Origin of the sequence: Halobacteriovorax sp. GB3 (assembly GCF_028649655.1) — a bacterium.
Classification (GTDB): Bacteria; Bdellovibrionota; Bacteriovoracia; order Bacteriovoracales; family Bacteriovoracaceae; genus BSW11-IV.
The window spans coordinates 344,960-390,451 of the sequence record NZ_JAQSLN010000004.1 but is presented as its reverse complement, the minus strand read 5'-3'; the positions used below and the strand labels follow the sequence as shown (position 1 = coordinate 390,451).

56 protein-coding genes (1 of these 56 running past the window's edge) are annotated in these 45,492 nt (G+C 37.4%); 52 read left to right on the top strand and 4 right to left on the bottom strand.

Going from position 1 to position 45,492, the window contains the following annotated elements:
* Positions 1-171 precede the first annotated feature (171 nt).
* The 39 genes from rpsJ (at position 172) to HBN50_RS15265 (ending at position 24,637) form a co-directional block, all read left to right on the top strand.
* A complete protein-coding gene (gene rpsJ / locus HBN50_RS15455; protein WP_273871515.1) occupies positions 172-480 on the top strand; it encodes a 30S ribosomal protein S10 in 309 nt (102 codons plus the stop codon).
* Positions 481-568: 88 nt separating this feature from the next.
* Positions 569-1,267: a 50S ribosomal protein L3 gene (rplC, locus tag HBN50_RS15450; RefSeq protein WP_273871514.1), complete on the top strand. Its 699-nt coding sequence runs from the start codon at positions 569-571 to the stop codon at positions 1,265-1,267.
* A gap of 21 nt (positions 1,268-1,288) precedes the next feature.
* Positions 1,289-1,906 (top strand): 50S ribosomal protein L4, encoded by a 618-nt coding sequence (gene rplD, locus HBN50_RS15445; protein ID WP_273871512.1) that lies wholly within the window; start codon positions 1,289-1,291, stop codon positions 1,904-1,906.
* Between the two features lie 2 nt (positions 1,907-1,908).
* The gene (gene rplW, locus HBN50_RS15440) at positions 1,909-2,199 is read left to right on the top strand and encodes a 50S ribosomal protein L23 (protein WP_273871510.1); all 291 of its coding nucleotides are present in this window, start codon (positions 1,909-1,911) and stop codon (positions 2,197-2,199) included.
* A 28-nt stretch (positions 2,200-2,227) separates the two neighbouring features.
* A complete protein-coding gene (rplB, locus tag HBN50_RS15435) occupies positions 2,228-3,052 on the top strand; it encodes a 50S ribosomal protein L2 (protein WP_273871508.1) in 825 nt (274 codons plus the stop codon).
* 12 nt (positions 3,053-3,064) lie between these two features.
* Positions 3,065-3,346, top strand: a complete 282-nt coding sequence (gene rpsS / locus HBN50_RS15430) for a 30S ribosomal protein S19 (protein ID WP_273871506.1) — start codon at positions 3,065-3,067, stop codon at positions 3,344-3,346.
* Between the two features lie 29 nt (positions 3,347-3,375).
* Positions 3,376-3,711 carry a 50S ribosomal protein L22 gene (rplV, locus tag HBN50_RS15425; RefSeq protein WP_273871504.1) on the top strand — a complete coding sequence of 112 codons (336 nt, stop codon included), beginning with the start codon at positions 3,376-3,378 and terminating at the stop codon, positions 3,709-3,711.
* 14 nt (positions 3,712-3,725) lie between these two features.
* Positions 3,726-4,355, top strand: a complete 630-nt coding sequence (gene rpsC, locus HBN50_RS15420; RefSeq protein ID WP_273871503.1) for a 30S ribosomal protein S3 — start codon at positions 3,726-3,728, stop codon at positions 4,353-4,355.
* Between the two features lie 59 nt (positions 4,356-4,414).
* On the top strand, positions 4,415-4,831 hold the full coding sequence (rplP, locus tag HBN50_RS15415; protein WP_273871502.1) for a 50S ribosomal protein L16: 417 nt from the start codon (positions 4,415-4,417) through the stop codon (positions 4,829-4,831).
* 20 nt (positions 4,832-4,851) lie between these two features.
* A complete protein-coding gene (rpmC, locus tag HBN50_RS15410; protein ID WP_273871501.1) occupies positions 4,852-5,052 on the top strand; it encodes a 50S ribosomal protein L29 in 201 nt (66 codons plus the stop codon).
* Positions 5,052-5,300, top strand: coding sequence for a 30S ribosomal protein S17 (gene rpsQ, locus HBN50_RS15405; RefSeq protein ID WP_273871499.1), 249 nt, complete (start codon positions 5,052-5,054; stop codon positions 5,298-5,300). Before rpmC ends, rpsQ begins: the two co-directional genes overlap by 1 nt.
* A gap of 75 nt (positions 5,301-5,375) precedes the next feature.
* Positions 5,376-5,744 carry a 50S ribosomal protein L14 gene (gene rplN / locus HBN50_RS15400; protein WP_273871497.1) on the top strand — a complete coding sequence of 123 codons (369 nt, stop codon included), beginning with the start codon at positions 5,376-5,378 and terminating at the stop codon, positions 5,742-5,744.
* 21 nt (positions 5,745-5,765) lie between these two features.
* Entirely contained in the window at positions 5,766-6,077 is a 312-nt protein-coding gene (gene rplX, locus HBN50_RS15395) for a 50S ribosomal protein L24 (protein WP_273871495.1), read from the top strand.
* A gap of 21 nt (positions 6,078-6,098) precedes the next feature.
* Complete coding sequence (gene rplE / locus HBN50_RS15390; RefSeq protein WP_273871494.1) at positions 6,099-6,638, top strand: 50S ribosomal protein L5; 540 nt, start codon at positions 6,099-6,101, stop codon at positions 6,636-6,638.
* 15 nt (positions 6,639-6,653) lie between these two features.
* A complete protein-coding gene (gene rpsN, locus HBN50_RS15385) occupies positions 6,654-6,959 on the top strand; it encodes a 30S ribosomal protein S14 (protein WP_273871493.1) in 306 nt (101 codons plus the stop codon).
* Positions 6,960-6,974: 15 nt separating this feature from the next.
* Positions 6,975-7,358, top strand: coding sequence for a 30S ribosomal protein S8 (rpsH, locus tag HBN50_RS15380; protein ID WP_273871492.1), 384 nt, complete (start codon positions 6,975-6,977; stop codon positions 7,356-7,358).
* A 9-nt stretch (positions 7,359-7,367) separates the two neighbouring features.
* The gene (gene rplF, locus HBN50_RS15375; protein WP_273871491.1) at positions 7,368-7,904 is read left to right on the top strand and encodes a 50S ribosomal protein L6; all 537 of its coding nucleotides are present in this window, start codon (positions 7,368-7,370) and stop codon (positions 7,902-7,904) included.
* Between the two features lie 44 nt (positions 7,905-7,948).
* Complete coding sequence (gene rplR / locus HBN50_RS15370) at positions 7,949-8,326, top strand: 50S ribosomal protein L18 (protein WP_273871490.1); 378 nt, start codon at positions 7,949-7,951, stop codon at positions 8,324-8,326.
* Positions 8,327-8,335: 9 nt separating this feature from the next.
* Positions 8,336-8,917: a 30S ribosomal protein S5 gene (gene rpsE / locus HBN50_RS15365; RefSeq protein WP_273871488.1), complete on the top strand. Its 582-nt coding sequence runs from the start codon at positions 8,336-8,338 to the stop codon at positions 8,915-8,917.
* 14 nt (positions 8,918-8,931) lie between these two features.
* On the top strand, positions 8,932-9,114 hold the full coding sequence (gene rpmD / locus HBN50_RS15360) for a 50S ribosomal protein L30 (RefSeq protein WP_273871486.1): 183 nt from the start codon (positions 8,932-8,934) through the stop codon (positions 9,112-9,114).
* Between the two features lie 13 nt (positions 9,115-9,127).
* The gene (gene rplO / locus HBN50_RS15355) at positions 9,128-9,583 is read left to right on the top strand and encodes a 50S ribosomal protein L15 (protein WP_273871485.1); all 456 of its coding nucleotides are present in this window, start codon (positions 9,128-9,130) and stop codon (positions 9,581-9,583) included.
* Positions 9,584-9,598: 15 nt separating this feature from the next.
* Complete coding sequence (gene secY / locus HBN50_RS15350; RefSeq protein ID WP_273871483.1) at positions 9,599-10,906, top strand: preprotein translocase subunit SecY; 1,308 nt, start codon at positions 9,599-9,601, stop codon at positions 10,904-10,906.
* Complete coding sequence (locus tag HBN50_RS15345) at positions 10,907-11,545, top strand: adenylate kinase family protein (protein ID WP_273871481.1); 639 nt, start codon at positions 10,907-10,909, stop codon at positions 11,543-11,545.
* A gap of 95 nt (positions 11,546-11,640) precedes the next feature.
* Complete coding sequence (infA, locus tag HBN50_RS15340) at positions 11,641-11,865, top strand: translation initiation factor IF-1 (RefSeq protein ID WP_273871479.1); 225 nt, start codon at positions 11,641-11,643, stop codon at positions 11,863-11,865.
* Positions 11,866-11,886: 21 nt separating this feature from the next.
* Entirely contained in the window at positions 11,887-12,003 is a 117-nt protein-coding gene (gene rpmJ, locus HBN50_RS15335) for a 50S ribosomal protein L36 (protein ID WP_273871478.1), read from the top strand.
* Between the two features lie 31 nt (positions 12,004-12,034).
* A complete protein-coding gene (rpsM, locus tag HBN50_RS15330) occupies positions 12,035-12,418 on the top strand; it encodes a 30S ribosomal protein S13 (RefSeq protein WP_273871476.1) in 384 nt (127 codons plus the stop codon).
* A 19-nt stretch (positions 12,419-12,437) separates the two neighbouring features.
* Positions 12,438-12,821 carry a 30S ribosomal protein S11 gene (gene rpsK / locus HBN50_RS15325; RefSeq protein ID WP_273871475.1) on the top strand — a complete coding sequence of 128 codons (384 nt, stop codon included), beginning with the start codon at positions 12,438-12,440 and terminating at the stop codon, positions 12,819-12,821.
* 23 nt (positions 12,822-12,844) lie between these two features.
* A complete protein-coding gene (locus HBN50_RS15320; protein WP_273871474.1) occupies positions 12,845-13,870 on the top strand; it encodes a DNA-directed RNA polymerase subunit alpha in 1,026 nt (341 codons plus the stop codon).
* Between the two features lie 21 nt (positions 13,871-13,891).
* Positions 13,892-14,248, top strand: coding sequence for a 50S ribosomal protein L17 (rplQ, locus tag HBN50_RS15315; protein ID WP_273871473.1), 357 nt, complete (start codon positions 13,892-13,894; stop codon positions 14,246-14,248).
* 81 nt (positions 14,249-14,329) lie between these two features.
* Entirely contained in the window at positions 14,330-14,920 is a 591-nt protein-coding gene (locus HBN50_RS15310; RefSeq protein WP_273871471.1) for a TlpA family protein disulfide reductase, read from the top strand.
* Between the two features lie 118 nt (positions 14,921-15,038).
* Positions 15,039-16,610: a sigma 54-interacting transcriptional regulator gene (locus HBN50_RS15305; protein WP_273871469.1), complete on the top strand. Its 1,572-nt coding sequence runs from the start codon at positions 15,039-15,041 to the stop codon at positions 16,608-16,610.
* A 135-nt stretch (positions 16,611-16,745) separates the two neighbouring features.
* On the top strand, positions 16,746-18,308 hold the full coding sequence (locus HBN50_RS15300) for an acyl-CoA carboxylase subunit beta (protein ID WP_273871468.1): 1,563 nt from the start codon (positions 16,746-16,748) through the stop codon (positions 18,306-18,308).
* The gene (locus HBN50_RS15295) at positions 18,305-19,759 is read left to right on the top strand and encodes an acetyl-CoA carboxylase biotin carboxylase subunit (protein ID WP_273871465.1); all 1,455 of its coding nucleotides are present in this window, start codon (positions 18,305-18,307) and stop codon (positions 19,757-19,759) included. Before HBN50_RS15300 ends, HBN50_RS15295 begins: the two co-directional genes overlap by 4 nt.
* A gap of 2 nt (positions 19,760-19,761) precedes the next feature.
* Positions 19,762-20,271, top strand: a complete 510-nt coding sequence (locus tag HBN50_RS15290) for a biotin/lipoyl-containing protein (protein ID WP_273871464.1) — start codon at positions 19,762-19,764, stop codon at positions 20,269-20,271.
* Between the two features lies 1 nt (position 20,272).
* Positions 20,273-21,262 (top strand): FtsH protease activity modulator HflK, encoded by a 990-nt coding sequence (gene hflK, locus HBN50_RS15285; RefSeq protein ID WP_273871463.1) that lies wholly within the window; start codon positions 20,273-20,275, stop codon positions 21,260-21,262.
* Positions 21,262-22,227 (top strand): protease modulator HflC, encoded by a 966-nt coding sequence (hflC, locus tag HBN50_RS15280; protein ID WP_273871461.1) that lies wholly within the window; start codon positions 21,262-21,264, stop codon positions 22,225-22,227. The genes hflK and hflC overlap by 1 nt, the downstream gene beginning before the upstream one ends.
* A gap of 9 nt (positions 22,228-22,236) precedes the next feature.
* Positions 22,237-22,857 (top strand): L-threonylcarbamoyladenylate synthase, encoded by a 621-nt coding sequence (locus HBN50_RS15275; protein ID WP_273871459.1) that lies wholly within the window; start codon positions 22,237-22,239, stop codon positions 22,855-22,857.
* Positions 22,858-22,953: 96 nt separating this feature from the next.
* Positions 22,954-24,342 (top strand): hypothetical protein, encoded by a 1,389-nt coding sequence (locus tag HBN50_RS15270; protein WP_273871458.1) that lies wholly within the window; start codon positions 22,954-22,956, stop codon positions 24,340-24,342.
* Between the two features lie 13 nt (positions 24,343-24,355).
* Entirely contained in the window at positions 24,356-24,637 is a 282-nt protein-coding gene (locus HBN50_RS15265; RefSeq protein WP_273871457.1) for a hypothetical protein, read from the top strand.
* Here the strand turns inward: HBN50_RS15265 and meaB are convergent.
* From meaB to HBN50_RS15250, 3 genes are all read right to left on the bottom strand, one after another.
* Positions 24,634-25,599: a methylmalonyl Co-A mutase-associated GTPase MeaB gene (gene meaB / locus HBN50_RS15260; protein ID WP_273871454.1), complete on the bottom strand. Its 966-nt coding sequence runs from the start codon at positions 25,597-25,599 to the stop codon at positions 24,634-24,636. The two genes, HBN50_RS15265 and meaB, sit on opposite strands and share 4 nt — an antisense overlap.
* Before the next feature lie 12 nt (positions 25,600-25,611).
* Positions 25,612-27,747, bottom strand: coding sequence for a methylmalonyl-CoA mutase (gene scpA, locus HBN50_RS15255; RefSeq protein ID WP_273871452.1), 2,136 nt, complete (start codon positions 27,745-27,747; stop codon positions 25,612-25,614).
* A gap of 105 nt (positions 27,748-27,852) precedes the next feature.
* The gene (locus HBN50_RS15250) at positions 27,853-28,515 is read right to left on the bottom strand and encodes an HAD family hydrolase (RefSeq protein ID WP_273871450.1); all 663 of its coding nucleotides are present in this window, start codon (positions 28,513-28,515) and stop codon (positions 27,853-27,855) included.
* A 157-nt stretch (positions 28,516-28,672) separates the two neighbouring features.
* Here HBN50_RS15250 and HBN50_RS15245 point away from each other — a divergent pair, with 157 nt between their 5' ends.
* Entirely contained in the window at positions 28,673-29,218 is a 546-nt protein-coding gene (locus HBN50_RS15245) for a hypothetical protein (protein ID WP_273871448.1), read from the top strand.
* 52 nt (positions 29,219-29,270) lie between these two features.
* On the opposite strand, the gene HBN50_RS15240 is transcribed toward HBN50_RS15245, so the two are convergent.
* A complete protein-coding gene (locus tag HBN50_RS15240) occupies positions 29,271-31,832 on the bottom strand; it encodes a M16 family metallopeptidase (RefSeq protein ID WP_273871447.1) in 2,562 nt (853 codons plus the stop codon).
* A 62-nt stretch (positions 31,833-31,894) separates the two neighbouring features.
* On the opposite strand from HBN50_RS15240, the gene HBN50_RS15235 reads away from it, so the two are divergent.
* The 12 genes from HBN50_RS15235 to nagZ form a co-directional block, all read left to right on the top strand.
* On the top strand, positions 31,895-33,028 hold the full coding sequence (locus tag HBN50_RS15235) for a coproporphyrinogen-III oxidase family protein (RefSeq protein ID WP_273871446.1): 1,134 nt from the start codon (positions 31,895-31,897) through the stop codon (positions 33,026-33,028).
* Positions 33,029-33,141: 113 nt separating this feature from the next.
* Positions 33,142-33,705, top strand: a complete 564-nt coding sequence (grpE, locus tag HBN50_RS15230; RefSeq protein ID WP_273871444.1) for a nucleotide exchange factor GrpE — start codon at positions 33,142-33,144, stop codon at positions 33,703-33,705.
* A 28-nt stretch (positions 33,706-33,733) separates the two neighbouring features.
* Positions 33,734-35,662: a molecular chaperone DnaK gene (gene dnaK, locus HBN50_RS15225; protein WP_273871443.1), complete on the top strand. Its 1,929-nt coding sequence runs from the start codon at positions 33,734-33,736 to the stop codon at positions 35,660-35,662.
* 76 nt (positions 35,663-35,738) lie between these two features.
* The gene (dnaJ, locus tag HBN50_RS15220; protein WP_273871441.1) at positions 35,739-36,866 is read left to right on the top strand and encodes a molecular chaperone DnaJ; all 1,128 of its coding nucleotides are present in this window, start codon (positions 35,739-35,741) and stop codon (positions 36,864-36,866) included.
* 123 nt (positions 36,867-36,989) lie between these two features.
* The gene (locus HBN50_RS15215) at positions 36,990-39,002 is read left to right on the top strand and encodes an ABC transporter substrate-binding protein (protein WP_273871439.1); all 2,013 of its coding nucleotides are present in this window, start codon (positions 36,990-36,992) and stop codon (positions 39,000-39,002) included.
* Between the two features lie 333 nt (positions 39,003-39,335).
* On the top strand, positions 39,336-40,421 hold the full coding sequence (locus HBN50_RS15210; RefSeq protein ID WP_273871438.1) for an AMP nucleosidase: 1,086 nt from the start codon (positions 39,336-39,338) through the stop codon (positions 40,419-40,421).
* Positions 40,422-40,438: 17 nt separating this feature from the next.
* Positions 40,439-41,476, top strand: a complete 1,038-nt coding sequence (locus HBN50_RS15205) for a rod shape-determining protein (protein WP_273871437.1) — start codon at positions 40,439-40,441, stop codon at positions 41,474-41,476.
* Between the two features lie 27 nt (positions 41,477-41,503).
* A complete protein-coding gene (locus tag HBN50_RS15200) occupies positions 41,504-42,313 on the top strand; it encodes a hypothetical protein (protein ID WP_273871436.1) in 810 nt (269 codons plus the stop codon).
* A complete protein-coding gene (locus tag HBN50_RS15195) occupies positions 42,313-43,065 on the top strand; it encodes a hypothetical protein (protein WP_273871434.1) in 753 nt (250 codons plus the stop codon). Before HBN50_RS15200 ends, HBN50_RS15195 begins: the two co-directional genes overlap by 1 nt.
* Positions 43,065-43,979, top strand: coding sequence for an ABC transporter permease (locus tag HBN50_RS15190; protein WP_273871432.1), 915 nt, complete (start codon positions 43,065-43,067; stop codon positions 43,977-43,979). The genes HBN50_RS15195 and HBN50_RS15190 overlap by 1 nt, the downstream gene beginning before the upstream one ends.
* Positions 43,980-43,981: 2 nt before the next feature.
* A complete protein-coding gene (locus tag HBN50_RS15185) occupies positions 43,982-44,824 on the top strand; it encodes an ABC transporter permease (protein ID WP_273871430.1) in 843 nt (280 codons plus the stop codon).
* 67 nt (positions 44,825-44,891) lie between these two features.
* Positions 44,892-45,492: the 5' portion of a beta-N-acetylhexosaminidase gene (gene nagZ / locus HBN50_RS15180; protein ID WP_273871427.1), read on the top strand. 464 nt of this gene lie beyond the right edge of the window; 601 of the gene's 1,065 nt are visible here — the first part of the coding sequence; the start codon lies at positions 44,892-44,894; the stop codon falls past the right edge of the window.

The window sequence follows — 45,492 nt, the reverse complement described above, 5'->3', positions numbered from 1 at the left end:
ATCTGACATTCTAGAATAATTGATAAAATTTACACGGAGCTCTATGAGTTCCGTGTTTTTTTATTTGGCCTTGCAGCAAAAAATTTATTATTGGTGTTTTGCTCTTGACAAAGGGCCCCAAAGTGATTTAGAACGCATATTCAACTGCGTTAAATTTTAACAGGGAAAAAGATGAAAGCGTCAAGATTGAGAATCAAGCTTAAAGCTTATGATCACAAGTTACTAGATAACTCTGTGAAAGAAATCGTTCAGACGGCGAAGGAAACTGGTGCACGCGTTGCAGGTCCAATTCCTCTTCCAACTGAAGTTAACAAATTTACTGTACTTAGAGGACCACACGTTAATAAGAAGTCTAGAGAGCAGTTCGAAATGAGAACACACAAAAGACTTATCGATATCGTTGATCCAACTCAACAAACAGTTGATAGCCTAATGAAATTAGATCTATCTGCTGGTGTAGATGTAGAAATTAAGTACTAGTACAAAATTAGGTAAGCGCATTAGCGCAATTTTTTAATATTAACCATGCATGCATCTCTGGGAAACAGAGTGATGCTGTGGAGGTAAGATGGCCGAAGAAACTAAGGCTGTTGAGGCAACTGCTGCCGAAAATACAGCAACTTCCAACACAATTGATCTTCCTGCGATTTACGGTGTAAAAGCGGGAATGACAAGAATCTTTGATGAGCAAGGTAATCACGTACCAGTTACTGTTATCAAGCTTATCCCAAATGTCGTAACTCAAGTTAAAACAACTGCTAAAGACGGTTACGAAGCGTACCAAATTGGTTTTAATGAAAAACGTGAAACTCTCGTTAAGAAACCAGTTCAGGGACACCTTAAAAAAGCAAATGTTGAGCTAAATGCAACATCTTTCGCTGAAGTTCAAGCAGCATCTATTGATGAAGCTAACCTTGGTAAAGTTGTTGGTCTTGGTGAATTTACTGAGTCTAGTTTCGTAGATGTTACTGGTACTTCTAAAGGTAAAGGTTTCCAAGGGACAATGAAGCGTTACAACTTTGCAGGTGGTCCAGCTACACACGGCTCTCACTTCCACAGAAGTCCAGGTTCAATTGGTAACCGCGCAACTCCTGGTAAAGTTTGGAAAAACAAAAAAATGCCAGGTCAAATGGGTAACAAAAAGAAAACTATTCAAAATATCGAAGTTGTTGAAATCAACGCTGATAAGGGTTACATGCTTCTTAAGGGGTCAGTACCTGGATCTAAGAATGGTTTTGTGAGAATTGCTAAGGCGATTAAGAAGTAATAAAAACGAGAGGAAGTAACAATGACTGATATTACAGTATTAAATACAAAGTTAGAGGCTTCAGGGAAATTATCTACTGAAGTTGCACTAACTGCTGAAGATATCAACGTTCCTGTAGTTCACCAGGTAGTTAAAGCTACATTAGCTGGTAGAAGACAAGGAAACGCTTGTACAAAAGGTAGATCTCAAGTAAGCGGTGGTGGTGCTAAGCCATTTAAGCAAAAGGGAACAGGCCGTGCAAGACAAGGTTCAACAAGATCATCTCTGATGGTTGGCGGTGGAACTGTCTTTGGTCCAACTCCGAGAGATTACACTCAAAAAGTTAACAAAAAAGTTGCTGCTAAAGCTATTCAATCTGTTCTTGCAGATAAGCTTCAAGCAGGGAAACTTACTGTTGTTGAAAAACTAGAAAGCAATGGTAAGACAAAAGAAATGTATAACCTATTAAACGGGAAAGGGCTTCTTCCTGCATTGGTTGTAACAGCAAACAAAGATGACCTAGCGCTAAGAGCTGCTAAAAACCTTAAACAAGGTAAAGGCATGGCGGTTGAAGGTTTCAGCGTTTATGAAGCTGTTAAATTTGAAAACCTTGTAATTGAAAAAGAAGCATTAGAAACCCTATTAAACAAGTTGGTGTAATTATGATGCATCTAGAAGAAGTATTAGTTAAGCCATTGATCACAGAAAAGTCATCAATTGCAAACGAAAATTATAATAGATACGGATTTGTTGTTAACGTAAAAGCTAACAAGTACCAAATCAAGAATGCAGTTGAGAAACTTTACAATGTAAAAGTTCTTAACGTTAAGACAAATATCACTCCTGGAAAGCTTAAGAGAATTGGTAAGGGTGTTTCTAAGACACCTAAGCTTAAAAAAGCTTATATTCAGTTGAGTGAAGGTCAGAAGATTGAATTCTTCAGTGGCGTATAAGAACCAGTTTTAGCGGAAGAGGATAAAAATGGGTATTAAAAAGTTTAAGCCTACAACTCCATCACTAAGAAACATGCAAGTTGTTAATAGTGATGAGCTTACAAAAGGCGTAAAACCAGTTAAGAAATTAATCTCTGCAAAAAAATCGACAGCAGGTCGTAACAATGCAGGTCGTATTACAGTTCGTCACAGAGGTGGCGGTGTAAAGCAGAGATACAGAATTATTGACTTTAAAAGAAACAAGTTAGAAATTCCTGCAAAAGTTCAGGGTATTTCTTACGATCCGAACAGAACATGTAATCTTGCTCTATTAGCTTATGCTGATGGTGAAAAAAGATACATTCTTGCTCCACTTGGCTTGAAGGTTGGCGACACCGTTATCTCTTCTGCTCAAGCCGATATTAAAGTTGGAAACTCAAAGCTTCTTAAGGAAATTCCAGTTGGTACTCTTGTACATAACGTAGAACTACACCCAGGTGCTGGTGGGCAGATTGCTCGTTCAGCTGGTGCATATGTTCAAGTTATGGCGAAAGAAGGTGATTCATGTCTTCTAAGAATGCCATCAGGAGAGCTTAGAAAAGTTAAGCTTGAGTGTAGAGCAACTATTGGCCAAGTAGGTAACCTTGATCACGAGAAGAGAAACATCGGTAAAGCTGGTCGTAAGCGTATGCTTGGTTTCAGACCAACTGTTAGAGGTGTTGCTATGAACCCTGTTGATCACCCACATGGTGGTGGTGAAGGGAGAACTTCTGGTGGTAGACATCCTGTATCTCCATGGGGTGTACCAACTAAAGGTTACAAAACTAGAAAGAACAAGAGAACTGATAAGTTCATTGTTAAGCGTAGAAAGTAGGGGTAAGAAGATATGTCACGTTCATTAAAGAAAGGACCTTTCGTAGACGTTAGCCTTCTAAAGAAAGCAATCGCGGTACAAGAGGAAGGAAATACTGGGAACAAAGTTATTAAAACTTGGTCTAGAAGATCGACAATTGTTCCTGAATTTATCGGACTTACATTTGCTGTACACAACGGGAAAAAATTTATTCCTGTATACGTAACAGACCAAATGATCGGTCATAAACTAGGTGAATTTGCACTGACTAGAACTTACTGGGGTCACGGTGCAGATAAGAAATCTAAGAGATAAGTTTAATAATATTTTGAGGAGAGGCTCATATGGCCATTAAAGTTAAAAACAGAAGAGTTGGAATCGCTCCAAGAAAAGTAAGACAGGTATGCGACCTTGTTAGAAACAAGAAAGCTTCTGAAGCTCTTAAGACTTTAAGATTTTGTGAGAAGAAAGAGATCGCTCTGATGCTTACAAAGCTTATTAACAGCGGACTTGCTATTGCAGCTGATTCAGAAAAGTACGATATTGATAATCTAGTAGTTAGCACAATTTTTGCTGATGAAGGTCCAACGCTCAAAAGGATTCAACCTAGAGCTCAAGGGCGTGCTTTCAGAGTTAGAAAAAGAACAAGTCACGTAACAGTTGAACTTAAAGAAGCGTAATAGGAAGGAATATAATGGGACAAAAAGTACATCCTTATGGATTTAGACTAGGTTACATTAAGGGCTGGCAATCAAACTGGTATGCTGGGAAAAACGACTATGCAAAAACTCTAAGTGAAGATCTTCTAATTAGAAAATACATTGAAGAGAACATGAAGAATGCAGCAGTTGCTAGCACAGATATCGCAAGAACGTCTGACCAAGTTAAGGTTACTGTTTATACAGCAAAGCCTGGTGTAGCTATTGGTAAAAAAGGTGCAGGAATCGAAAAGATTAGAAATGATCTTAAGAAACTAACTAAGGGAACTCTTATCTTCAACATTGCTGAAGTTAAAAGACCTGATGCAGAATCTAAGCTTATCGCTGAAAACATCGCGGCTCAACTTGAGAAACGTGTTGCTTTCCGTAGAGCAATGAAAAAGGTTATGCAGTCAGCTTTTAGAGCTGGTGTTAAAGGTATCAGAGTTAGAACTGCTGGACGTCTTGGTGGTGCTGAGATGGCAAGAGCGGAAGGATACTCTGAAAGAAAGGTTCCACTTCACACTTTGAGAGCTGATATTGATTACAGTACAGCGGAAGCTCATACAACTTACGGTGTTATCGGGGTTAAGGTATGGGTTTATAAAGGTGAAATTTATAAATAAAAAGTTTTACACGAATTGAGATGTGTAAATACTCGAATTAATTAAAGCCGAGGTTAAAAATGCTTAGTCCAAAAAAAGTAAAGTGGCGTAAACAGCAAAAAGGCCGCATGAAAGGTAAAGCGAATCGTGGAAATACTATCACATTCGGAGAATTCGCTATACAAGCTGTGTCATGTGGGTATATAACAAACCGTCAAATTGAAGCAGCCCGTATTGCTATGACGCGTAAAATTAAGCGTGGTGGTAACGTTTGGATCAAAATCTTCCCAGATAAGGTTCTTACTAAGAAGCCAGCTGAAGTACGTATGGGTAAGGGTAAAGGTTCTCCTGATTCTTGGGTAGCTGTTGTTAAGCCTGGACGCGTAATGTTTGAAATCAAGCACGTTGATCCAGAACTTAGTAAGGAAGCTCTAAAGCTTGCTATGTATAAGCTTCCAGTTAAGACAAGAATTATTAAAAGAGAAGCTGAGAATTAAGATAAATTTGCGAGGAAGCTATGCAAAGATTAAAAATTGAAGACATTAAAGGTTGGGATGCGAAGCAAATCGACGCTAAAACAGCTGAGATGAGAAAAGCACTTTTCGATTACAGAATGCAAAAATCAACTTCTGGACTTGAGAAGCCACATCTTATCAAAATTGCTAAGAAGAACATTGCTCGTCTTTTAACTGCGAAAAATGCTAAGGGTGATAAGTAATGAGTGCACAAAAGAAGTTTAAGAGAAAGCTAAATGGTGTAGTTGTTTCTGCTAACAATGAAAAAACAGTTGTTGTTTCAGTTCAGAGACGTTTTAAGCATCCAATTTACAACAAGTTCGTTTCTAAAACTAAGAAGTACCACGCTCATGATGAAGCTAATACTGCGAAACAAGGTGATAAAGTAACAATCATCGAGTCTAAGCCGTATTCAAAGCTTAAGAAGTGGGAACTATTTAGTGTTAACTAAATAGACAGTTTAGGAAAATTTTTTAAACAGGCCCTATAAGATGGGCGTAATATTATATATTTTTTGGAGTAACCCATGATTCAGATGCAAACAAAGCTCGATGTTGCAGACAACAGCGGAGCGAAAGAGGTTAAGTGTATCAAGGTTCTCGGTGGTTCAAAGAGAATGACTGCTGGACTTGGCGACATTATTGTGGTAGCTGTGCAGCAAGCTCTTCCAGGTGGGAAAATTAAAAAGGGTGATGTTAAGAAAGCTGTTATTGTTAGAACTGCATATCCTATTAGAAGGGAAGATGGTTCTTACATTACTTTCGACAATAACTCTGTTGTTATCCTTAACAATAACAATGAACCAGTTGGAACGCGTATTTTCGGACCAGTAGCTAGAGAACTTAGAGCAAAAAGCTTTACTAAGATTTGTTCACTAGCCCCAGAGGTTCTTTAATCCAAGGTAGAAGGTGTAATTATGCAAAAGATTAAAGTAAATGATGATGTAGTAGTTATCGCTGGGAAGGACAAAGGTAAAACAGGTAAGGTTCAAAAGCTTAACTTCAAAACTAACACTGTTCTTGTAGAAGGTGTTAATCTAGTTAAAAAAGCTGTTAAACCTACTCAAGAAAATCCACAAGGTGGAATTTTCGAAGTTGAAAGACCTGTCCATATCAGTAACGTAGCAGTTGTTAGTCCAAAGACTAAGAAAGCTACTAGAGTTAGAATTGAAGCAAAAGACGGAAAGAACGTAAGAGTTGCCGTTGCTTGTGGAACAGTTCTTAATTAATTTCGGGTTGAGGGTAAACTTATGAGTAGATTAAAGACTGAATATAAAAATAAAATTGCTCCAGCTCTTCAGGAAAAATTTGGACTAAAAAACGTTCACCAAATTCCTAAGCTGGAAAAAATTGTTGTTAACTGCTGTACAAAAGACGCGGTAACTAATGCTAAAGTTGTCGAGTCTATTGTTAAGGATCTAGCTGCGATCACTGGTCAAAAGCCAGTTGTAGCAAGAGCTAGAAAATCAATCGCTTCATTCAAAGTTAGAGAAGGTATGGCCTTAGGTGCTAGCGTTACTCTAAGAGGCGAGAAGATGTATGAATTCCTAGACAGACTTGTAAACATTACTCTTCCACGTGTACGTGACTTTAGAGGTGTTTCTGATAAAGGTTTTGACGGAAGAGGTAATTATACTCTTGGTCTAAAAGAGCAAATTATCTTCCCAGAGATTAACTATGATCAAATTGATAAAGTTAGAGGTATGGGTATCTCTATCGTTACTTCTGCAAAGAATAACGAAGAAGGTAGAGAGCTTCTTAGTCAATTTGGAATGCCTTTCCGTAAATAATTAAGGGGATTAGTAATGGCTAGAAAAGCAAAATTAGCAAGTAACGAAAAGAGAGCGAAGTTAGCAGAGAAGTACGCTGCTAAGAGAGCTGAGCTTAGAAATAAAATTAAAGACGTGAATCTTTCTGAAGAAGAAAGATTTGAAGCTATGATGAAGCTTCAGACTCTTCCAAGAAACTCTGCGAAAATCAGAGTGAGAAACAGATGTGTTCTTACTGGAAGACCACGTGGTAACTATAGAAAATTTGGTCTATCAAGAATCGCATTCAGAGAGCTTGCTCTTAGAGGTATGATTCCTGGTGTAACTAAATCAAGCTGGTAAGTTGAGGATATAGCTATGATGACAGATCCAATTGCAGATATGCTTACAAGAGTTAGAAACGCTATCAATGCTGGACATGATAGAGTTGAATTTCCTGCTTCAAAAGTTAAAGCTGGAATTTGTAAAGTTTTAAAAGATGAAGGTTATATCAGATCTTTTAAAATTGTTGCAAAAGCTCAAAATGATATTTCGATTAAAGTACTTCTTAAAGAAGATGCGATCGTAGGAATTAAGAGAGTTTCAAAGCCAGGTCTTAGACAATATAGAGGTTATAACGACATTTCTCGTGTTATCTCTGGTCTTGGAACAGCTATTCTATCTACATCTCAGGGTGTAATTTCTGATAGAGAAGCTAGAAAGAGAAAGGTTGGAGGAGAAGTCCTCTGTAACGTTTGGTAGGAGTACACAATGTCACGTATTGGTAAACAACCGGTTGTAGTACCAGAAAAAGTTGAAGTGAAAATTGACGGGACAAAAGTTTCTGTTAAGGGTCCAAACGGTCAACTTGAGTATGAATTTAATAATTTAGTAAAATTTGAACTTAAAGATAAAGAAGTTATCGTAACTCCTGTAGATGGTTCTAAGCCTGCTCGCTCAATGTGGGGAACAGCTAGAACTCTTGTAAACAACATGATTGTTGGTTGTACTACAGGATTCAAGAGAACTTTAGAGTTCAATGGTGTTGGTTATAAGGCTGCTGTTAGTGGTGACACACTAAACCTAAACCTTGGTTACTCTCACCCAATTGAGTACAAGCTACCTAATGGTGTATCAGCGAAAGTCGTTAAAAACGAGATCGAATTGGAAGGTGCTGATAAGGAACTAGTAGGTTTTGCTGCTGCAAAAATTAGATCATTCAGATCTCCTGAGCCATACAAAGGTAAAGGTATTAAGTACTCTGATGAGACAATTATTAGAAAAGCTGGTAAAGCTGGCGGTAAATAAATTTAAACTTGCCTGAAGATAGCGAAAGCTTAGGGTTGGAGAAAATGATGAGAAAACAATTAGGTAAAATTAGAAAAGAGTCGGAAGCTAGACGCTATAGAAGAAAGCTTTCTCTCAGAAAAAAAGTTAATGGAACTGCTGATCGTCCAAGACTTGTAGTAACAAGATCTAATAAGCATCTTGCTGTTCAAGTTATCGATGATAATGCTTCTAAAACATTACTTTCTGTTCAAACTTATGGAAAGAATGCTGTTAAAGCTGGAAACAATGTTGATGGTGCAAAAGTTGTTGGAGCTACTCTTGCTGAAAAGCTTAAGTCTGCGAAAATTGACAATGCTGTATTTGACAGAAACGGTTACAAGTACCACGGTGTTGTAGCTGCTGTTGTTGAAGCTGCAAGAGAAAATGGGATTCAAATTTAAGAGGTAGTTATGACAGAAGAAACTAAAAAAGAAGCAAAAGTAGAAGCTACTGAGAAGAAAGCTCCAAGAAAGAAGCAAGCTCCAAGAAAAAAGGCTCCTGCTGTTAATCCTGATTTTGAAGAAAGAGTTGTAGCGGTTAACCGTGTTGCTAAGGTTGTTAAGGGTGGTAGAAGATTTTCTTTCTCTGCATTAATGATCGTTGGTGATAAGAAGGGTCGCGTTGGTTATGGTCTTGGTAAAGCTAAGGAAGTTCCTGAAGCAATTAGAAAGGCTACACAAGCAGCTCAAAAAAATATGGTAAAAGTTCCACTTGATAACGGTACAATTCCACACCAAATTGTTGGTGAATTTGATGCTGGTAGAATTCTTTTCAAGCCGGCTGGAGAAGGTACTGGGGTTAAGGCTGCTGGTGCATGTCGTTCAATTATGGAACTTGCTGGAATTAGAAACGTTCTAACAAAGTCACTTAGAGGAAATAACCCTCATAATATCGTTAAAGCTACTTTCGCAGCTCTTAAAAACTTAAGATCAGCTGAGCAAGTTGCTAACGTTAGAGGTAAAGAATCTAAGGGCCTTAGAATTAAAGGTTAGTAGAGGGTAGTATTATGGCTAAGAAAGAAATTACAGTAACACTTAAGAAAAGTACTATCAGTTGTAACCAAAAGCAAAAGGCGACTGTTAAAGGTCTTGGACTTAGAAAGACTGGGTCTAGTAAAACTCTTGAGAACACTCCTGCAGTTAGAGGAATGATCAAGAAAGTTATTCACCTTTTGGATATCAAGGAATAATTGAGAGGATCATATGCTTACGTTAAATAATTTAAAAAGCCCAAAGGGTGCTCACAAGAACATCAAAAGAATCGGTCGTGGACAAGGTTCTGGACAAGGGACTCAGGCTGGTAAAGGTCATAAGGGTCAAAAAGCAAGAGCTGGTGGTGGAGTTAGAACAGGTTTCGAAGGTGGAGCAATGCCACTTTATATGAGACTACCTAAAAGAGGTTTTTCTAACGCACCTTTTAAAACTATCTATGCTGAAGTTAACCTTGGTCAAATCGAAGCGAAATTTGATGGTGAAGAAGTAACAAGAGAATCTCTAGTTGCTAAGGGACTACTGAAAGGTATTTCGAAAAGATTACCAATTAAAATTCTTGGTAATGGAGAGCTTACAAAAGCGTTAACTTTTGTTAACATTAATAAGTTCTCAAAGTCAGCTGAAGAAGCAGTTTCTAAAGCTGGTGGAAAAATCGAAAACAAATAAAAAGGAATTTATTGAATGTCAGGTGCTCAAGGAAAGCTAGAAGAGCTTAAAAAGAAGATTTTTTACACTTTTCTTTTACTAGTAGTTTACAGAATGGTTGCGCAGATCCCTGTTCCAGGTGTTGATGCACAGGCTATTCAAACTTATTTTGATGGTTCAGGTACTGGTCTTTTTGATCTACTGAACACGTTTACGGGTGGATCTTTCAAGCGTTTCTCTGTACTCGCTCTAGGGATTATGCCTTACATTACGACATCAATTATTTTTAGCTTACTTGGTGAGGTAATTCCTCAGATCCAAGAGCTTCAAGAAGACGCTGAAGGGCACAAGAAGATTCAAAAGTGGACAAGATATGCCACTGTCGTTCTTTGTTGTATCCAAGGTTACAGTATGGCCGCCGTATTCGAAGGCTTTACTACTGCAACTGGACGCGTTGTTCCTGACCCTGGCATGATTTTCCGACTTACTACAATGATTACTCTAGCAGCAGGAACTATGTTCCTGCTCTGGCTAGGGGAAAGAATCACTGAATTTGGTCTTGAAAACGGTGTTTCACTTATTATCTTTGCTGGTATTGCTGTAGAGCTACCATCAGAAGTTATCCAGAAACTAACTCTTTATAGAAATGGAGAGCTTGGTGGAATGGAGATTCTTATTTTCTTGGCCGTTATCATCGTTTCATTCTTTATTGTTGCTTTTATTGAGAGATCTCATAGAAGTATTCCTGTTCAGTACGCTAAGCGTGTTGTGCATAATAAAGTTTACGGTGGAACACAAAGCCTACCGATGAGAGTTGATACAGGTGGTGTTATGCCTCCAATCCTCGCATCTTCACTATTAATGGCACCACTTACTTTTGCGAACTTTATTCCTGAAGGAAGTCCACTTAAGCCATATTTCGATACTATTCAGCAGTCTCTATATCCTGGGCAAATGCTGTTTAATATCCTATTTGCACTACTTATTGTGTATATGACTTACTTCTACGCTCCAATTCAGTTCAAAACTAAGAAGATTGCTGAAATGCTACAGAAGAATAATGCTTTTATTCCTGGGATTAGACCAGGTGATAAAACAAAAGAATACTTAGATAACGTACTTAATAGACTTTCATTCTTCGGAGCGATTTTTCTATGTGTTATCTGTATTACTCCAACTTTAATTACCGGTACACAGACTAGATTCGGTGGAACAGCGATGCTAATCCTTGTTTCTGTTTCAGTTCGTGTAATGATGAATATTCAATCGTTTATGTTTGCTGATCGTTATGAAAATACTTATAAATCAAAAGGTAAGTATAACGGTAGCAATAGAAGGTTTTAGATGAAGCCACAATTAATTTTACTTGGAGCTCCTGGATCTGGAAAAGGAACTCAAGCTAAAAGGTTAGTTAAAGAATTTGGTTATGGTCATATTTCGACTGGAGACCTACTTAGAGCAGAGATCGCTAAAAACTCTGAGCTTGGTAATAAAGTTAAGTCCATCATGGAGGCGGGAAATCTCGTTGACGATATGACTGTTCTTGAGCTTCTTAACGCTAATTGTGACCTTGCTACAAACGCATATATTTTTGACGGGTTCCCTAGAAATGGGGAACAGTCTAAGCTTCTTGAAGAGCACGTTCTTAAAGGAACAGCTACGAAAGCAGTATATTTTAAAATTGATTTCGAAGTTCTCATTGAGAGAATTACAAATCGTCGACTAGCTCCAAAGAGTGGAGAAATTTACAACCTAATCTCAAAAGCACCAAAGGTTGCAGGTAAATGCGATGTTTCTGGTGAAGATCTAATTCATAGAGATGATGACAAGGAAGAGGTTGTTAGAAACAGAATTGATGTCTTCAAAAAGACTATTGAGCCAGTTCTTGATTATTACAAGAGCCTTGGTAATTTAGTTGAAATTGATGCTTCAGGTTCTGCGGACACAGTCTTTGGCGAGCTTGTTAAAATAGTCAATAAATAATAGTTATATAAAATATTGTAATTAATAAATTAATGGCTTGATTTATGGCCCTGAGTCATATATATCAAGCGTTGTTAGAATGGGTAAAATTGTCTATGTCAGAAAAAGATGTAATCGAAGTTGAAGGTGAAGTGACTGAACTTCTTCCGAATACTAAGTTTAAAGTTAAGTTACCTAACGGGCATAGTATTATTGCTCACATTTCAGGAAAGATGAGAATGCACTTCATTAAGATTCTACCTGGAGATAAAGTTTTAGTAGAAATCAGTAAGTATGATCTAACTAAAGGTCGTATTACTTATCGTAGTAAGGGTAGATAACCCAATATTTAAGAGGTTGTTATGAAAGTTAGAGCATCTGTTAAGCCAATGTGCAAAGACTGTACAGTAATCAAAAGAAAAGGCGTTTTGAGAGTAATCTGTAAGACGAATCCAAAACACAAACAAAGACAAGGTTAATTATCAATAGTAATTTCTAAGGAGTGTAGCTATGGCAAGAATTCTTGGTGTTGATATTCCTAGAAACAAAGTAATGAGAATTGCGCTTCAATCTATTTATGGGGTTGGACCAACTGTTGCTTTGGAAGTTCTAGGTAAAGCAAATATCGACGTAAACAAAAACTCTACTGACCTATCAGAAGAAGAGGCAAACGAAATCAGAATGATCCTTGAGGCCAATTATACGGTTGAAGGTGATCTAAGAAGAGAAGTTGGTCTAAACATCAAAAGACTGAAAGATTTAGGATGTTACAGAGGTATCCGTCACAGAAAAAGTCTTCCAGTTAGAGGTCAAAGAACATCTACTAACGCAAGAACGAGAAAAGGACCTGCGGTTGCTATCGCTGGTAAGAAATCGATCAAGTCGATGAAGTAGTGAAAGGTAGGGTAACGTAATGGTTAAAAAGACAACAAAGAAAAAAGTAAAAAAGAATATCACGCATGGTATTTGTCACATTCAGTGTTCTTTCAATAACACGATTGTTACATTTACTGATGCTCAAGGGAACGCAGTAGCTTGGGCTTCTGCTGGTCAACTTGGGTTTAGAGGGTCTAAAAAATCGACTCCATTTGCTGCTCAGACAGCTTCTGTTGAAGCTGCTAAGAAAGCAATGGAACACGGTATGAGCTCTGTAGATGTTAAAGTAAAAGGTCCTGGTGCAGGTAGAGAAAACGCAATTCGTGCATTGTTACAAGCTGGTTTGAAAATAACTTCAGTTGCAGATAGATCTCCAATCCCTCATAATGGTTGTCGAGCACCAAAAAGAAGAAGAGTATAACATCTTATTAAGGAGACATGTCTGTGGATAAGTTTATATCTAAAAACTGGACAAGCATGATTAGACCAGTCGCTCTTGAACTGGACGCTGATACGCTTAAATCAAACTACGGAAAGTTTGTTGCCAAGCCTCTTGAGAGAGGATACGGACAAACTCTAGGTAACTCACTAAGAAGAGTACTACTTTCTTCTCTTCAAGGTGCGGGTATTGTAGCTATTCGTATTGATGGTGTAGAGCACGAGTTTGGAACGATTAACAATGTTAAAGAAGAAGTTTCAGAAATTATTCTTAACCTAAAAGAAGTTCGCTTCAAAATTAAGGATAAAGAAGATGTTGTTCTTACTCTTGAGAAATCTGGAGAAGGTCCTGTAACAGCAGGTGACATCGCTGAGCACGCAAACATTGAAGTTCTTAACCCAGAGCACGTTATTTGTAACATCTCTTCAGGTGGTTCTATTAAGATGGAGCTAACTGTTGCAAGAGGTAAAGGTTATGTAACGGCTTTAGATAATAAAGAAGAGTATGATCTACCAATTGGTTGGATCTATCTTGATACACTTTTCTCTCCAGTAAACAGAGTTAACTATACAGTTACAAACTCTCGTGTTGGTAAGAGAACTGACTATGACAAGCTTTCACTTGAAGTTTGGACAAACGCTGGTATTGAGCCACAAGATGCTGTTGCTTACTCTGCAAAGATTCTTAGAGATCAACTTGCAGTCTTCCTTAACTTTGAAGACGAAGAAGAGATTTCTAGAATTGAGAGCAAGCCTTCACAGGTTCAAAGTGCAACAAACAGTGCACTACTTAAACCAGTTTCTGAACTTGAGCTATCTGTACGTTCTGCAAACTGTCTTCAGAATGCAAACATCAAGTACATTTACGAGCTTGTTAGTAAAACAGAAGGTGAGATGCTTAGAACTAAAAACTTTGGTCGTAAGTCACTTAATGAGATTAAGGAAATCCTTACTCAGATGGGACTTGGCCTTGGTATGAAGGTTGATAGCATCATGAAAGATTTAAAACAAAATAGCGAAGATGGGCAATAATTAGGGGCCGTAGGAGTTGTTATGAGACATCAAAAGCATAAGTACAAGCTAGGAGTTAGCCCTTCTCACAGAGGATCAATGATCAAAAACCTAGCGGTTGAAGTAATTGATCACGGGAAAATTAAAACTACTATTACTAGAGCTAAGGCTGTTAGAGGATATGTTGAAAAACTAATCACTCTTGCTAAAAACGATACAGTTGCTAACAGAAGACAAGCGTTCAAGAAATTGAACAACAAAGACGCTGTTAAGACTCTTTTCGAAAATGTAGCGCCAAAGTTCAAAGAAAGAAATGGTGGTTATACTAGAATCATGAAGATGGCAGACACTCGTGTTGGTGATAACGCGAAGATGGCATACATCGCACTAGTTGACTAATTTCTAGCAAAATTTCGAGAATAAAAAGACCGCTATCTTATTTTAAGGTAGCGGTCTTTCTCATTTTAAGGGGAGACTCTTATGTCTAGTACAGCCAAAGTTTTTGCCATTGTCTGTTTAGTCGTGGCTACTTTCGGGTACTCAATTTACGAGAAAAAAAAGTTTGAACGCTTAGATCAAGAAGCTGCAATGAATCCTATTCTTCAGCAATTACCGCAGATCGAACTCACTAATTTATATACAAAAGAACAAATTGATAATACTTCGCTCTTTAACGGAGCTCGTGGTGCAATGGTACACTTTTGGGGTACTTGGTGTGGGCCTTGTGAAGCTGAACTTCCTGAGTTCCTTGATTTGGCTAAGCATTTACAAGATCAGGGTGTTAACTTTTTATTATTGGCCGTTAACGACGATGAGCTAAAGATTAGAAAGTTTTTAAAGAGATTTGGTGATTTACCATCAAATGTTATGATTGCTCATGATAAAGAAGGAAAGTATTTGCCAATATTTGGTACAATTAAAGTTCCAGAAACCTATCTTTTTTCTAAAGACGGTAAAAATTTGAACAAGTTTGTTGGTCCTCAAGACTGGAAGTTACAAGCTTATCAGACACGAATTCTCAACTACTTGTCTAAAAATTCATCAGAAGTCAAAGAAATCGAGACTCATTAAGAGTCTCGATGTTCATTTTTTTAACAATTATTCTGTTATCGACTTAAGTTTAGTACTCGAATTGCCGAAAAGTTAGTCAGATTGTTTTAGTGCTTTTAGCACGAAAAGGAGAAGCAAGATGATTAATTGGCAAGATATGAGTAACTTACACGTTATCTCAAAGCTAGAAGAAATTCTCAATAAATGGTTTGGCGTAGAGATGATCTTCACTGATATGCACTATAAGATCAGATCGAAGCATATCGAAAAAGACTATTCTTTCAAGAACCACTTCTTCAAAGTTCAAATGAATATGAATCATGGTTACAACCTTGTAACTCAAGATATTGAAAAGGCCTTTGATTTTCTACATGACCACTCAGAAAAAACATATGTGTTTGATTCTAGTTTTAAGCACGTAAAGGGCGTTGCCTGTAGAGTTGCTATCGAAGGAGAGCATCTTGGAACTGTCATGGCATTTCCATTTCTACTTGATACAGTAACAGCAGAAGAGGAATCTGAAGTTGTTGCTCAAATGGTGGAGCTTGGGGCGACAGATACTGACGCGCAAACAGCGGTATCTCATTTAAAGAGAATGAGCCATGCAGATGTTGAATATCTTCAGGAGCTAGTAGAACTTGTTTCTGATGAGATTGAGACATTCACGACAGAAATCTCTAAGCGTGAAGAAAGAATTCAAGAGTTAAATAGCGAGCTTGGAACGAAGTATCGCTATCACACGATGATTGGTAAATCTAAGCAAATGCAAAAGATTTATCAATTACTAGAAAAGATCTCTAGCTCGGAATCGTCTGTTCTAATCAATGGTGAAAACGGTACAGGTAAAGAACTTGTTGCTAAGGCGGTTCACTACAATTCACCAAGGAAAGATTGTCAGTTTCTTGCTGTAAACTGTTCAGCTTTCAACGACAACTTACTTGATTCAGAGCTTTTTGGACACGTTAAAGGTGCCTTTACGGGTGCAGTAAAAGATAAGCCAGGACTTTTTGAAACAGCGAATGGGGGAACTCTCTTTCTCGATGAGATTGGGGATACATCGCTTTCAATGCAGGTTAAGCTCCTAAGGGTTCTTCAGGAAGGAACTTATATGCCAGTTGGTGCTGATTCTCCAAGAAGAACTGATGTTCGTATCTTGGCTGCAACAAATAAAGATCTTAAAACGATGATGGCAAAGGGTGAATTCAGAGAAGACCTTTACTATAGAATTAACGTTATCAATGTTCAGCTTCCACCTCTAAGAGAGAGAAATGAAGATATTCCATTCCTGATGGAACACTTTCTTAAAAAGAGATGTGATGAAGTTGGAATGCCTATGAAGAGCTTTTCTAAAAAGTGTATGGAGAAAATGCTAGATTATCCTTGGCCAGGTAACGTTCGTGAACTTCAAAACGAAGTTGAAAGACTCGTTGTTCTTGCTGGAGATGATAAGAATATTACTCCAGATAACCTTTCTCAAAGAATTCTCGATCACGGAGCGGCCCCTGCGGTTGCAACACGTGGAGTAAATACAAGTGGTAAACTTAAAGATGCTCTTGAAGAACTTGAAGCGATGATGATTCGTGAAGGACTTAAAAGGTGTAACTTTAATAAGTCGAAGCTTGCTAAAGAGCTTGGTGTGTCTAGAGCAAGTCTAATTATGAAAGTTGATAAGTACGGACTTGATAAGAGAAAGAAAGCAGCTGGCGAATAATATCTCAAGAAATTCAAAATATTAGAAAGGGCTCCTAAGTGGAGCCCTTTTTTGTGCTCATCGTTAAATGACGCACAGTTAATAGCCTCCTAGTGACTAAAAGTTTAGAATACCTAAGTTATTTGGGAGGTTATTATGGATCCTATTCTTGAGGAAAAAAGAAATCTTCTCTTAGAGAGAAGAGAAGAAGCTTCACTTGGTGGTGGAGCCGCTAGAATTGAAAAACAACATTCACAAGGTAAATATACTGCTCGTGAAAGAATTGAGCGCCTTATCGATCCGGGAACTTTTTTAGAGTTCGATAGATTTGTTACACACAGATGTGGTGACTTTGGGATGGATAAAAAAGAATTTCTTGGTGACGGTGTTGTAACTGGTATCGCTGAAATTAATGGTCAGAAAGTTGCTCTATATTCACAAGACTTTACTTGTTGGGGTGGAGCTCTTGGTGAGTATCACGCAAAGAAAATTTGTAAGATCATGGACTTCGCTCTTGAAAATAGAATTCCAATTATTGGAATTAATGACTCTGGTGGAGCTCGTATTCAAGAGGGTGTCGATGCTCTTGGTGGTTATGCTGAAATTTTTTATAGAAACGTAAAGTGTTCAGGTGTTATTCCACAAATTTCATTAATCATGGGACCTTGTGCTGGTGGAGCTGTTTATTCTCCTGCTATTACTGATTTTATTTTCATGGTTGATAAAACATCTTATATGTTTGTTACTGGGCCAGATGTAATTAAAACAGTTACACATGAAGAAGTTACAAAAGAAGAACTTGGTGGAGCTGCAACTCATTCTGAAAAGTCTGGTGTATCACAATTTAAATGTACTGATGAAGATGAGTGTTTTGAAAGAGTAAGAGAACTTCTTACATATCTTCCAGCTTCAAATTACAGAGAGAAAACTGAAAAGTATTCTTCTGATCCTGTTTATAGAGATAATAACAAAATTAAAGAAACTGTTCCTGCGAACCCAAAGAAACCATATGACATGAAAGAGATTATCATTGATGTCGTTGACGATGGACATTTCTTAGAAGTTCATAAGGACTATGCTCAAAATATCATTTGTGGTTTTGCCTCTGTTGGTGGAATCAAGATTGGTATTGTTGCAAACCAGCCACAAATTCTCGCAGGTGTTCTAGATATCGATGCTTCTTGTAAGGCAGCTCGTTTTATTCGTTTCTGTGATTCTTTTGATATTCCTATTCTAACTCTCGTAGATGTGCCTGGATTCCTTCCTGGAACAGTTCAAGAGTATGGTGGGATTATTAAGCACGGATCGAAACTACTTTATGCTTATGCTGAAGCAACAGTTCCAATGATTACTCTTATTACAAGAAAATCATATGGTGGTGCTTATGATGTTATGGCATCAAAACATATTAGAGCAGATATTAACCTTGCTTATCCAACTGGTGAAATTGCCGTTATGGGTGCAGAGGGCGCTGTAAATATCATCTTTAGAAATGAGCTTAAAGGGCTTGAAGGTGAAGCTTTTGATAAGAAGAAAGCAGAGCTTGTTGCAAATTATGAGCAGAGATTTGCTAACCCTTATAGAGCTGCGGAAAGAGGATATCTCGATGCGATTATTCTTCCAGAGGAAACGCGCAAGAGAGTTTACGAATATCTAGTTGCACTTAAAGACAAAAAAGTTGAACTTCCACAACGTAAACACGGGAACATTCAATTATGATGACGATAAGACAACCAATAAATAAAAGTAGAAGAATTCTAATTGCTAACCGTGGAGAAATTGCTTCACGTATTGCGAAGGCATGTAAAGAGCTTGGGCACGTTGCAATTGGTCTTTGGACTGATAATGAAGTACATGCGACACATCTTCAATTCTGTGATGAGTGGGTACATTTAAAAGGTTCTACAAACGCTGAAACATATTTGAATATTGAAAATTTGTTAAAAGTAATTAAGGAAAATGATGTTGATGCTGTTCACCCTGGTTATGGTTTTCTTTCTGAAAATGCTGACTTCGCAAATGCTTTAAATGAAGCGGGTGTTACTTTTATTGCTCCTCATGCAGAGGCAATTAAGCTCATGGGTGATAAGGCCGTTTCAAAGCAAATTGCTAAGAAGGCGGGAGTTCCAACTGTTCCAGGAACTGATACAGCCGTTCCTACTGTGGAAGAAGCTGTAAAGATCAGTAATGAAATAGGATATCCTGTTCTTTTAAAAGCGGTTGCCGGTGGTGGTGGTCGTGGTATGAGAGCTTGCCAAAATGAAGAAGAAGTACGAGCTAATTTTGAAGCTGTAGGTAGAGAATCTCTTGCGGCCTTCAATAATGGTGATCTTCTTGTTGAAAAGTTAATTCTTAATCCAAGACATATCGAAGTTCAAATTCTCGCAGATAAAAATGGAAACGTTTATCACTTCTATGAAAGAGAATGTTCTATTCAAAGAAGACACCAAAAAATTATTGAAGAAGCTCCTTCTCCATTTATTGGAGACGATGAAGAGCTTCGTCAAAAAGTTTGTAATACTGCTGTTCAATTAGCTAAAGCCGTTAATTACGACTCTGCTGGAACAGTTGAGTTTATTATGGGTGAAGATAAGAATTTCTACTTCCTAGAAATGAACACTCGTATTCAAGTTGAACACCCTATTACTGAAGAGATTACTGGGATCGATCTGATCGTATGTATGATTCAATCAGCTCTTGGTGATGACCTAGGTTTCCCTGGTCAAGAGTTCATCAGAAGATCGGGACATGCTATTGAGTGTCGTATCTGTGCAGAAGATCCAATTACAATGCTTCCAGCTCCAGGACATGTAACAGGTTTTGAAACGAACTTTCCGCAAGGAACACGTTTTGATCACTGTCTTTACAAAGATCTTGAAGTAACACCTGATTTCGACCCAATGGTTGGAAAGCTTGTGTGTAAAGGAATTATTCGTGATGTCGCAGTAAGAAAAATGAGAGCAGCTCTCGATGGCCTTTTCATTGAAGGACTAAAGACAAATGTTCCTCTTCTTAAAGTCATTATGAATAAGAAGAACTTTATTGATGGATATTACTCTACTGACTTTATTGCCGTAGAAAAACCTCAGGAAGAAGTTTCAACAGAACTTAATCACATGAGATTCTACGAAGTACTTGCTGGTGTTGAAGCAAGAAAAATGGGGATGTAAGTATGAGAACATATTTAATCGATGCAGATAAAAATGAAGTAATTGTTGATCTTACTAGAACGAAGAAGCACTCTAGTGAACTTGTCGAGTTTGAATATTCAACAATCGAAGATAATAAAATCACGAATAGACAGATCATCTTTGTAAGAAGACTTGCTGGACAGTATTTTGTTTCTAAAGACAATAAGTCTTGGAAAAAAATTCCACGACAAGATCTTCCTAAGAAGATGCTAAATGTAGATAGAGTTTTTGATGTTTATCGTGGTTATAAACCATCTGGACTTGCTGGTGGAAATGAGGGTGAGTTAATCACTCAGATGCCAGGGAAGATCGTTAAGATTTCAGTAAAAGAAGGTGATGAAGTTAAAAAGGGTCAAACTCTTGTTATCATCGAGGCCATGAAAATGGAAAATGAAATCAAATGTGGAATGGATGGTTTTGTTAAATCAATTCACGTAAATGTTGGGGATGCCTTAGATCAAGGTGTGCTCATGATGGAAGTAGAGGCTTAATATGACTTTTTCTCAGTCGCCGAAAAATGAATTTGAAAAAATGAAAGAGGATATCGAAAAAATTAAAAAGTTTTTGATTCCTGTTCTAATCCTGCTGGTTCTTGGAATTGGCTCTATGACAACGTTTTATACAGTTGAACCTGATGAGGAAGCTGTTGTTATTCGTTTAGGAGAGTTTCACAATACTAATCCTCCAGGCCTTCACTTTAAAGTCCCATTTGGGATCGATAGAGTTATTAAGGTTAAAACGAAAAGAGTACTACAAGCTGAATTTGGATTTAGAACATCGACGACTAGAGGAAGACGTTCTGCCTACTCTGAGAAAAGTTATAAGTCTGAATCGCTTATGCTAACTGGTGACTTAAATGTTGCCGATGTTGAATGGGCGGTTCAGTTTCAAATTTCTGATCCATTTAAATTCCTGTTTCAAACAAGTGAGCCTGAGAGAAATATTCGCGATGTCTCTGAATCGATCATGAGAAGAGTTGTTGGGGATCGCTCAGTATCTGAAGTTTTAACGACAGGTAAAATTGAAGTTGAAACATCGGCAAAAGATCTAATGCAAGAAGTTCTCGATCACTATGATATGGGAGTGAAAATTGTTTCAGTAAAACTTCAGGATGTTAATCCTCCAAATGTAGTAAAGGCATCTTTTAACGAAGTTAACGAAGCGAAACAAGAACAAGAAAAAGTAATCAACCAAGCTGAAGGGGAATATAACAAAATTATTCCAGAGGCGAGAGGTAAGGCGCAGAAAATGATCTCTGAAGCTGAAGGTTATAAAGAAGAACTTGTAAACAGATCTCTGGGTGATGCTGAGAAATTTGTTGCTATTTTAAAAGAATATAAAAAGGCCCCAAGTATTACTAAGAAACGTCTTTATCTTGAGACGATGGAGTCAATTTATTCACGCTTAGAAAATGTTACGATTGTTGATCCTTCAATTAAAGGACTTCTTCCAGTATTTGATGGAAAAAAGGGGAATAAATAATGAAAGCTTTATTAGGTGTTATCGTTGTTGTTGCCCTCATCGTTGCAAAGGGAAGTATGTTTATTCTGACAGAAGGTCAGCAAGCAATTATTACTGAATTTGGAAAGCCTGTTGGGCAACCAATTACAACGGCCGGAATTCAATTTAAAAAGCCTTTTGTTCAAGATGTAAGACTTGTTGATAAGAGAATTTTATCTTGGGACGGATTTCCAAATCAAATCCCTACAAAGGATAAGAAATTTATTAAAGTTGATACAACTGCTAGATGGCGAATTGTTGATGCTCTAAAGTTTATTCAGACTGTTCGTAATGAAACAGGAGCGAAAGCGCGTATTGATACAATCTTAGACTCTGCTACAAGAAATGTTATTTCTTCAAATAACCTCGTTGAGGCAGTACGTAATTCGAACCAAATTCTAGAACAGGTTCAAAAGCGTAAAAAAGAAATGGCCGAGAATAAGAAAAATGGTGAGCCAATTGTTGAAGAAGAAGTATCTGGAGAGATTGAGAAAATTAATCTTGGTAGAGAGAAGCTAAGTCAGCTAATCGTTGAGAGAGCTGATGAAGAATTGGCAGCTTTTGGAATTAAGCTTATTGATGTACAGCTTAGACGTATTTCTTATGAAAAAAGTGTTGAATCAAAAGTTTATGAAAGAATGATTTCTGAAAGACAGAGAATTGCTTCAAAAATTAGATCGATTGGACAAGGGGAGAAGGCCAGAATTGAAGGTCGTCTTCAAAGAGACTTGAAAAAAATTGAATCTGAAGCCTATAGAACTGCTCAGCAGGTTAGAGGTGAGGCAGAGGCAAAGGCCACAGCAATTTATGCTAAGGCATTATCTCAGGATCCACGTTTCTATGAATTTACAAGAGCATTAGAAGCTTATAAGAAGTCATTATCAAGTAAGACGAAATTTCTTTTCTCCTCTGATTCTGAATTCTTGAAGTATTTAAAAACTAATTAAGGCTAGATTATGATTGAATATCTAATTCCTGAGAACCCTGATGATCGTATTTTAAAACGAGCATCAGATTCTATTAAAGAGGGAAATCTCGTTTGTATTCCTACTGATACAAGTTGGGTTGTTGTTTGTGACCCTTTTAATAAAAAAGGTGTAGAGAGACTTTACCGCTTTAAAGGAGCTAGTCCCCTTAAACACTTCTCACTCATTTGTGACACAATCTCAAAGGCTTCGGAAGTCGCTAATATTGGTGACTCTGCTTTTAGAATGATTAGAAATAAGATTCCTGGTCATTACACATTTATCTTTGAGGCCACGAAAAAGATTATCCGTGCTGTTCAAGCTTCTAAAAATGATCATCAAGTTGGTGTGCGTTTTATTCCAGGTAATATCGTTAATAAATTAGTTGAGATTCATGGAGAAGTACTTCTATCGACAAATATCTCTGAAGAGATGATGGGTCTTGAAGAAGGTTCAATGTTTTACAGCTATCAGATTGAAGAAAAATTTCCTGGTGATATCCAGTTAATTCTCGATCCAGGTGAATATGAATTTGCAGGCCAATCGACGATTGTGGACCTTTCTGTTGAGGGGGAAGCTGAATTAATTCGTGAGGGTGCTGGTAAGTGGTAGAAATTATTGAGTAATCTCTCTGCCTAAAAAATAGACGGCCCTTAAAATAATTTCAAACATTCAATTTTATATCAAGTGAAGTGATAAAACGGTTTTATGAAAATAAAATCTCTTATCACTTCATTCCTATTATTATCAGCGCCACTTTCGTTGGCCAATGAAAGTAATTTCATTGAAATTGATATCAAAAAAATGGACTATGATCTCCCTCAGAAGGGTGCCGGCAAGGCGGGAAGTCTTGATTTTTCAAGTGTTCAGCTTTCATGGGATGGAATGAACGTTGGTATTAATAATACTGACGAAGTTTTTAAGTCTGAAATTTTTTATCGTAATCGCTATTTTGGAATTGCAGGAAAATACTTAAACCTTGGATTTTCTTTTCCTGAGGAAAACCCATTAAGTAAAATTCTTAGTCTTGATATTGAAGAATCAAAATTTCTTATTAACCCGTTATTCTTTTCTTTCAACGGGAATAAGTTTCGTATCATTAACGATGTCTCAAATCTTAGCTTAACAAAGTTTAACCTCTATTGTGGTGGTATCCCTGGTGTGGATATGACAAAACCTGATGGAATTATTAAAGGTTGCCTAACCGATTCACTCATTTCAGGTAAGGACGAAGGTGATTTAGCTGGAGCTGAAATTAAGTACGATAACAAGGATGAAAAGTCGCCAATACTTTTTTCAAGTCAACTCGATCAAGTTGAGCTTAGAGATAATAAGATTACAGCAAATGTAAGCAAGAGTGCTGTTGATATTCCTGCCTTTAAAATTGAAGCAGGTGAAACGGTTGTTTCTTGTGATAAAGACCCTGAACTTTTAGAAATGGATGGGAAGAAAATTGCAAAAGATTGTTTAAACTCACTTGATGTTGTAAGTCGAAAAATACTTTTCACTGACAGAAAAGAAGAAACTAAATTCTTCATTGATGTCGAAAAGCTTAAAGTTATCGACGAGCAGTTGCTATTTAGATCACCAACAACTCAAATGCTTAGCTCTGATAAAGGGACGACTCTTTCGAATTTAACAGCGAGCTGTTACAAGGACGAAGAAACTGAGTTGAATGATATGCAAGGTGTAATAGGAGACTGTTTTAAGAAAGGGAATATCTCTATCTCAAGAATTATTTCAGATGAAAACTCAGGGAAGTTTGAAGATCTTTTTCGGTCCATTTTTGACACCAATGTTGACCCTCGAGAGATAATTAATGAAACAAAATCTGACATCAAAAATCTGAGTATTGCCTTTCAAAACAATAAGATGATACTCACAGCAAGAGTTAGGGTTTTAGTTAAAGACTTTACGATCACTATTAAAGCGAATGTAGAGCATTACCCAGAAGAGAACACAATGGTCTTCAATGTAACAAAAACGAAGTTACCACTTGGGATTAAATGGCGTTGGCTATTGATGTACGTGCTAAAGAAGAAAATGGTTGGTAGTTTTATATCATACGAAGGTAATTCAATAACAATTAAAATATAAGAGAGGTAGAATAATGAAAAAATTGATTTTAGCCATGACAATGCTTGTTTCTTTCAGTTCACTAGCTACGACTTGTACTGGTGAAGGATACACAATCAGCGTAAGCGGTGGATCTATTCATGTCGCAGGGAATGGACTTAATTTTACAGCTACGGCTAAAGATTTCGGTAGTTATTTCTCTGCTAATGTCGGTACGCAAGGGATTAGAAGTGTAACTCTTGCTCCATTTAATGGGAAAATGACTCTAGTAAAGAATAGAGGTGTTGAAACGGTTAATGGACTTAGTTGTAATTAATTTTGAAAGTAACTTTCAACAATATCTTTGGCGGCATTAAATGGTGTCGCCAGTCCTTTTGAAACATCGTCCTCAAATTTATGCCATTTCTTTTGAATCTCTTTATTAGACTTTAGTCTGAGTTCAATCATTTCAAAAATTAGCTTTTCCATCCACTTCTTATTTTGAACAGCTCGCTTTGTAAGAAGTTCTCCATTCTTTTTAGCCTCACTATGATATTCACTGATCATCTTCCAGATATCATCAATTCCTCTTTTTTCAATAGAAGAACAGCTAAGAACGCGAGGAATCCAAAAGCTTGTAGGATGCACTAAACGTAGAGCATTTTTATAGTGACCCATTGTCATTTTAGCTAGATTAACTGAATCACTGTCGGCCTTGTTAACGACAATCGAGTCTGCCAATTCTAAGATACCCTTTTTGATTCCTTGTAGTTCATCTCCCGCATTGGGAAGCATGAGGACCATAAAGAAATCAACCATTGAGGCGACTTCATATTCCGACTGACCAACCCCAACAGTTTCTACAAGAATGATATCGTAACCAGCTGCCTCACAGAGAAGCATGGCCTCTCTCGTTTTTTGGGCAACACCACCTAGAGATCCTGATGTCGGTGAAGGGCGAATGAAAGCTTCATTTTGTTGAGAGAGAATTTCCATCCTTGTTTTATCTCCAAGAAGACTTCCCCCACTTATTGGTGAGCTCGGATCAACAGCAAGTACAGCGACTTTCTTTCCTTGTGAGATCAGGTAGAGACCAAATGTTTCAATGAATGTTGATTTACCAACGCCTGGGACACCAGAGATTCCAATTCTTAAGCTTCCCCCAGTATGAGAGACGATCTTTTCAAGAAGAGATTGAGCTTCTAGGCGATGTTTGTCTAATTTGCTCTCTGTGAGAGTAATTGCCTTCGCTAGTGTTCTTCTATCGCCGTTAACGAGTTTATCAATTGAAATACTCATGGTGTCCTCGAATTATTTTTGGGCCTTTTTCACTTCATCTATAACTTTTCTAGCACATTCTGGAATAGGTGTTCCTGGACCAAAAATTCCCTTTACCCCTGCATTCCATAGAAAATCATAATCTTGTTTTGGAATAACTCCGCCACAGAAGACGATAATATCATCGGCATCAAGCTTTTTAAGTTCTGCAATTAGATCAGGGATTAGTGTCTTGTGACCTGCTGCTAAAGATGAAACACCTACGGCGTGAACATCATTTTCTACTGCTTGTTTTGCAACTTCTTCTGGTGTTGAAAAGAGTGGAGAGAGGTCAACATCAAAACCAACATCAGCAAAAGCAGTTGCTACAACCTTGGCTCCTCTGTCGTGTCCATCTTGCCCCATCTTGGCAATAAGTACTCTGGGGCGACGACCGTATTCTTGTTCAAAGGTTTTGATTTCACTAATCATATTATTCCAATCCTGGTCTTCAGAGTAAGCACTCCCATAAACGCCTGTAACTGTTTTTGTGTTGGCATTATAGCGTCCCCATACTTTTTCAAGTGCATAAGAAATTTCACCCACTGAAGCTCTTAGGCGAGCTGCTTTTACAGCAAGATCAAGGCCATTACCAATTCCTGTTTCAGCATACTTTGTTAATTCATCAAGAGCTGCCATTACAGCTTTTTCATCACGATTATTTCTAAGGTGATCAAGTCTTTTAAGCTGAGATTCTCTAACGGCAGTATTGTTGATTTCAAGAATTTCTACATCTTCTTCGTTATCAAGTTTGTACTTGTTAACTCCAACAATCGTGTATTCACCTCTATCAATCATGGCCTGCTTTTGAGCTGCTGATTCTTCAATCTTAAGCTTTGGCATTCCTGATTCGATGGCCTTGGCCATTCCTCCTAGATCATCAATCTCTTTAATCATTTCACGAGCACGCTCGGCCAAATCATTTGTGAGTTTTTCCATCATAAATGAACCACCCCAAGGATCGACAACATTTGTAATTCCTGTTTCTTCTTGAAGGATGATTTGAGTATTTCTAGCAATACGAGCGGAGAACTCTGTTGGAAGAGCGATCGCTTCATCAAGAGCATTTGTATGAAGAGATTGAGTACCACCAAAAACGGCGGCCATTGCTTCAACGGTTGTTCTAATAACATTGTTATATGGATCTTGCTCAGTCAGTGACCAACCAGAAGTTTGGCAGTGAGTTCTAAGCATTGTTGATTTGATATCTTTTGGATTGTACTTATTTACAATTTCACTCCATAGAAGTCTTGCTGCTCTAAGTTTTGCTATTTCCATGTAAAAATTCATTCCAATACCAAAGAAGAACGAAAGTCTTGGCGCGAATTGATCGATTTCCATACCAGCTTCAATGGCCGTTTCAATATATTCCTTTCCATCGGCTAGAGTGTAAGCAAGTTCAAGGGCGGCATCAGCTCCCGCTTCTTGAATATGGTAACCCGAAATTGAAATCGAGTTAAACTTTGGCATATGATTAGAAGTATACTCAAAGATATCTGCGATAACCTTCATCGAAGGCTTAGGCGGGTAGATATAGGTGTTACGTACCATGAACTCTTTAAGAATATCGTTTTGAATTGTTCCTGAGAGCTTGTCCTGAGAAACGCCTTGTTCTTCAGCTGCAATAATATAATTGGCAAGAATTGGAAGAACGGCACCATTCATTGTCATTGAGACTGAAACTTTATCAAGTGGAATTGAATCGAAGAGGATTTTCATATCTTCAACTGAGTCAATTGCAACACCGGCCTTACCAACATCACCCTTAACTCTTGGGTGGTCAGAGTCATATCCTCTGTGAGTTGCAAGGTCGAAAGCAACAGAGACACCTTGTCCACCGGCCGCGAGGGCCTTTCTGTAAAACGCGTTTGATTCTTCTGCTGTAGAGAAACCTGCATATTGTCTAATGGTCCAAGGTCTTCCTGCATACATTGTAGCTCTTGGTCCTCTAATAAAAGGAGGAAATCCTGGAAGTGTATTAACATCGATATCTTTGATATCGGCTTGAGTATAAAGTGGTTTGATATCGACTTTTTCTTGAGTCTTTTTGATTAGCGTGTCAGGAGTTTTTCCTTTACGTTCTTTTGTAGCGAGTTCTTCCCAGTCTTTCACTGTTTTATTCTTGCTCATGTGGAAACCTTTTTAAAAAGTTATGTTCAAGAAATATGTAGCAAATTTACTCTTATGTGTAAAAGCAGGAGTTCATTCAGTAATGTGTTTTCAATGCTTTGAAGGTTAAAACCAAGAGGCTTTAATTATCCCACTAACACGAGCACAATGAGCAGCACTCATACCGTTAAATGAATCTTCAAAAACGATTGTCTGCGATGGATTAGCGCCTAGGAGATTCATTCCAAGAAGATAGGGATCAGCATGAGGTTTGCTCTTTTCACTATCGTTTCTTGTAACAATGATTTCAAAGAAAGGGAGAAGTCCTGATTGCTCAAGAGAAACTTCGGTAATTGATTTTTCACTGGCCGTAACGAGACCAATCTTTTTATTTTTAGATTTTAACTCTTGAAGAAGTTCAACGATTCCTTTGGCAACAACACCGTGTAGACTTTCTTCTTTAAGAGTGAGAACAAGACTCTTATTTTTACTTTCAACGAATTCGTCAAAAGAAATATTTCTAAAAAGGCCATCTTCAATTTTAAGTGTTTCAAATACAGTATTGTCTGGCATTCCTAAAAAACGTTTCGTAATTCCGCACTTGGAATAATCAAAATTATTTTCTAATTCTTGAATTGTCTTTACGATAGCTTCGGCATGATATTTTTCTGTGTCTATTAGAGTTCCATCCATATCAAAAAGAAAACATTCCGCGCTTGGATGAATGATTTCAATTTCGCTGAAATTTGGAACAGTTGTTTTTAGTGTGAAGTTTATTTCGTATGCCAAGGAATTACCTCTTAAAGTGGCCACAAGTGATATAGGGCCTTCTTCTATGATATCGTATTTCAGCCCTCTTATAGCATATAAACGCGGAAAAAAGAGACCCCTTTGGAAACTTTTTCGCCGTTTGATAAACTATATTTAGAACACCGAAGGGGGTTGCGTGAGTACCGAGAGTAAAGCATCGGAAATTATTCTAGAATCAAGCCTTCAGTCATTTTTCTTTGACGAGCTTCAAGGCGTAAATCAAAAGTCATCTCGACCACTACCCAATGAAACTATCTATTATTCAAGTCTTGTCATGGATCGCTATGCCCATGCTCATGAATACTTTGAGATAGTCGAAGGCAAGGTTAGAGAAAAAACATTAGGTCTTAAATTATTAGAAACAGGAGAGATGTCGAGAACGCAGGCGAAGAAGGTTTTGCAAGATGTTGGAGATACTTCTTTAATTCTATGTGGTTACTTCTCTGATTCTGTTAATGAGAAGATTTTAAATTTAAGTTACTATCATGATGTTGGGAGACAGGCCTACAAGCGCTTAAATTCAATGGTTCCAAGCTTTTATGATATCGATGAGTTTTACCATACTCTTTCCTATCAATTTGAAACACTTACGAATTTAATAAGGATTGTGCAGAAGAAAAATCACACACATAGCAAAGAAGATTTTTCATTTCTTATAACGAAGAACCTTAAGGCCTCATAATTATAAAAATGAAGGTCTTGATCTCAAAAGAAATCAAGACCTTATATTGAAGCTATTTATCAGAGCGTCCAACAACAACTGAAGTCCACTTTCTTGAGAGAACTTTTTTAATTTGCTTTTGGAAGTCTTCGTAACTTAGATCGTTAATCGCTTTATTCGATTTGTGATAGTAGTCGACACCCATGCCTTGCAGAGTAGGGACAGCATACACATTGGCATAATCTTCATTTGTTTGGACATTGATGAGATTTTGACCTTCGATCATAACTTTAATTCTATTAAATTCTTCTTCTGATAATCCATTGTCGCGAATTTTAGCGATAATATCTTGAATGGCCTTGAAGGCCGGAGTTATTTTATCGTGGCCGCTGGCCATATAAATTCCCCAGTATCCACCTTCGAGCGCGTTGAAGTGAAGAGGTTGAGCTGTATAACAAAGACCTTGTCTATCGCGAACTTCAACAAATAGCTCAGAAGATTGACCAGAAAGGTGACTCGTTAACATCTTAAAAATCGTATTCTCTTTTGAGTTTAAATCTCCACTTGGAACTCCGTAGAAGATTTGAGTTTGTTCTCTATCAAATGGAATGTAGACGTGTTTAGAGATCGACTTATAACTTTTCTTTTGAAGCTTTTTTGTCGTTCTCTTTTTAAGGTCTTTAATTCTTGGAGTAACAAGATTGATAACTTCTTCAAGAGAGAGATCTCCACAATATGTGAAGAGAATTTCCTTCTTCTTGATGTTGTTATTGTGAAGCTTAATGATGTCTTCACGCTTTATCTTTTTAACCGTATCCTCTGTTCCATTCATATTGAAAGAGTAGGGATGTCCATTAAAGATATTTGTACTGAATGCTCTAAAACAATGTCTAATAGGATCTTCTTTTTGACTTTCAATTCCACGGAGAGTGATTTTCTTTTCCTGATTAATTAAATTATTAGGAAAACTTGGAGTAATGAAACAACCAAGGAAGTGCGTGAGAAGTTCTTCAATATGTTCAGTTTGACCATGCATTGTCATTCCGTATGCATTCTTTCCTGAAAAACCAGAAAGGCTTGCGGAATTATCTTCTAGGATTTGCTTTAACTTAGGATAAGTCTTTCCTTTGTAGGCCTTAGCAATTGTTCCAGAAAGTAGATGGTGAATCCCATTGTTCTTTTTAGACTCTTCTGTGAGACCACCTTTGAGGTAGCCATGAAAAACAAATGTTGGAGTCATTGGATTGTAACGATAGAGAAGTTTAATTCCTTCTTTTAGAGTAACAACTTTAACTTGTTCATCGTATTTAGATTTATCTATTTTGAGCTTTGACTTCTCTTTTAGTTTTCTAGGACTAATTGTTTCAAGATCCTTTTGAAATTTGGCGAGAGTCTTTTTTACGTCTGCTTGTTTGAGATGCTTTGGAGTTTGCATCGAAATGTGAAATGGGCGAGAGAGGATATTTTTTATGGCCTCGTTAACTCCATTTACTGATGTCTTTTTTATTTGGGCAAGGAAATCTTCCTCACTATTTAAATCACCTGTTTGAGCATAAGTTGAACTCATAGAAAATGTAAAAGAATCAAGTGATTCTTTGTCATATAGTTTAGAAGCTACATATTGGTTTTTAATTTTTTGAATCTCTTCTTTAGAAAATCCTTTATCAGAAAGTTCTTTAAAGACTTTAGTTAATTGAGAGAGAACTTTTGAGAAGTTTTCTTCTGGAAATGAAACTCTAAGAAGATGAATTCCACCTTTTGCCATAAACATTGTTGAACTCGCACAAGAGTTGGCGAGAGTTCCTTTAAGAATGAGGTTCTTATAAAGTCTCGAAGTTTCTCCGTGACCAAGAGTGTTGTAGGCGAGATCTTCTGCCGCAGCATCTCTGTGATCATATTCAGGAGCTTGAGTAGAAAGAGTCATCGTCATCATTCGAACATCTTTTTGATGAACATCAAGAGCTGCTTTCTTTTTCAGTGTAAAATTAGGGAAGTTTGAAAACTCGCCTTCTGGCATTGTGAAGCTTTCTACTTTTTTGATGATCTCTTCTTTTTGTGAAAGATCTCCTGCGATGACAAGGAAAGCATTATTTGTATTATAAAACTTTGTTCTGAAGTCTTTGAGTTGTTCTTGGCTAAAGTTTTTGATGGTATCTTCTCTACCTAGAATTGCATGAGCATAACCACCAGTGAAGCAAGACTTTTGAATCTTTTGAAACGCAAATTGATTCGGGTTATCTTGTGATCTTCTATACTCTTCGAAAACAACACCTCTCTCTGGAACGATATCATCGTGTAGGAACATTGGATTAGAAACCATGTCCATTAAAATATCAGTTGTTTGCATGAGGTGTGAGCTAGGAGTATTGATGTAGTAACAAGTGAAATCAAATGAAGTAAAAGCATTGATTTCACCACCAAATGACTCTACCTCGTGAGCAATAGCAGCTCCAGGCCTTGTCTGGGTTCCCTTGAAAAACATATGCTCTAAAAAGTGAGCAATACCTTCGTTTGATTTTTCTTCTAAAGCACTACCGGCCCTAAACCAAATTTGCACCGTTGCCGAAGTTGAACCAGGTGAGTTGATAAATATTGTTTCTAGTCCATTAGCTAGTCTAGTTTTCTCAAAATTCATAGATCCTCTATTTTTTATTTCTATTCTGAGGTATAGGATAACGTAACTCTAATGAAAAAGTAATGATGGAAAGATATAACGCTGATTCACTCTATATTCATTTCCCGTTTTGCCGGCATTTGTGCAATTACTGCGACTTTTATAAAAAAGTCCCGCAAAACCGTGGGCAAGAATTGTCATCTTTTCACCAATTCTTGGAAGATTCATGGATTAAACATGAAGAATTATTGAGTAGAGAGGCCTATCAATTGTCTCCACTTAAAACTCTCTATTTTGGTGGAGGGACACCTTCGCTTTGGGATACTGATGGAGTCAACTTCTTAGAGAACTTCTTCAAAGAGAAGGGCCTAAAGCTCGATCCTGATGGGGAATTTACATTAGAAGTTAATCCTGGAACGTGGACAGAGCAAGGTTTAAAGCGTTGGCAGGAGTTTGGAATCAACCGATTCTCACTTGGTATTCAGTCTCTTCGATCTGACTTTTTGAAGGTTCTCGACAGGGTTCATTCACTTCAAGATGTTCACGATACGCTAACTTTCTTTGGTGAAAATCAGTTTAATTTTTCAGTAGATTTTATGCTGGGGCTTCCTCTTTCTAAGGAGATGAAAAGAGATGTCATTGCTGAACTAGAAGAGATATTAAAATATGGCCCAAGTCATATTTCGCTTTATATTCTAACAGTGAAAGGAGGCTATCCTTACAAAGATAAGCTTCCTGATGATGAGTGGATTGAAGATGAATATCTCAAAGTTAGTCGTTACCTCAAAGATAAGGGCTTTTTGCACTATGAAGTAAGCAATTTTGCTTATAAAGGTCGAGAGTCTCGTCATAATTTAAATTATTGGAAATCTTCAACAGTCATGGCCCTTGGTCCATCGGCAACGGGATATTTGGGAGAGGCCGGTATACGGTATAAATGGAAAACGTCTGGACCAAATTATATTGTTGAGAGTTTAAACGAGTCAGAGAGAAAATTAGAAAACTTTTACATGGCCCTGCGCACAAATGAAGGTGTAAACCTCTCTCATTTTTTTAATGATGATGTACTTTTGAAAGTGAAAAACAAAGCGCTTGAATGGGAGGCCAAGGGCCTTCTAGATATCAATAACAATGATCGAATCACTCTAAGTTCAAAAGGTTATTTAATTCTAGATAGTTTGTTGGATGAGGTCTTTCTTTTAGATCCAAGCTTTTAATTACAGATACTTATAAATTCTTAAAACTTTTTTTTATTCTTAGCATTGACAGTGGGCCAAGTGAAACCATCTTAAGAGGGTAATCAATTGATTGTTAATAATGAGGTTTAGAAATGAGTGAAACACAGAACGATGTTCAGCCGGAAGAGACAAAAGTAGAAGCTGGAGCTGAATCAACGGAAGAAGTTGAACAGGAAGCTGGCGAAGAAGTAAAAGCTGAAGATAATGTAGAGGAACTTAAATCGGCAGAAGAAGATTATAAAGCAAAATTCTTCTATGTTGCTGCAGAAATGGAAAACATGAGAAAGCGTTTTGAGAGAGAAAAATCTCAGCTTCTTAAGTTTGGAAATGAAAAAGTTCTTTCGTCACTTATCGAGGTTGTGGATAATCTCGAGAGAACGATGCAAGCAATTGAAAATGACGAAGATGAGAAAGTAAAGAACATCTACGTTGGCGTTGATATGGTTAAGAAGCAGTTTGTTGATGTCCTAATTGATAATGGACTTGAGCAAATTGAGGCCTTAGGTAAGAAATTTGATCCAAACTTCCACGAAGCACTTGCTCAGCAACCTGCAGAAGGAAAAGAGGATGAAGAAGTGATCGTTGAATACCAAAAAGGTTATAAATTAAACGGACGAGTGCTTAGGGCCTCAAAAGTTGTCGTAGTAAAAAACTAATTTAGATTAATATTTTAAGGAGTACAAAATGGGAAAAATTATTGGAATCGACTTAGGAACAACAAACTCTTGTGTATCAGTTCTTGAGAATGGAAAGTACAAAATCGTACCAAACGCAGAAGGGCACAACACAACACCATCTGTTATTGGTTTTGCTAGCAATGGAGAAACTCTTGTTGGTCAAGTTGCAAAAAGACAAGCTGTAACGAACCCTTCAAAAACACTTTACGGGATTAAAAGACTTATCGGACGTAAGTTTGCAACTCCAGAAGCGAAGAAATTCTCTGATGTAGCTCCATTTGAAATTTTTGCTAATAAGAATGGTGATGCGTGGGTAAAAGTTGATGGAAACGAAATGGCTCCACAAGAAATTTCTGCAAAAGTTCTTCAAAAACTGAAGAAAGCTGCTGAAGATTACCTAGGTGAGACAGTTACTGAAGCTGTAATTACTGTTCCTGCTTACTTTAACGATGCTCAAAGACAAGCGACTAAAGACGCTGGTAAAATTGCAGGTCTAGAAGTTAAGCGTATTATCAACGAGCCAACTGCTGCTGCTCTTGCTTACGGACTTGAGTCTAAGCAAGATAAGAATATCGCGGTATTTGACCTTGGTGGTGGTACTTTCGATATTTCAATTCTTGAAATCACTTCTGACGGTGTATTTGAAGTAAAAGCGACAAACGGAGACACTTTCCTTGGTGGTGAAAACTTTGACGAAGATATTATCAACTTCCTTGCTGAAGAATTTCAAAAGCAAGAAGGAATCGATCTAAGAAAAGATCAAATGGCCCTTCAAAGACTTAAAGAAGCAGCTGAGAAGGCGAAGCACGAACTTTCAAACGTTCAAAGTACAGATGTTAACCTTCCATTCATCACTGCTGATGCTTCTGGACCAAAACACCTTAACCTACAACTTTCAAGAGCTAAGTTTGAAAGCCTAATTTCTAAAGATCTTGAAGCACTTGCTAGACCATGTCTAACTTGTCTTGAAGACTCTGGACTTGCTAAGTCTGAAATTGATGAAGTTATCCTAGTTGGTGGATCGACAAGAATTCCTGCTGTTCAAGAAAGAGTAAAAGAAATCTTTGGTAAAGAAGCTTCTAAAGGTGTTAACCCTGATGAAGTTGTTGCTGCTGGTGCTGCTATTCAAGGTGGTGTTCTTGCTGGTGATGTTAAAGATGTTCTTCTTCTAGACGTTACTCCACTTTCTCTTGGTATCGAGACTCTTGGTGGAGTTATGACGAAACTTATCGAGAAAAACACTACGATTCCAACTAAGAAATCGCAAACTTTCTCAACAGCTGTTGATAATCAACCAGCGGTTACAATCCACGTTCTTCAAGGTGAGCGTGAATTTGCAAATGATAACAAAACACTAGGGCGCTTTGACCTATCTGGTATTGCTCCAGCTCCAAGAGGGGTTCCTCAAATTGAAGTTACTTTTGATATCGACGCTAACGGTATTGTAAACGTTAACGCGATTGATAAGGCAACTGGTCAGTCTCAAGAAATTAAGATCACTGCTGGTTCAGGTCTTTCTGAAGATGAGATTGAAAAAATGGTTAAAGATGCTGAAATGCACGCTGAAGAAGATAAGAAGAGAAGAGAAACTGTTGATGCGAAAAACGGACTTGATGCTCTTATCCTAAGTGTTGAAAAGATGATTAAAGATGGTGGAGATAAGATCTCTGAAGCTGATAAGACTGAGCTAGAAAATGCCGTTAAAGAAGCGAAAGAGAAACTTAACTCTGAAAATCTTGATGAGCTTAAAGCTGCAAACGAAGCCCTTCAAAATGCTTCACACAAAGTTGCAACTCAAATGTATCAAGCTCAAGGTGGTCAACCTGGTCCAGATATGGGTGCAGGAGCTGATGCCGGTGCTCAAGCGGGAGCTCAAGCAGGTTCATCTGATAAGAAAGATGACGATGTTGTAGACGCTGATTTTAAAGAAGTTTAAGAATAAATTTCAAAAATAAGAGAGGGGAAGTTTTCTTTAAAGAAAGCTTCCCCTTTCCTGCTAGAAGAGACGAGCAATGAGTAAAAGAGATTATTATGAAGTTCTTGGTGTACAAAAAGGTGCAGGTAAGGACGAAATTAAAAAAGCCTATAGAAAACTTGCAATGAAGTATCACCCAGATAGAAATGATGGGGAAGATGCAAAAGCAAAGTTTCAAGAGATTTCTGAAGCGGCAGAAGTCCTCCTCGACGACGGAAAAAAACAGCGTTATGACCAATTTGGCCACGCTGGTGTTGACGGTCAAGCTGGAGGCTTTGGCGGTGGTGGATTCAGCGGTGACTTTGGTGATCTTGGAGACATTTTTGGTGATATCTTTGGCGATATGATGGGTGGCGGACGTGGACGTCGTCGTCAACGTAGCCGTGGTAGACCTGGAAATGATCTTCAAATGGCCATTAATGTAACGTTTGAAGAAGCTGCTTTTGGTGCTGAGAAAACAATTAAAATTAACAAACTTGCCAAGTGTGGAACTTGTGATGGTTCAGGTGGTAAGGATGGTGCTAAGCCGGTTTCATGTGATATGTGTCACGGAGCTGGTGAGGTGAGAAGACAGCAAGGATTCTTTACTGTTGCTTCAACTTGTCCAAAGTGTAATGGTTCAGGTCAAACGATTAGTGATCCATGTGGGACATGTCATGGCGAAGGTAGAGCGAGAAAAGAGTCAGAGCTTTCAGTGAAAATTCCAGCGGGAATTGATGAAGGGCAAAGACTTAAGCTCTCTGGAGAAGGTGATGCTGGAGCACAAGGTGGTCCAGATGGTGATCTTTATGTTGTTATTCAAATTGAAGAACATGAGATCTTTGAAAGAGATGGATTCGATGTTCACTGTACAGTCCCAGTTAGTTTCTCTCAAGCTGCGCTTGGAGCGGAAATTGAAGTTCCTACACTTGATGGGAAAGTTCTCGTTAACATCCCTACAGGTACTCAATCTGGTCGCAAGATGAGATTAAAGGGGAAAGGGATTCAAAGACTTGGTGGCTACGGTGGAAATGGTGATTGCATCCTGCACATTCATGTTGAAACGCCAACAAAGCTAAGTTCAGAGCAGAAAGAGCTCTTTCAAAAGCTTGCTGAGATTGAACATGAAAATTGTAATCCTATGAGTCGTGGATTCTTTGATAAAGTTAAAGATCTATTTCAATAATTCTAAAAACTAGGCCCCTTGAATAAGGGGCCTTTTATCTGACTAAATTAGTTTAATTATATTTTTACCTAGTGCTTTTACATACGGACCAATGAGATTTAAAATGGTTGGGCGGAGGTAAGCATGTATTCATTTTCACAGATGGTGAAAGCTCTAGTTATTTGTTCATTTGTTTTTCTAACTTCTTGTGGTGGGATTTCAATGCTCAATCAAAGAAGTTCAAAAGACTATTATTCTGAGAACTTTCTGAAAAAAATTAATGTTATTAAGGATCAATTTGGATCGGGTAACTCAGAGGCGGCTCTAGTTAAATTGAGAGCTATGAATGATCAAGAACTTCTTCCTGCAGAAGTTGCGATGAAGAGAAACTTAATTGGAGTTATTCTTTTTGGTAAAGAGAACTTTGAACAAGCTATTTATAACTTCAATCTTGCTCTTTCTACATCGAGACTAGATCCTTCGCTAAATTCTCAGGTTCAACTAAATCTTGCGAGCACTTATTTTAAAATGGGTTACATGGAAAAGGCCATGTCAGTTCTTGTGATTAGTGACTTCAAAAATTTATCAGAAAATGAAGCGATTAAATTTCATAAACTTAAATACAAGACAGCTCTCGAATTAGGTCAAAGTGGTCTGGCCATGGAGTCTCTCGTTTGGTCGATTAAAGACAAGGAGAGTTTAACTGAGTTAAAGAATGAGCCACTTTTTGAATCACTACTTTCTGATTTTATGGGTCTCTCAAATAGAGAGCGTCTAAGATTTATTGAAAAATTTGAAGGTGAAGATATTTTTCTTGTTGGCTACCTTGCTTATCTTGAAGCTGAAAAGCTTTATTATAAAGGTAAAAAGAGTGAGGCTAAAGAGCTGATCTCATGGATGCAAGATAACTTTGAGAAATATCAAGAGCTAGAAATTTTAGCGGGAAGATTTTTAAACCGTGTAGAAAACTTTGCTAAGATGAACCATTTCAATATTGGTGTTGTTCTTCCTTTAAGTGGTGAGAAAGAAAATTTTGGTCGTCGAGCTTTGACTGGAATTGATAATGCTTTTAAGCAATATTTCAAAGAAACGCCGTCTAGCAGTTATACACTGTTCATCGAAGATTCAAATGGAAGTGCAGCCGTTGGAGCTCACAAGGTTCAAGAACTTGTTGAGAAGCATCAGGTTTCTGCTATTGTTGGAGGTTTATTTTCTGACGAAGCATTTAAAGAATACACTGAAGCGAGAAAGAATGGAGTTTTCTTTGTTTCTCTTTCGCAAATCTATACGCCAAAGTTTAATAAAGACCATCTTTTAGTAGAGGTTCCTGGTTCTGTTGAATCACTGGTGAATAGACTTTTTGATACTGAAATGTTGGAGCACTTTGGAAAGAGAGCTGCGATTATTTATCCAAAATCGAGTCGTGGAGAAGCCTACGTTGATGAATTTTGGAGAAAAGCTAAGGAGATGAATGTTGTTGTTAATGGAGCCTATTCATACGATAAAACGGCTACTGATCATCGTAAAACTGTACAGAAACTTCTCGGTCTAAAATTTAAAAGAGAAAGACAGGAAGAATTCGATACATTTAATGAAATCTACTCTCTTGAAAAGAATACGACGATTAGACGAATTCAGGTTCTAAAACCGCAAAAAGATTTCGATTGGGTTTTTATACCTGCATTTCCAAGAGAAGCCCTGCAGATCATTCCATCATTTAGTTACTATGATGCCTTTAAGATGAATTTAATTGGAGATCCATCATGGAGATCTAAAACGCTCTCGAGAGAAAGTTATAAGCTTGGGAAGCTAAGTTTTGTTGGAGACGACATAACTGAGATTCCAGAAACATTTAGTCAAAACTTTCAAGAACTCTATGGAAGAAGACCTCTTCTCGTAGAGATTAGGGCCTATGACTCATTGAGAATTCTACATACACTACTGAAGGCCGGTCCGTTTAAGACTAGAGATGAATTAGACGATGCTGTACGCTCGAATACTGAATTAATGGGAATTTCTGGAAAATGGACTCTGCAAGATGGAGTTTGGATGAAAAATCTTGTTCCTCTTAAATTGCATAGAGGAAAAGTAGATGGAATTGTTTTAAAAGATAATTACGATGAAATGGGAAATAAAGTTGAGGAAACTAAAAAGTAAAAGCTACTGCTTTTACTTTTTAGCAGCTTGAATTCTTTTAAGAATTCTGGCTTTTTTCTTTGCTTGGTTCTTTTTTCTTTTCATTTTAAGAACTGTTTTCTTACGACCCATACCCATAACGTTGTCCTTTTGCTATGTGTTATATTAACAATGAAGCACCATACTACGCAATTTGTTAAGATATGACAAGCCAAAAGATGGAAACGGGTATTCTCGATAGGATCCACTCTAAATAAATGGTATTTTCAATATTTATAAGAGTTGTCAACAATTCCCTCTAAATGGTACATTTTATAGATTATAAGTAAGGGAATACAAAAGAAGGTGAGAGAAATGGCCAAGAAAAAAGCGACAACTTCTTCTACAAAGAAAAAGGCCACAACTTCTAAGAAAGCAAAAGCTTCAACGACGAAGAAAACTGCTAAAAAGAAGGCCGTCAAAAAAACGACAAAAAAAGCAACTGCTAAGAAAACAATTAAGAAAGTTGCTCCAAAAATAGAAGCAGCTCCTAAGTCTGTTACGGCGAAGTCATTAAAAGCTTCAATTGAAAAAAATATTGAAAGTGTAAAAAAGGCTACGAAGAGACAAGCTAGTGCTGTTGAAGAAAAGAAAGCTCAACTAAGAGCGAGAAGAATTCACTGGAACGAAGAAAAGAGAAAAATCGCCATTGATATGCTTGAGCGTTACACTGGTCATGATTTTAAAGATTTTCAACAACAGATTATTCTTACAAATTTTCATTACTACCTAGAAAGATTTAATGGTCTTCTTGATGACCATAAATATACACAAGGTTCCGCTTTTAAAGCTTCAAGTTCTAAAAAGGCTAAAGTTACGATTATTGAATTTGGTGTTGGTGCAGCGATGGCCGCTCTCATTGGAGAGCTAATCTCTGTTGTTCAACCTAAAGCAGTTCTTTTCCTTGGACTTGCCGGTGCGGTTCACCCATCTTTGAAAGTTGGTGACTTTGTTCTACCTATTGCCTCAATTAGAGCAGAAGGTGTTTCAAATCACTTTCTACCTCAACAAGTTCCGGCGCTACCAACATTTAAGGTTCAAAAGTTTGTTTCACAAATTCTTGTTGAGCACGGAATGGAGTATAGAACGGGAACTATCCACTCTACAGATTACCGCTTTTGGGAATTTGATGATGGATTTAAAACACAATTGATTGAAGAGAGAGTTCTTGCTGTAGAGATGGAAACTGCTGCATTATTCACTTCATGTTTTGTGAGTAAAGTTAACATTGGAGCGCTTCTGCTAATTTCTGATTGCCCTATGAAAAAGGGTGGAATCAAAACGAAGAAATCTGCAAAGAGCGTTTTTAGAAAATACACTGACCTTCATATCGAGCTAGGAATCGAAGCCATGGCCGATATCGCTGAGCGCGGTGAAAATATTAGACACTATCACTGGTAAAAAATAAGGGATAACTGATGCTTAAAAAAGTTTTAGATTGGTTTTCAAACGACATTGCAATTGACCTAGGGACAGCAAACTGTCTCGTATATGCTAAAGACAGAGGAATTATCGTTAATGAACCTTCTGTAGTTGCTGTTCACGAAGGAGTGAAGGGAGCGAGTAAAGTTTTAGCTGTAGGAAAAGAAGCAAAAGATATGCTTGGACGTACTCCGGGTTCAATTAAAGCTATTAGACCAGTGAAAGATGGTGTTATTGCTGATTTCGAAGTTACTCAAGCGATGCTTAAATATTTTATTCAAAAATCTCTAGCAGGTTCAAAACTTGTTAAGCCAAGAATCATTATTTGTATTCCTTTCGGTATTACACAAGTTGAGAAAAGAGCTGTTAAAGAATCTGCTGAGCAAGCAGGAGCTAGAGAAGTTTATCTCATTGAAGAGCCAATGGCCGCTGCAATTGGAGCAGGACTTCCAATTACGGAGCCATCAGGAAATATGATTGTTGATATCGGTGGTGGAACAACTGAAGTTGCTGTTATCTCTCTTGGTGGTATTGTTTATTCTCAGTCTGTAAAAGTTGCTGGTGATAAATTTGATGAAGCGATTAGTTCATACATTAAAAAGAAGTACTCTCTTCTTATCGGTGAAAGAACTGCTGAAGCAATTAAAATGTCTATTGGTAACGCTTACCCATTTGATGATGAAGTAAAAACTTTTGAAGTTAAGGGGCGTGACCTCATTGCTGGTGCACCTAAGATTATCGAAGTAACTTCAGATGAAATCAGAGATGCTCTTTCTGATCCTATTGCTGAAGTTGTTGAAGCGATTAAGGTTTCACTTGAGAAGACTCCACCAGAATTGGCAGCTGATATTGTTGATAACGGTATTATTCTAGCTGGTGGTGGTTCACTACTTGCTAACCTAGATATTCTTATCAAAGAGAAAACAGGTCTTCCTGTAGCATTAGCTGAAGACCCATTAACTTGTGTAGTTAGAGGATGTGGAAAGTCTTTAGAGTCAATGGACTTACTAAAGCAAGTTACAACACTTTCTTAAAGAACACATTTTTCAGGGAAGAAAAATATGGCCTCAAGCCTTGGAGTAAAATTTCAAGGATTTCTCTTGTCAGAGATCCTACCGAAAATTGCTCGCGCAATTAAAGAACAAGTATCTGTTAAAATATGGAATGAAGAGGAAGCAAGAGCTTCCTCTTTTTTCACTTTCGTTCATGGTAATCAAATCAACTTAGAGACGATTCCTTTTTCATTTAAAAATGACGATACACTTTTAATGTCTTTCTCATTAGATGAGGTCCACTACTTTTCAAGAATTCGCATACTAGATCGAGAGAAGGGACTTATTGAGTCGATTGATAAATTCTATCGTACAGAGAAACGTGAAAATGAAAGACTTCTTACTTTTCCTGGTCATACATTATTTTTAGAGATTGAGAATGATCAAGAAGTGGGCAGTAATGTTATTTCATTTCAGGCCCATAAAAATGATGATCTAAAATTCTTAAAAGATTTTCATAGAGAATCTGAGCTCGTTTTAAAATACAGAGTTACTGATTTTTCAAAGAATGGATTATCTTTTTTTATTAATGCTAATGAAGAAGAAGTATTCTCAAATTTCATCAATCAAAAATTTCCAAAAGAATGCTATTTAAGAGTTGAAGATAATGAAAGCATTCTTTTAGATGATTTAGAAATTGTCTACATAGTTACTTATGTTAATCCAAGGGCTTCACAAGCTCCGATGAAAAAGGTTGGAGTTCATTTCTCTTCAAACTCTCAATCTAATGAATATCTGGAACAATTTTTAAATGACTCTGACTATATTCTAGAAGTAGAAGAGCAATTTGAAATGTTCCTTAAAAATGAAGGACAGTAATGAGGTTTCTTTTAACTCTTGGGCTCGTCGTATTGGTTACTGCTTGCTCGACGAGCAGTAAAGATAAGATAACAAATTCACTAGCTGTAAATTACAAACTTACAGACAAGTCGGGTGACTTCTATGTAACTCGAAAAAGATTTTACAAAGAAAAGAGTAATAAGTTTGTTGTAAAAAAAGTTCTTCTTAGTGATTCAACTAAGACAGCGAATGTTTTAGAAAAGTCTATTCTGGTATCTAATCTTGGACAATTGAAGGGAAAGGATCTCTTTAGGCCTGAAAGCTCGTACTACGAAGTTTGGTTTGATGGTAAAAAATACGTTAGTGCAATGAAGGTGAACGTTAAGGAGAAAAAACTAGAAGTTATTCTAAATTCTCCAGAAGCACAGTGGAAGGGAAGACGATCTTATGATTTTCCTACAAATAGCAATGTATTCTGTTTTTATAATCAAGTCGCTGAATGTTTAGGTTATTCAGGTTTTCTTAGTGAAGCGATTAAGAAAAATCATGGGAGTATGAAGTTTAAGCTCATATGGAATGGTTATCCATATTTTCAGGAACAGTATTTGAATATACCAGAAGGTGTATTTCAAGATGCCGAATTTAGTTATGATGGAAAAAGTGAAGATGGAAATTTTCGTTTTTCACTTAAAACTGAAAACCATGTTCAGTTTTATTTCTTTGATGATGATTTAAAACTTAAAAAGTATTTTTGGGTAGCTCAAGCACTAAGTATGATTGAGGTTGAGTAATGACAGAATCTAAAATAGGAAAACTTTTATATTCACTTCTAACTATCTTTCTAGCAGTAACTCTTATCTTTTTTATTATTCGTCTCTCTCCAGGAGATCCTGTTGAAAGGATTTTAGGGCCTGAGGCTTCGCTAGAAGAGATTGAAGCCTATAGAACTCAACTTGGTTTAAATCTTCCCGTATTAAAGCAGTATCTATCCTTTTTAGGTGGATTGGTTAAGGGGGATTTAGGTCAGTCATTATTTAAAAAGAAAGATGTCCTCGAGTTGTTAAAGGTACATATGGGGCCGACAATTATGCTCGCATTCTTAACAGTATCTATTTCAGCGCCATTAGGAACATTAATGGGGATATGGGCTGGTTTTAGAAAATCAGGACTAGCTGATAACTTCTTAAGAATCTTTTCACTGCTAGCTCTTTCGTTTCCAATATTTTCTCTTGCTCCGATACTTGTTTTGATTTTCTCTATAAAATTAAACCTTCTTCCCGTCTCTGAGTGGACGACGTGGAAGCATACAATCCTTCCCGTCTTAACTCTTGTTCTTCCTCTTTCTTCAATTGTTTCAAGAGTGAGTCGTAACAAATTCTTAGAAGAAAGAAGTGAGCCTTGGGTCCAGGTTTTGAAAGCAAAGGGGCTTTGTAATCGTGCGGTCCTTTTTCGATTAATGAAGGTATGTCTACCGACTATTTTAAATATCGTCGCAATACAGTTATCTGTCGTTTTAGCAGGGACAATGATTAGTGAGACGATCTTTGATATCCCTGGAATGGGACTTCTCTTATTTGATGCCATTTCAAATAGAGACTACCCAATCGTACAAGGAGTCATTCTTTATTCAACAGTAATCTACATGGGGGTTTACTTCTTAATTGATTTTGTAAACTCAATCATTGATCCAAGGATAAAGGCTTAACTATGATTGAACAAATAAAGTCTTGGAATAGAGAATTAAAAATTGGTGCCTTTATTATGGGTCTTTATTTTCTATGGGCCATCATTTGGTTTGTTTATTCTCATTTTTTAGCGGGAACAATTGTAAATCCTTATATTCCATCTAGTTCAATTGAATTCGAGTTACTTTCTCCTGGAAAAGAATTTATTTTTGGTTCTGATATTTATGGTCGCTCAATGCTTGAAGTCTTATCACAGGGACTTGTATATTCATTGAGTGTTTCTTTTACGGTAAGTTTCTTATCTGCCCTTATTGGCGTCGTTGTTGGCTATATGACGGTAGAAGGTCCTAATTCAGTAAAATATATTTCTGATTTATTAACAAATCTCATCTTCATTTTTCCAAGTATCCTCATTGCAATCATGGTGATGGCGGTTACTGGACAATCTGTTCCAGGACTTGTTCTTACTTTAGTTTTTACAGGTTGGCCTGCTTATGCCCGTATAGCTAGGGGAGAAACTCAGAGAGTTATGGGATTAAGTTATGTAGAAAGTGCGAGGGCCATTGGCGTTGGAGAGTATCATCTTTTTATAAAAACAGTGATTCCATCAATTCTACCAGTACTTATTGTAAATATTGTTCTTGGTGTTGGTGGTGTTGTTATTAGTGAGGCGGCACTAGGATTTTTAGGTCTTGGTGGTAGTGAATATTCTTGGGGCTCTCTTCTTTCTATGGGAAAGACCGTTTTATTAGAAGCTCCATTTATTGTAATTTTATTGAGTGTTACACTTGGCGGGCTGATTATAGGACTAAATTTATTGGGTGATGGGCTTAGAGACCAAATAGACCCGCGAAAATCCTTCTGAATCTAGAAAAAAAACCGAGAAGTTGTACAATGTATTGTTGAGTGGAGAGTTAACATTGGAGATGTTAATGAATAGTATTGGACAGTTAATCTTTACCGGTCTTTCCGGAACAAGCTTAACAGATGATGAGAGAGAATTTTTAGAATCAGAAGACATCGGTGGTGTAATTCTATTTTCAAAGAATTACGAGAATCCGGCTCAATTGGCTGAGCTTGTGAATTCAATTCAACAATGTCGTAGAGAATACCCATTATTTATAGCTGTTGATCATGAAGGTGGAAGAGTTATTCGCTTTAAAAGTGGATTTACACAATTTCCACCAATGCACGATATCTCACTAACAGAATCACCAAAACAGTGCTTTCACGTTCATAAAATTATGGCCGATGAACTTGCTGCATGTGGTGTAAATGTAAACTTAGCTCCAGTTTGTGATGTGTGGACAAATGACAAAAATAAAGTCATTGGAGATCGCGCTTTTGGAAAAGATCCTGAAACAGTATCTAAGTTTGTTTCTTCAGCGATCAGAGGCCTGCAAACAGGAAATGTGCTCGCTTGTGCAAAACATTTTCCTGGACACGGTGATACCGTTTTAGATTCACATTTTGATTTACCTAAAGTGAGTAAATCACTCGACGAGTTAAGAGATGTTGAATTTATTCCTTTTG

Bases quoted from the DNA above. Each gene is read 5' to 3' on its own strand.
- rpsJ (WP_273871515.1), top strand. From the start codon at position 172: ATGAAAGCGTCAAGATTGAGAATCAAGCTTAAAGCTTATGATCACAAG.
- rplC (WP_273871514.1), top strand. From the start codon at position 569: ATGGCCGAAGAAACTAAGGCTGTTGAGGCAACTGCTGCCGAAAATACA.
- rplD (WP_273871512.1), top strand. From the start codon at position 1,289: ATGACTGATATTACAGTATTAAATACAAAGTTAGAGGCTTCAGGGAAA.
- rplW (WP_273871510.1), top strand. From the start codon at position 1,909: ATGATGCATCTAGAAGAAGTATTAGTTAAGCCATTGATCACAGAAAAG.
- rplB (WP_273871508.1), top strand. From the start codon at position 2,228: ATGGGTATTAAAAAGTTTAAGCCTACAACTCCATCACTAAGAAACATG.
- rpsS (WP_273871506.1), top strand. From the start codon at position 3,065: ATGTCACGTTCATTAAAGAAAGGACCTTTCGTAGACGTTAGCCTTCTA.
- rplV (WP_273871504.1), top strand. From the start codon at position 3,376: ATGGCCATTAAAGTTAAAAACAGAAGAGTTGGAATCGCTCCAAGAAAA.
- rpsC (WP_273871503.1), top strand. From the start codon at position 3,726: ATGGGACAAAAAGTACATCCTTATGGATTTAGACTAGGTTACATTAAG.
- rplP (WP_273871502.1), top strand. From the start codon at position 4,415: ATGCTTAGTCCAAAAAAAGTAAAGTGGCGTAAACAGCAAAAAGGCCGC.
- rpmC (WP_273871501.1), top strand. From the start codon at position 4,852: ATGCAAAGATTAAAAATTGAAGACATTAAAGGTTGGGATGCGAAGCAA.
- rpsQ (WP_273871499.1), top strand. From the start codon at position 5,052: ATGAGTGCACAAAAGAAGTTTAAGAGAAAGCTAAATGGTGTAGTTGTT.
- rplN (WP_273871497.1), top strand. From the start codon at position 5,376: ATGATTCAGATGCAAACAAAGCTCGATGTTGCAGACAACAGCGGAGCG.
- rplX (WP_273871495.1), top strand. From the start codon at position 5,766: ATGCAAAAGATTAAAGTAAATGATGATGTAGTAGTTATCGCTGGGAAG.
- rplE (WP_273871494.1), top strand. From the start codon at position 6,099: ATGAGTAGATTAAAGACTGAATATAAAAATAAAATTGCTCCAGCTCTT.
- rpsN (WP_273871493.1), top strand. From the start codon at position 6,654: ATGGCTAGAAAAGCAAAATTAGCAAGTAACGAAAAGAGAGCGAAGTTA.
- rpsH (WP_273871492.1), top strand. From the start codon at position 6,975: ATGATGACAGATCCAATTGCAGATATGCTTACAAGAGTTAGAAACGCT.
- rplF (WP_273871491.1), top strand. From the start codon at position 7,368: ATGTCACGTATTGGTAAACAACCGGTTGTAGTACCAGAAAAAGTTGAA.
- rplR (WP_273871490.1), top strand. From the start codon at position 7,949: ATGATGAGAAAACAATTAGGTAAAATTAGAAAAGAGTCGGAAGCTAGA.
- rpsE (WP_273871488.1), top strand. From the start codon at position 8,336: ATGACAGAAGAAACTAAAAAAGAAGCAAAAGTAGAAGCTACTGAGAAG.
- rpmD (WP_273871486.1), top strand. From the start codon at position 8,932: ATGGCTAAGAAAGAAATTACAGTAACACTTAAGAAAAGTACTATCAGT.
- rplO (WP_273871485.1), top strand. From the start codon at position 9,128: ATGCTTACGTTAAATAATTTAAAAAGCCCAAAGGGTGCTCACAAGAAC.
- secY (WP_273871483.1), top strand. From the start codon at position 9,599: ATGTCAGGTGCTCAAGGAAAGCTAGAAGAGCTTAAAAAGAAGATTTTT.
- HBN50_RS15345 (WP_273871481.1), top strand. From the start codon at position 10,907: ATGAAGCCACAATTAATTTTACTTGGAGCTCCTGGATCTGGAAAAGGA.
- infA (WP_273871479.1), top strand. From the start codon at position 11,641: ATGTCAGAAAAAGATGTAATCGAAGTTGAAGGTGAAGTGACTGAACTT.
- rpmJ (WP_273871478.1), top strand. From the start codon at position 11,887: ATGAAAGTTAGAGCATCTGTTAAGCCAATGTGCAAAGACTGTACAGTA.
- rpsM (WP_273871476.1), top strand. From the start codon at position 12,035: ATGGCAAGAATTCTTGGTGTTGATATTCCTAGAAACAAAGTAATGAGA.
- rpsK (WP_273871475.1), top strand. From the start codon at position 12,438: ATGGTTAAAAAGACAACAAAGAAAAAAGTAAAAAAGAATATCACGCAT.
- rplQ (WP_273871473.1), top strand. From the start codon at position 13,892: ATGAGACATCAAAAGCATAAGTACAAGCTAGGAGTTAGCCCTTCTCAC.
- HBN50_RS15310 (WP_273871471.1), top strand. From the start codon at position 14,330: ATGTCTAGTACAGCCAAAGTTTTTGCCATTGTCTGTTTAGTCGTGGCT.
- HBN50_RS15305 (WP_273871469.1), top strand. From the start codon at position 15,039: ATGATTAATTGGCAAGATATGAGTAACTTACACGTTATCTCAAAGCTA.
- HBN50_RS15300 (WP_273871468.1), top strand. From the start codon at position 16,746: ATGGATCCTATTCTTGAGGAAAAAAGAAATCTTCTCTTAGAGAGAAGA.
- HBN50_RS15295 (WP_273871465.1), top strand. From the start codon at position 18,305: ATGATGACGATAAGACAACCAATAAATAAAAGTAGAAGAATTCTAATT.
- HBN50_RS15290 (WP_273871464.1), top strand. From the start codon at position 19,762: ATGAGAACATATTTAATCGATGCAGATAAAAATGAAGTAATTGTTGAT.
- hflK (WP_273871463.1), top strand. From the start codon at position 20,273: ATGACTTTTTCTCAGTCGCCGAAAAATGAATTTGAAAAAATGAAAGAG.
- hflC (WP_273871461.1), top strand. From the start codon at position 21,262: ATGAAAGCTTTATTAGGTGTTATCGTTGTTGTTGCCCTCATCGTTGCA.
- HBN50_RS15275 (WP_273871459.1), top strand. From the start codon at position 22,237: ATGATTGAATATCTAATTCCTGAGAACCCTGATGATCGTATTTTAAAA.
- HBN50_RS15270 (WP_273871458.1), top strand. From the start codon at position 22,954: ATGAAAATAAAATCTCTTATCACTTCATTCCTATTATTATCAGCGCCA.
- HBN50_RS15265 (WP_273871457.1), top strand. From the start codon at position 24,356: ATGAAAAAATTGATTTTAGCCATGACAATGCTTGTTTCTTTCAGTTCA.
- meaB (WP_273871454.1), bottom strand. From the start codon at position 25,599: ATGAGTATTTCAATTGATAAACTCGTTAACGGCGATAGAAGAACACTA.
- scpA (WP_273871452.1), bottom strand. From the start codon at position 27,747: ATGAGCAAGAATAAAACAGTGAAAGACTGGGAAGAACTCGCTACAAAA.
- HBN50_RS15240 (WP_273871447.1), bottom strand. From the start codon at position 31,832: ATGAATTTTGAGAAAACTAGACTAGCTAATGGACTAGAAACAATATTT.
- HBN50_RS15235 (WP_273871446.1), top strand. From the start codon at position 31,895: ATGATGGAAAGATATAACGCTGATTCACTCTATATTCATTTCCCGTTT.
- grpE (WP_273871444.1), top strand. From the start codon at position 33,142: ATGAGTGAAACACAGAACGATGTTCAGCCGGAAGAGACAAAAGTAGAA.
- dnaK (WP_273871443.1), top strand. From the start codon at position 33,734: ATGGGAAAAATTATTGGAATCGACTTAGGAACAACAAACTCTTGTGTA.
- dnaJ (WP_273871441.1), top strand. From the start codon at position 35,739: ATGAGTAAAAGAGATTATTATGAAGTTCTTGGTGTACAAAAAGGTGCA.
- HBN50_RS15215 (WP_273871439.1), top strand. From the start codon at position 36,990: ATGTATTCATTTTCACAGATGGTGAAAGCTCTAGTTATTTGTTCATTT.
- HBN50_RS15210 (WP_273871438.1), top strand. From the start codon at position 39,336: ATGGCCAAGAAAAAAGCGACAACTTCTTCTACAAAGAAAAAGGCCACA.
- HBN50_RS15205 (WP_273871437.1), top strand. From the start codon at position 40,439: ATGCTTAAAAAAGTTTTAGATTGGTTTTCAAACGACATTGCAATTGAC.
- HBN50_RS15200 (WP_273871436.1), top strand. From the start codon at position 41,504: ATGGCCTCAAGCCTTGGAGTAAAATTTCAAGGATTTCTCTTGTCAGAG.
- HBN50_RS15195 (WP_273871434.1), top strand. From the start codon at position 42,313: ATGAGGTTTCTTTTAACTCTTGGGCTCGTCGTATTGGTTACTGCTTGC.
- HBN50_RS15190 (WP_273871432.1), top strand. From the start codon at position 43,065: ATGACAGAATCTAAAATAGGAAAACTTTTATATTCACTTCTAACTATC.
- HBN50_RS15185 (WP_273871430.1), top strand. From the start codon at position 43,982: ATGATTGAACAAATAAAGTCTTGGAATAGAGAATTAAAAATTGGTGCC.